Below are 57671 nucleotides of genomic sequence, written 5' to 3'. Positions count from 1 at the left end.
CTGGCCGCCCGGTTCAAACAGCCGGGCAAGGCATTCCGCGGCGACCTTCGCGAACTCTATTTCCAACCAGAAGAAGACCACGAGGAAACCACCTACGAGCGGTTGCTGGGCGATGCCATGGCCGGCGATGGCGCGCTGTTCACGAGCCAGGACGCAGTCGAAGCGGCCTGGGCGGCAGTCGACCCGGTACTCAGCAATCACGCCCGCGTCTTGCCCTACGCGCCGGGAAGCTGGGGGCCGGTGGCCGCGGACGCGCTGATTGCCGGTGATGGCGCCTGGCACAACCCGGAATCAGAGGACACCCGCCATGACTGCTGACTGGGTCTTCCTGCTCGATGTCGATAACACCCTGCTCGACAACGATCGCATCATTGCCGAGCTGGGTTACGCCGATGATCTCGGTGCCTTGCAACGCTATCGAGCTAATATCGAAGGCGGCAGCCTCCAGACGCAGCGCCTGGCGGTCCATTTGCCCCCATCTATGGTTTGAGGAATACCCCCATGGCCACACTGATCAGCCCGCTCGCCGGCAAACCCGCCCCACAAGACCTGCTTGTCGACGTGCCCAAGCTCGTGAGCGCCTATTACTCAGGCATACCAGATCCGTCGGTACCTGCGCAGCGCGTCGTCTTCGGTACCTCGGGGCACCGCGGCACATCGCTCGCGCTGTCTTTCAACGAATGGCATGTGCTGGCCATCACGCAGGCGATCTGTACCTACCGCAAACGTCAGGGCATCGACGGACCACTGTTTCTCGGCATCGACACCCACGCGCTGTCGGAACCCGCGCGCGCCAGCGCCATTGAGGTGCTGGCCGGCAATGAAGTCGAGACCCTGCTGGCCACCGGCGACGAATACACGCCGACGCCGGCAGTCTCCCACGCCATCCTGACCTACAACCGCGGCCGCACCTCAGGGCTGGCAGACGGCATCGTGGTGACGCCCTCCCACAATCCGCCTGATAACGGTGGCTTCAAATACAACCCGCCGAACGGCGGCCCGGCTGACAAGCACATCACCGACACCATTGAGAAGATGGCCAATGCCCTGCTCGAAAAGGATGTGGCAGGGGTCAGGCGGATGCCGTATGACCGCGCCCTGCAGGCGGCAACGATGCATCGCCACGATTTCCTGACCACCTATATTGCCGATCTTGGCCAGGTTATCGACATGGATGCGATCCGCGCGGCCCACGTTCGCATGGGCGTTGACCCACTCGGCGGCGCCGGCGTGCATTATTGGGCACGCATTGCCGACCATTTCCGACTTGACCTGACCGTGGTCAGCGACGTGATCGATCCGACGTTTGGCTTCATGACCGTGGACTGGGACGGCAAGATCCGCATGGATCCGTCGTCACCCTATGCGATGCAGCGATTACTCGAACTCAAGGACCGCTACGACATCGCCTTCGGTTGCGACACCGACCACGACCGGCACGGGATCATCACCCCCCAAGCCGGTTTGCTACCGCCCAACCACTATCTGGCAGTCGCCATCGATTACCTCTTTAGCCACCGACCGGAATGGAGCAAACGGGCTGCGGTGGGAAAGACCGTGGTCAGCACCGGCCTGATCGACCGGGTGAGCGCGCGGTTGGGCCGCAAGCTGGTCGAAGTGCCGGTTGGCTTCAAATGGTTTTCCGCCGGGCTGTTCGACGGCTCGCTCGGCTTCGGCGGTGAGGAAAGCGCCGGTGCGGCCTTCCTGCGGCGCGACGGCACGGTCTGGACCACCGACAAGGATGGCATAGCCCCTGCCCTGCTAGCGGCAGAGATCACCGCGCGCTGCGGCCAGGATCCCGGCGCCTTGTACAACACGCTCACCAGGGAACTGGGTTGCCCGGTGGCTGATCGGGTGGAAGCCAAGGCAACCCCGCCGCAGAAACAAGCCCTTGCAGCACTCACGCCGCAAGGTATTACCGCGCGCGAACTCGCCGGTGAACCGATCACCGGCATCATCGATAAGGCCCCCGGCAACGACGCGCCGATCGGCGGCATCAAGGTGATGACCGCTAACGGCTGGTTTGCCGCCCGACCCTCGGGGACCGAAGACATCTACAAGATCTACGCCGAGAGCTTCAACGACGATGCCCATCTGCAACGCATCCTGAAGGAAGCGCAGGCGATCGTCGACAAAGCGATTGCTGCGCGATGACTGCGTGGAACATTGCCATTTGCGCCGGAGATCGCATAACTCCCCAACCCAGGCTGAACCTACTAAAACGCATTGCAGACAGAAGCCTCGAGCTGATGTAACAGCCTGTCCGTCTCCGTCTTCACCACGGCATAGCACTCGCAGCACAACTGCTCCAGCCTCGGTCGATCCAGCACGTTGATGTGTCCACGGTGATAAGAGATCACGCCGAGCTTCTGCAATTTGCCGGCGGCTTCTGTCACACCTTCCCGGCGCACCCCCAGCATATTGGCGATAAGTTCCTGCGTCATGGTTAACTGGCTATCTGGCAAACGGTCCAGGGATAGCAATAGCCAGCGACACAGCTGTTGGTCGATCGAATGATGTCGATTGCATACTGCGGTCTGCGCCATTTGCGCAATCAGTGATTGCGTATAACGAAGCATCCACGCCATGAACTCTTCATGGCGACCAAACTCTTCCTGTAGCACCTTCGCCGGCAATCGATAGGCGACGCCCGCACTTTGGACCAAGGCCCGATGAGGGGCGCTGTCCCCGCCCATAAATAGAGCGATACCGACAACCCCGTCGTTACCGACAACGGCGATTTCGGCAGAGGCTCCATCTAACATCACATAAAGCAGTGAAATAATGGAATCCGTCGGAAAATAGACATGCTGTAAAGCAATGCCCGGCTCATAGATCACTTGTCCCAATGGCAGAGAAACCATCTGCAAATGCGGGAGGAGCCGGTTCCGGCTGGCGACAGGCAAGGCAGCAAACAAACGGTTCTGTTGCGGAGAAATAATCTTCGGCATTTTTAGTCATGATCCGTACGTGTGCGACATTCTATAACGCAGGTCAATAATCTGCACAAGCTTACCGAACACTTTACGTTACCGTACCGTGCTATGCCTACCGTTACGTCCAATCTTACTCCAATCCGCCGATAACAAGGGCGGCAGATAGCAGATGTGTTTTAATAATAACTTTTCAAGGAGAATAGCATCGGATGAATGCACTATCGCATATCTTTAAACTGACCAGTTTTTCAGCACTTACAGGCTGGATTATTCTAGCTGTGCTACCTTCGTGGAAACTTGGCCAGAGCATCATTGTCGGAATCGTCGTAGCACTATTGTGCTTTGCATACATTTACCTGGTTTTCTTCGGCAAAAAACATGATGAGCCCGGGCAAAAAATCAGAGGGAACTTTTTCTCATTAAAAGGAATCATCAACCTGTTCAAATCACCGCGCGTGGTACTTGCGGGATGGGTTCATTATCTGGCCTTTGACTTGATGATCGGTGTATACATTGTCACAAATGCTTCGCAATATGGAATATCTCACTGGCTTCTGCTTCCCTGCTTGTTTATGACGCTCATGTTTGGCCCTGCGGGTTTATTGTTGTACTTCGTACTCCGATTTTCTATTACACATGAATATTTTGTGCCATACACCTCCTGACTTTTCACTCACAAGGTGTATGGCGCGACTGTCTAGTTTTGAATCTCACTCTCATCCTCAATAATGAGCATAACTTCTTCTGCATCCAGAACCTGGGCTTCGTAGGTCAGTCCTTGAGCTTCGATGACTCGCACGAAAGCCTTCAGATGACTTTTTGAGCCGTCGAGCAGGTTCGAGTAGGCCAGAATGATGGCGCGCTCATCGGTCTGGCTGATAGCAGCCAGAATGTCACGCATATCTTTTTCTTCAATAATGCCGCCAACATAAAGGGCATCGATAAACGAGGTTTTTCCTTTTTCTATCAGCTCATTGTAAAGCGCCTGAAGCTCCTGATTGGTAAATACGCCAATGGTGTCGTTTACCACCGGATCCTCAACTCCGAACTTATCCAGGAGATAATCAACGCTGGCGGTATGTGACTCTTCTGATAAAGCTATTCTGGCGAAAACCTGAGTCTGCTCGCCCCACTGCTGATCCAAGGTCAGATAAACATCTCTGGCCAGTTTTTCTTCTTCACGCATAAACTGCAGATCGCTGGTTTCGATAGACGTCAACTCGGTTGACTGCGTCTGGTTCAGGTTCTCACCACCGCCTCCGCCATCAAGCTTCGGACCGCCGGCCGCCATGGCTGTGCCACCCATGAATATGGATGTAACAATGGCCGTGCTCATCAACTTTTTAATATTCATACTCACTTCCTCTTTACTGATAGCCTTTAGTCTATTTACCTGAAATTATGACCTAAAAACATAAATAGGGCTCATTAATAAATTTCAAACCTTGTGTAATTTTGACGAGATAATTCTCGTCAATTATTATTTATAATAGTTGACTCACATCAATTTTTTCTAAATAAATCCATGTTTTTAATACAAAAATTTAAGCAGTTATAATCAGTTTTTGGTCTATGATTACAAGCAGGTCATACAAGGAGGCCACAATGAAGAACTTTCCCGCACACTATGAAGAGCTGAATACCTGGATGGGCAAGCTTGGGGCTGCCATTCCGGATGTTATGCAAGGCTTTGGCGCGTTACATAAAGCGAGCCTCGCAGACGGCGCACTGGATGGTAAAACGAAGGAGCTGATCGCACTGGGTATCGCCATCACTGTTCGCTGTGACGGCTGTATCTCTTTTCACGTACATGATGCCTTGACGGCAGGTGCCAGCAAAGAAGAAATCGCAGAAACCGTGTCAGTGGCGATTCTCATGGGCGGCGGGCCGTCGGTGGTTTACGGCATTGAGGCGATGCAAGCCACAGAACAACTTATGGAGCATTTGAACCAAAACGGCTCATGACTTGCTGTTGGTAGGGCGGGTTTTAAACATCACCCCGCCAAAACCTGAGTATGTGCCCTTTAAAAGGCTTTTCCAGATAGTCTGTATGCTCCGGCTTTTCTTGTGAACTGCTATACCCGTGGGTTTCCATCCGCCGGCTGAATTTATTTTTCCGGCCCCTTCCCGGGTCAACCAGAATAACTTCACAGGCCGAGTTGGAGTGTTTGTGGATGAAGTCGGCCAACAGGTTTATATGCTCGTCTTCGTATAACAGGTCGCTGCCAATGATGATGTCAAACAAGCCGAGATCACTGGTTGCATCCGCCCAGTCAATTCGTTGGTAACCGATGGCCTTCCCCTGGTTGAGCTGTGTGTTTCGCTCCAGAAAAACACCCACTTCCGGATGATAGTCGGTCGCCGTGATATCGTCGTTTCGTTGGTTCAGCAGCAGGCTGGACAGTGCCATTCCACAGCCAATTTCCAGAATTCTCTTTCCCGCAGTCTCATGGGTCGCAATATAATGGGCAAGCACCAGGCTTGAGGGCCAGATAATGCCAAATAGCGGCCAGGTCGCGGATGAAATGCCCAGTTTGAGGGCAATGTCGTTTGGATCATCGAATTGCTGATTGTCACGCAGAGTGCAAACGTGAATGTCCACGTTTCCGAACTCAATGGTTTGATACCGAAGACGCAGGGCTGATTTCATTGAGAGTCACACTGAAGGAGTTAGGCTCGCCAACCTGTGAAAAGATACGGCAGAAACTACTTCTTCAGAATATACCCATGTTGTGCATTAAAAAAGATTTTATCGCTTCGCCAGATCTTCAAGAAAAACCTGAATCCGCTCGGCGTTGGTACCGAGATCGCTCTTCCCTACCCTTGAAGCGGAGCGCATATCGACCCGCACGCCGGTCTCTGTCTCAGTCATGCGGATTGCCACGTCGTCTTTGAAACCGAACCAGCGGGTGGTAGCAGTGGCTTCAATGGTGTTGGCGGTGGTTCCGGCAATTTCCCACCCCCGCGCCTGAATGGTCGCTTTTGCGGCGGCCATGGCGCTGGCCATTGGCATGTCGATAATAATCGGCTTTAGTTTCGGGTAGGCGGCCTGTTGCTGACGTGCTGTTTCCGCCCCCGGATAATCCACTTCATTGGGTGCTTCCTCACGAGCGGCGGCTAGCGCTGTGAAGGCGGGTGGGTTTTCCATATCCGTTGTGATGTCGTGGATAGGCGGCACACTCTGGGCACGCTGCTTCATCTGCATGGGTATGGCGATCATAGCCACCACAGTTACGCTCACCAACGCACCCACAAGTGCCGGGCGCCACCGACGGAGTATGCCGGCAACAACCAGTGTTATCAGGCCCAGCACTGCGGCACCCGACGCCAGTTGAGCGCCTTGGCGCAGCCATGTGAAAGAGGTGCCTAATTGAATCAGCTCAGCCCTGTAGGCAGGCCCGGCGCCGGCCATGAGTATGCCTGCAACTATCAGCAGGATTACACCAAGCCAGGCAGTAATCAGCGGCCATTTTCCGCCACGGCGGGGCGAGTTTGTTTTTGACAGCATTCCGGTTCCTTTTTTCAGCTGGGAATCGCCAATTTATACTGCAGCAGTTACGAGTCACCACCTTAGCCCGATCACAATGGTTTTGGTATGCTGGAGAGACGCGATAGGTTGAGACTTCACAGGAGCAACATTATGGCCGGAGGCTGGGCTCGTGATGGGGCCGTTCAGGATCAGATTGATGCGAGCGTGGAAGATGCCGTTGCCGAGGCCCGTAGCCGGCTGTGCACGGGTGAAAGCGCGGAATTTTGCGAGGAGTGTGACTGCCCTATTCCGGAGGCGCGGCGCCAAGCCATTCCCGGCGTCCGCCTGTGCGTGAACTGCCAGGCGGCACTGGAAAAGCAGCAAACGGCTTCAGGTAGCATCAACCGCCGGGGCAGCAAAGATAGCCAGCTGAGATAGCCGGGTACCAAGCGTCTGATTATATTTCAACAGGTTCTCCGGCATCGCTTTTAGCCGCCAGCACCCTCACCCGTTCGAAGTCTTCTTCGCTGAATACGCCGTTCACACCGGAGATAGCCGCCAGCGTCATGCCGTGTTTCAGGCCCAGCTTGTAAATATCCCGAACCTTTTCCCACTCAATGTTGCGCCCAAGCGTGAAGTTCTCGAACCGCCCTTCCAGGGTAAGCACGATGGTTTCTGCCAGGCAAGCGTAAGCAATTCCTGAAGGAAGGCCGATGTTTTTCATGTGCACATCACCCGGTAGCTGAACCTCTCCGGATTCAATCACCAGCACATCCGGGCGTTTGGCGACGTCTTCAGCGGATATATCCAGCGGGCGAGCCACATCGGTAATCACACAGCCGGGTTTTACTTTGTTGATGTCCAGTATCCGTTTTCCAGCACCGGAAGTGGCGGTCACGATCATGTCCATTTCTTCAATATCACGGTCTGCAGAACCTGCCACATGCACAATAGCGCCCGGGGTTTCCTGTTCAATGCTTTCTTTCAGGGCGAGAAGTTTGGCGGGCTCCGGTGCGGCCAGGTAAATCTCATCCACGGCTTTAGCCAGCAGGCGTGCGCACACAGATCCAATGGCTCCTGTTGCGCCCACCACCATGGCCTTGCCAGCCATTTTTCCGCTTTTACCAATATGTACACGGCCAATTTTCTTCACTGCATCCCGGGCGGCCCACAGTGCCCCGGAGGCGCTATAGCTGTTGCCGGTGGTAATGGGCAGCGGCGCGCGCTTGGCAACGGTAATGCCGGCGTCTCCCACCACTTTGGTAAAGGCACCCAGGCCCATGATCTGTGCGCCCAGCTTTTTCGCAAGCTTGGCGGCAGCCAGTAACCGGCTGTAGGTGAACTCGGGATCGTGCGCCATGATTTCTTTGGGCGTGCCCCCTACGGTAATCAACCAGCCCTCCACTTCATCCCCTGTGGGCGATTTGATGCCGGAGACCTTCGAGTAGATAAATGGCGGCGTATAAGCCACGGCCTTCTCCACCAGGTTCATCACCAGAGGCGGCGAAACACTGGCAACCCAATCCAGCGGCGGTGTCTTGGTCAGGTATTGCTGCGACAACGGGTGAATCACGAAGGCAAACCGGTTTATCCGGCGATAACCGTTCGGGTAGAGAATCCGCGGTTCCATGCCCAGAGTCTGGATAACGTCGAGATAATCATCTGCACCCAATTGCTCCGGAGTGCGAGACAGCGCCGCACTGATCATAGCCTCCATCACGTTCACACCCAGAGGGCGCCCTTGCAGCCAGGGGCTGTAATCAACCACCATGGCGACCTTGCGGGAGCGCATCCAGTCCAGAGCCGCTTCCGTCACGCGGGAGGTGATAATGGTTTTACCGTCCAGCTCCTTGTGTGTGAAGTTCTCAAGATCATCCATGTTCGCAACAATCACGTGAGCGTCTTTAACAGCTTGGTGCAGCGAGCCTTGGATCAGCCCCTCCCCAAGACGATACAGCGGCGTATGACGCAAAGTTTCAACGGCCTTCACGGCTGCCGGGCGGAACATGATCCGCGCAGTCAGCGAGGTGTAGGTTTCAAGCTGCTTGAGTGACGTGAGTAGCCTTGGCACGCCGAAATCCATGTAAGGGTCGGCAAAAAACAGGTTATCCGTATGCTCGGAAAGGGATTTGGCAATCCGGTAGCTGGCCTGCCCATTCATAAAGAGTACTCGGGCGTTATCAAAGAAGTGCCCAAGCTCGGACTGGGTATGGCGCACCGCCCATTCCTGAAGGATACCCCGCAGGCCGGCCCCGGTTGTCACCGGTTTGTCGGGAATACAGGCTTCGAGCCTGGCGGTATCCGGGTGTTCCAGCTGCACCGACCCGACCTGGTAGTGATCGGGGACCATGCTCAGGCCGATGGCGTCTGCCCTGTCATGGTACGATTTCAGCAGGGACACCGCGCGGGAGAGATCTCCGTCAGTACCGGTGCGAATGACTCGGAAGGACTGCCCCAGAAACTCCGTTTCCAGATCGTAATCGAATTCGGATGAGCCCTGGCTTACGCTGATAACTGTTTTCATACCCAGTCCTTATTTTTGTTCTACCGTGATGATGATAAGAGTAAGACAATGCCAGAAAAATTGCCTTAACTCAGATCAAATTATGGGTAGCATCGCGGCACCCATAGCCAATGAACGGTCTACACTAATGAGATAAGAGAACGGAAACAGATCACGACATTCACCAGGCAAAGGAGCCGGCATGAGTATTCAAAACGAACTGCTTTCAACGATACAGGATCTTGTTCAGCCTGGCAGGGGGATTCTTGCTGCGGACGAAAGTCACCCCACCATCGCGAAGCGCTTCAAGGCGGTTGGTGTTGAATCCACGGAAGATAAACGCCGGGAATATCGCAGCCTGCTCTTCTCCACACCCGGGCTTGGAGAATTCATCAGTGGCGTGATTCTTTTTGAGGAAACGCTTGGGCAGAACAGCCTGGATAATGCACCGATGGCGAAACTGCTGGAAAGCCAGGGGATTGTCCCGGGTATCAAGGTAGATAAGGGAAAGAAGCCGCTGATCAATGCCCCGGGTGACGAAATAACCTATGGCCTCGACGGCTTGGACGACCGACTGGAAATCTACAAGAACCAGGGCGCCCGTTTTGCCAAGTGGCGCGCTGTGTACAACATCTCCGATACCCTGCCCTCGCACCAGGCGGTGGAAGCCAACGCTGAGATGCTGGCCCGATACGCCGCGCTCTGCCAGTCCATAGGCATTGTGCCCATAGTGGAGCCTGAGGTGCTGATCAATGGCAACCACACAATCGAGCGGTCTGCAGACGTGAACGAAGCCGTGATTGCAGAGGTTTTCAATGCCCTTCGCCGCCATCGCGTACAACTGGAAACCATGATCCTGAAACCCAGCATGGTAACCCCGGGAAACGGGTGTGCTAAGGCATCCCCGGAAGAAGTTGCAGAAGCCACCTTACGGGTATTCCGCAGGGTGGTTCCGGCGGCCGTTCCGGGCATCAATTTCCTTTCCGGCGGACAAACCCCCGAAGAAGCCACCCTCAACCTCAACGCCATGAACAGCCTTGGCCAGCAACCCTGGAGCCTGAGCTTTTCCTACGGGCGCGCCCTACAGGAACCAGCCCAGAAGGCCTGGGCTGGTATACTGGACAACGGACCCGCTGCTCAGGAAGCCACACTCAAACGAGCCAGGCTCAATAGCGCTGCCAGCTGTGGCAGCTATAAAGTAGATATGGAAGGCTGATATCAGTCACAACCTGCCGTACAGCCGCCATCGCCGTTGAAGGCGATGGTGCGCCCGCTCAAAGGGACATGCATGGGAACTTTTACCAGATCCCTGAACAGGGCTGTTCGTGAACCCTGCTTCAGTTCTCCGCCAGATGTGGCTGGCTCATTGGCATGCGAAGCAATAACGGCCTTCGGATCAAGCAGGTCATTGATCACATAAGCCGCTTCCTTGGGCCCGGTTGTGTAGGTGTCACCAATGTTCATTACCACCAGCTCAGCCCCGTAGTGATCGTTCACCACCAGCTTCTGCTCGGCCGTAATGCCGGTATCCCCGGACAGATAGACCACCAGGCCATTTGAAAAAGTCAGCACGTAACCGGTTGGCGGCCCGACACTCGCGCCAACGCCTGCGGCTTTTAAATATTCCGCCAGCGGGCCGGTGAGGAACGATGGCGAAACCCCGTTACTGTGAACCGCCGGCACGGTAGTAATGGCCACACCGCCCACTTCCAGCTCCCCACCAAAGCGCACTAGCATGGAGTTGGCCGGGTCGCCGCCGGCGGCTTCAAGTTTGGCGGCAAAAAATGCCGGCATTTCGCTGCCAGTAACAATCTTTGCCTGCTTTTTCAGCGCAATATCCACGGTGTTGGACTGCGGCAGAGTCACCACTGGGAATTCCGGCCCACCGCAATTACCGGCGTTCGTTTCCTTGATACGGCGATCCCCCACGTGGTCGCCGTGCATGTGCGATACCAGCACAACATCAATATTGCCCAAGCGGGGATCATCGGGACCGGCCACGGTGCGGCCAGCATCGTAAAGAATGCGGGTACCGTTAGGATCCTCAAACACCATGGCCCGGTCCAGAGCGCAGAACTCGCCATCGTGACTTCCCAGTGGCGTGACTTTCACATCACCCTCTGCAGCACTCGCTCCGGACGCCAGGCCCAGCGACAGGCATAACCCTCCAGCGAGCCGTTTCAAAGCTCCGGATTTCGATTGTTTGGACATTAAAGGTTTCTCCTTCGTGGTTTTGTTTTTACGAACCACAGTAATTACGAACACACGACCACTCTGTACCAGTGTAGTTCGCAATCAGGAAGGTCAAGAGAGAGGCAATAGAAAAAAACTTCAGGCTGCAGGAATTATGTCTGCCTGCCCCGGGTCAACCGTCACATGCTGTTCCCTGACTGGTTAAGGTGCAGCTAGCAGCAGCAGAGCCAACCCCATGACAAACGATACCAAGTGTAAAATGCTAGTTTTGATATTGGAGTCGCCATGTCTATGCACTTCCGGAACTAAATCTGAGGCACCAATGTAGATAAAATTTCCGGCAGCAAAAGGAATCAACCAGGCAATGTCCACTTTAAATGACAAGCCATAGGCCACTAAGCCCCCAATCAGAAAGGTAAGCCCTGAAAGAACATTGAAGAGTAAAGCTCGCTTTTTCTCCCAACCACCATGAACCAACACGCCAAAATCGCCGAGTTCCTGAGGAATTTCATGAGCTGCCGCAGCAAGCCATGCGGCGATGCCTGCTCGAACATCAATCAGAAATATTCCAGCAATTGCCAACCCCCCCAAAAAATTATGCAAAGCATCTCCAATGAGAATCAGGTAGGTCAATGGCTGCTTGCAATCTACTTGATCCCGGTGACAATGATGCCAATGCAAAAACTGCTCTAATATAAAGAAGGTGGTAAAGCCAGCGACGACCATCATCCCTATCTCAAGGACATCCAGGTCCACAGCGAATGCGGCGGGAATCATATGAAAGAACGCACCCCCTATAAGGGAGCCAGCTGCGAAGGCAACCAATGGTAGAAGAATTTTTTCGAGAGTGGCTGGCTTCAGTATCAGAGTGACACTGCCGATCATAGCGATCGCGCTCATTAGAACTCCGCTCAAGATTATCCAACTCAGCACACTCATTTTTAACCGGCCTCATGATGGGAGGAGAATCCCCTCCGCAAATACTTATTCGCTGTAGTCGTAGCTGCCTGCTTGGTCGCAGGCTTGGGGATATGCAGGAAGATCAAGAGAGCGCTAATCAAAAAAATGAAGCTTCAGGCCGCCCGCACTGCGCTGCGTGATAGGGGCATCTTTTGCTCAAGGCAGGCGAGCATCGGGGCCACTTCCCGGATTTTGCGAGCATCCTGCCAAATTGCCTCAGCCTCCGGAAAGCCCTGCCGCAGGAAGTTCATCCATTGCTTGATACGACCGGTCACATAACGATCTTCAAGCCAGCCTTGCAGTACTTCAGCGTACTCCCGAACCAACAATACTGCCTCGGGCCAGGTCATGTCTGCAACCTCATCGCCCTGTTGGCTGGCTTTGATCTTGCGGGCCAGATCAGGCCTTGCGATCAGGCCCCGGCCAATCATCACATCCGCGCAACCTGAAACCTCACGGCAACGCCAGTAATCAGCTACGGTCCAGATCTCGCCGTTAGCGATGACATGGGCAGAAACCGCTTCGCGGACTCTGGCAACTTCTTCCCAGTAGGCAGGTGGCTTGTAACCGTCCACTTTGCTGCGTGCATGGATCACAATTTCTGAAGCTCCGGCTGCCTCAAGTGCCTGTCCACAGGCCACTCCCATGGAGCGGTCGTCGTAACCCAGGCGCATTTTGGCCGTAACCGGAACCTCGGCTGGAACCGCCTTGCGCACTGCGGAGGCAATCTCATACATCAGTTCCGGCTCCCGCATCAGCACACAACCACCCTTGTGCTTGTTCACTGTTTTGGCAGGACAACCGAAATTGATATCCACCTGAGCAGCGCCCAGCTCCACCGCCCTCAGCCCGTGACGGCCCATCATTTCGGGGTCGGATCCCAAAAGTTGAACAGCCACCGGCGTACCCACCTGAGTGAGGGACTGGCTATAAAGCTCGGGCGCATACTTGTAGAAAATCCGGGGCGGCAACATGCCGTGGGTCACGCGAATGAACTCGGTTACGCACCGGTCGATACCGCCGACTTTGGTCAGCGTTTCACGGATGGGCGCGTCGACCAGCCCTTCCATCGGGGCAAGGATGATTCGCATGAAGGCTCCAGAAACTGAAAGAAAAAAGAAAATGCAGCTGATCAAAAATCAGGCGGGAAGGATTGTAAGGAATTTGGCGGGAAGTTGGTAGCCGGACGCTCTCCTATTGAGAGCGTCCGGCCTGTTGCTATCGACTTACTTCTGTAAGTCGAAACGGTCAGCGTTCATGACCTTGGTCCAGGCAGCAACGAAGTCCTTCACGAACTTCTCCTGGTTGTCGTCCTGAGCATAGACTTCAGCGTATGCGCGCAGGATGGAGTTCGAACCGAACACCAGGTCCACGCGGCTCGCGGTCCACTTCACCTGGTCGGTCTTGCGGTCGCGAATCTCATAGAGATTGTTGCCTGCAGGCTTCCAGGTATGACCCATGTCAGTCAGGTTAACGAAGAAATCATTCGTCAGCTGGCCTTCACGGTCGGTGAACATACCCTGCTTGGTACCGGCATGGTTGGTGCCGAGCATACGCATACCGCCAACCAGAACGGTCATTTCCGGTGCAGTCAGGCCCATCAGCTGGGCACGGTCAAGCAACAGCTCTTCCGGCTTAACCACATAGTCCTTCTTCAGCCAGTTACGGAAGGCATCTGCTACCGGTTCCAGCGGCTCGAAAGATTCCGCATCGGTCATCTCGTCGGTGGCATCGCCGCGGCCCTTCAGAAAGGGAACGCGAACGTTGTAGCCGGCGGCTTTTGCGGCCTGCTCGATCCCTACGCTACCCGCCAGAACAATCACGTCTGCCACGCTGGCACCGGTGTCAGTAGAAATCTGCTTGTACACCTTCAGAACCTTGGCCAGACGCACAGGTTCGTTACCTTCCCAGTCTTTCTGCGGAGCCAGACGGATACGGGCCCCGTTGGCACCACCGCGCATGTCTGAACCACGGTAGGTCCGTGCGCTGTCCCAAGCGGTGCTGACCATATCGCCAATGCTCAGACCACTTTTGGCAATTTTTTCCTTAACCACTTCTTCGCAATAGTCAGTGCTGCCCGCCGGTACCGGATCCTGCCAGATGAGGTCTTCAGCCGGTACTTCCGGGCCAATATAACGAGCTTTCGGCCCCAGATCACGGTGCGTCAGCTTGAACCAGGCACGGGCGAAGCAGTCCTTGAAGTATTCGGGATCGGCCATGAACTTCTCACAGATAGCCCGGTACTTCGTATCCATCTTCATGGCCATATCCGCATCGGTCATGATCGGGTTATGGCGAACAGAGGGATCGCTGGCATCAACCGGCTTGTCCTCTTCCTTCATATCAATGGGTTCCCACTGCCAAGCTCCAGCCGGGCTCTTTTTCAGCTCCCACTCGTAGCCGAACAACAGATCGAAATAGCCCATGTCAAACTTGGTCGGGTGAGTAGTCCAGGCACCTTCAATACCCGAAGTCACCGCCCTACTGGCCTTGCCCTTCATATTAGGGTTGCTCCAGCCCATGCCCTGCTCTTCCACATCGGCAGCTTCAGGCTCGGCGCCAAGCGCGTCGGCATCGCCATTACCGTGACACTTACCAACGGTATGTCCGCCAGCAGTCAGGGCTGCGGTTTCTTCATCGTCCATCGCCATACGGGCAAATGTCACTCGCACCTGCTCAGCTGTCTTGAGTGGATCCGGCTTACCGTTCACGCCTTCAGGGTTTACATAGATCAGACCCATCTGCACGGCTGCCAGCGGGTTTTCCATGGTGTCAGGCTTTTCAACGTCTTCATAACGCTCATCAGACGGCGCCAGCCACTCTTTCTCAGCGCCCCAGTAGGTGTCTTTTTCCGGATGCCAGATGTCTTCCCGGCCAAAGGAAAAGCCATAAGAAGGCAGGCCCATGGATTCATAGGCAACAGTGCCGGCCATAATAATCAGGTCAGCCCAGCTGATCTTGTTGCCATACTTCTTCTTGATCGGCCACAGCAAACGGCGGGCTTTATCGAGACTGACGTTATCCGGCCAGGAATTGATCGGTGCAAACCGCTGGTTTCCCGTGCCACCACCTCCACGGCCGTCAGCAATACGGTAGGTGCCCGCTGAGTGCCAGGCCATACGGATCATCAGACCACCATAATGGCCCCAGTCTGCCGGCCACCAATCCTGGCTGTCTGTCATAAAGGCGTGGAGATCTTTCTTGATTGCGCCAAAGTCGAGATTTTTGACTTCTTCACGATAGTCGTAGTTTTCACCCAGCGGGTTTGTCTTGCGATCATGCTGGTGCAGGATGTCGAGATTGAGCCCTTCTGGCCACCAATTCATGACATTACGATTTTCGGTAGAGTTAGCACCGTGCATGACCGGGCATTTGCCACCCGTATTGTTTTGAGACATCGTATTCTCCTTTTCCTGCATCATGGGCAATGATCGTCTTCTACCAAATCAGGTTAACCCCTCGGGTCATACAAAAAACAATTAATTAAAAATAAAGATCTGAAAGATTTTAGTTATCGATATCCAGCCAGATTTGAGAACAACGTGGCTCAAAGTCTTTCGATAGAGGAGAACTTGCCGGAATCATCGAACAGGATACGGAAGCTGCCCCGCACACCGTCCTGGAGATAAAATCGGGAAAGAATACGGGCCGGGAAACGGACGGAGCGTCCGTCCCGGGCCTTGGTATTAACATCGGTGGCAACGCCCTGGTAAAGCTTTATCCACTCGTCAGGGCTGATGCTGATGTCCACAATAATCTGATGCATGGAACTTAGTTAGCCAGTTCCAGCAACAGACGGTTCAAGCGGGTTACATAGGCACCCGGGTCCTGCAACTGCTCGCCGCTGGCCAGTGTGGCCTGATCCAGAAGAACCGCAGAGAGCTCATTGAAGCGCTCATCGCCCTTCTCGCTTTCCAGGCGCTGAACCAGCGGGTGGTCCACGTTGATTTCAAAGATCGGCTTGCTGTCCGGAACCTTCTGGCCCGCCGCTTCCATGATCTTCTTCATCTGGGCACCCATATCAAAGTCGCCAGTTACCAGGCACGCCGGTGAATCCGTGAGGCGGTTGGTTACCCGCACTTCCTGAACCCGGTCACTGAGTGCCGTCTTGATGCGCTCAAGCAGGCCTTTGTGCTCTTCGGCGGCTTCTTCCTTGTGCTTCTTGTCTTCCTCGGTTTCCACTTCGCCAAGGTCAAGATCACCACGGGCAACGTCCTGGAACTGCTTGCTGTCGTACTCGTTCAGGTAGCCCATCATCCACTCGTCGATACGATCGGAGAGGATCAGCACTTCAATACCCTTCTTGCGGAAGACTTCAAGATGCGGGCTACTCTTGGCGGCCATGAAGTTGTCAGCAGTGATGTAGTAGATCTTGCTCTGACCTTCTTTCATCCGCTCGATGTATTGGTCAAGAGATACATTCTGAGCGCTATCGCCCGTGAGCGTAGTCGCAAAGCGCAGCAGGCCGGCGATTTTCTCACGGTTGCTGAAATCTTCTGCCGGGCCTTCCTTCAGAACGGTGCCAAACTCACCCCAGAACTTCTGGTACGCGTCGGCATCTTTCTTGGCCAGCTTCGACAGCATATCCAGCACACGCTTGGTGGCCGCGGTGCGGATGCTATCCACGGTGGCGTCGTTCTGCAGGATCTCGCGAGATACGTTCAGAGACAGGTCGTTCGAATCCACAACGCCTTTGGCGAAACGCAGGTACAACGGCAGGAACTGTTCCGCGTCGTCCATGATGAATACGCGCTGAACGTAAAGCTTCAGCCCCCGGGGCGCGTCACGGTTGTACATGTCAAACGGCGCGCGGGCCGGAATGTAAAGCAGACTGGTGTAATCCAGCTTGCCTTCCACTTTGTTGTGCGACCAGGTCAGCGGATCTTCAAAATCGTGCGCAATGTGCTTGTAGAACTCTTTGTATTCCTCGTCTTTGATTTCGGTACGGGGCAGAGTCCACAGAGCGGTTGCGTCGTTAACAGTTTCGTCTTTGCTCTCTTCGCCTTCTTCAGAGCCCTCGGATTTCATGATCACCGGGAAGGAGATGTGGTCAGAGTACTTTTTCACCAGATTGCGCAGGCGGAAGCCGTCGGCAAATTCGCTGGCATCCTGTTTCAGGTGGATAACAATCTCGGTGCCGCGCTTCTCGCGATTAGCCTGTTCAATGGTAAATTCGCCGTCACCAACCGATTGCCAGTGCACACCTTCTTCGACGGGCGCGCCTGCGAGGCGAGTGAATACATCAACCTTGTCGGCAACGATGAAGGCCGAGTAGAAACCCACGCCAAACTGGCCGATCAGCTTGCTGTCTTTCTTTTCGTCGCCGGAGAGCTGCTGAAGGAATTCTGCGGTGCCGGAACGGGCGATGGTGCCCAGGTTCTGGACAACGTCATCACGGGTCATGCCGATGCCGTTATCGGCCAAGGTGATGGTGTTGGCTTCTTTGTCGAAATCGAGGCGGATCTGAAGGTCTGAGTCGCCTTCGTACAGGCCGTCGTCTTTGAGTGCGGCAAAGCGCAGTTTATCTTCGGCATCGGAGGCGTTGGATATCAGCTCGCGGAGGAAGATTTCTTTGTTTGAGTACAGGGAATGGATCATCAGGTGAAGTAGCTGTTTTACTTCGGTCTGAAAACCCAGGGTCTCTTTTTGCGTTTCAACCGTCATTTTGTTTGTCTCTCCTGCATGGAACATGTGGGGGGGACGCGGGAGCGAAGGACCTTCGCTCCCGCGTCATCCGACTTGGGAATTAGTCATGCAGGAAAAATGGGGGCGTGCCGGGGCATTTCAAGCCCCGGATGGTAAAGCGGATTAGTCTTCCAGCAGGAAATGCGCTCGTGCGGTGGAAATCGGTTTGGAACGGGATTTCTGCCAGGCGGTGATCATCACGTTCGCGACACGATTGCCCTGCCGGGTGAGCTGGCACTCTGCGTAGGTTTCGCGGTCGAGGCCGGCGCGCAGGTAATCCAGGGAAAAATTGACGATGCGTGGCATGCGGATGGTTTCCTGGGCCAGCATCAGGTAGATCGCAGCTGAGAGTTCCATGAAACCACCGATTACGCCGCCGTGAATCGCGGGTAGAACGGGGTTGCCAAGGTTCTGGTCTTTTGCCGGCAGGCGGAAGATAAGGTCATCGCCGGACTGGTCGCACTGCAAACCAATAAAGTTTGCATAAGGAATACTCGTGATCAGCCGGGAGAAATCACCGGTTTCGCGAGTGTAATTCAGGATTTCGGGATCGGTCATATCGGGCCTCCGGTAATTTGCTCACGGTAGGCCTTTGGCAGAGCTTCGGGGCCGATGCGCATGAAGGTGGCCACGCAGTTGGCTACGGTCTCGCCGCCTTCCTGATAGGCTTCGCACCGGGTAAAAATGATGTTGCGGGTCATTTTATAGACTTCTGCCCGCGCATAGACAGGTTTGCGCGGCTCAGCCGGACGCATGTAATCGACCCGGAGGTCCAGCGTCGGGCAAAGTTCGAATACGTCCAGGGCGCAGAGGAGAACCGAGCCGGATGTGGTATCCATCAGCGTTGTGATGGCACCGCCGTGAATCACGCCGGTATCCGGGTTGCCAATGATCAGGTCACTGTATGGAAGGCAAAGAGTCAGGCTGCGCTCGGTGGTCTCGGTAACAGACAGACCGAGCTCTCTGGCCTGGTTGAGTGTTTCGATAAACCGGGTAACCCGGTCGGTTCGGATTTGATCGTCCATTCGGAACAAACCTGTAGTTCGAGTGTTGGTTTTGGGCCGCCGGTATTTAAAGCCGGCAGCAGCCGTGCAATTATATGTGTCAGGAATTAAATTACAGGAGTCCAGAGTGAAAAACGCCGCCTTGCAACGCTGTTTTCCGGTTTTAGCACTTATGCTGCTGCTTACAGGGTGCTCTGTAAACCCGGTAACCGGCGAGAGGCAACTTTCCCTGATTGGTGAGAGCCAGGAGCTCGCCATGGGCGCCGAGCAGTATAGGCCCACCCAGCAGACTCAAGGCGGACAATTTTACATCGATCCTGAGCTAACGCTATACGTCAGTGAGGTTGGCCAGAAGCTGGCTCGGGTGAGTGACCGCCCCAACCTGCCCTACGAATTCGTGGTTCTGAACAGCAGCGTTCCCAACGCCTGGGCCTTGCCTGGCGGTAAGATTGCCATTAACCGGGGGCTGCTGACCGAACTTGAAGATGAAGCCCAACTTGCGTCCGTACTTGGCCACGAGATTGTTCACGCAGCAGCAAGCCACAGCATTCAGCGCATGCAACAGGGAATGCTGATCAGTGCTGGTGTAGCTGGCCTTGGCTTTGCGCTCACGGATAATGAGTGGGCTGGCTTGATTATGGGTGGGGCGGCATTAGGTGCCCAGCTTGCGCTGGCTCAATACAGCCAGGGTGACGAGCTCGAATCGGATCACTATGGCATCCTCTATATGAAAAAAGCCGGCTACGATCCTCAGGCCGCTGTGGAACTGCAGGAGATCTTTTATGAGCTTTCCAAGGGCCGGGATTCGGGGTTTGTAGATGGTCTGTTCGCTACACATCCGCCTTCCGCCAAACGCGTTCGCGAGAACACAGAACAGGTCAAGAAAATAGGTGGCGGCGGTTACCGTGGCGCCGATGTGTACAAGCAGAAGACCGCCACTCTACGCAAGCTCCAGCCCGCCTATGACGCGCACGACCAGGCCATGAAGCTGGCCTCCGACGGCGATATGAGTGCGGCCTTGAAAAAAGTCAATGAAGCCATCAGCCTGCTACCCCGCGAAGCCATGTTTTATTCCCTGCGTGGGCGTATTTATCAAGAGCAAGATAAGCAGGACAAAGCCCAGGCCGATTTCGACAAAGCGGTATCCATGTACCCCGAGATGTTTGTGTATCGCCTTCATAGCGGTCTGACCGCGCTGCAGCTCAATAATCTGGACAAGGCGAGGGAGAACCTGACCCGGGCAAACGAAGTTGTGCCCACCTCCATCGCCTTCCTGCGGCTGGGGGATATTGCGGTAAAAGATAACAATCGCAATAAAGCCATCGCCTATTACAGCCAGGCGGCGGAATCCAGCGGCGCAGTTGCTGAGGAAGCACGCCGAAAACTGGCAACCCTCACTCAGTAGTATTGCCGATTTGCATACCTGAAGAGGCCTAAATCCTTAGGATTTCCGCCTCTTTTCGTTTCCAGACAGAGACTTGCCGTTAAAGCGCAGCTTTACCGTCATTATGAACATTGACTTATAGAGCAATAACTCTAAAAATCAGCTATCAATAATCAAATTCAGGTGACGGACATGTTAGCGAAACGTATCCAGCCTATGGCTTCACAGGCACGGCGCCTGTATGTCGAGCTGATGTTCCAGATTATGGGGCGGGCTCTTCAGGCGGTCAGCGAGGTTGATAGCGAAGTGCAGAGAGAAGCACAGGCACTGCCGAAAGGGTTCCTGTTTGAGATGATGGTGATGCCCGATGGTTCAAAGTTGGTTGTGGAACATATCGGTGAAGGCCGCTTCCACTACCACGGTGACTCTGCCCCCCGCCCGGTGGACGTGTCCATCCAGTTCAAACACCTTGCCCACGCCTTCCTGGTGATGTCGTTCCAGGAAAAAACCTCGGTCGCATTTGCCAACGATCGCATGCTGGTAAACGGTGATGTGAGCTATGCAGTTCGCATGACCCGTGTACTCAACCGACTTGAATCGTTCATTCTGCCCAAGATTATTGCCAAGCGTGCGGTGAAAGAATACCCGGCAAATCTTCACCTGCCGGAAAAACTGATCAGTGCTGCACAGATTTACCTGAAGGTTGCCACCCACTTTGTCCAGACAGCGAGAGCCTGATGACTAACACTTACTATGAGTTCTTCTGCCCGGTAAAGGTTATTGCCGGCAAAGCTGCTCTTGAGCATATCCCTTACGAACTGAGCGGGCTGGGCGCCAAACGCCCGATGATTGTGACCGACAAGGGCGTTCGCGCCGCCGGCCTGCTGGATCCTGTGATCGCAGCCTGCGAAGAAAGCGGCCTGGACATCATCAGCATTTACGACGATGTGCCGCCGGATTCCTCAACCACCGTGGTTCGAGATGTCGCCGCTATTTACCGCAAGGAAAAGTGCGACTCCATCATTGTGGTTGGTGGTGGCTCCGCCATTGATACCGGCAAAGCCGTGAACATTCTGGTGTCGGAAGGCGGTACGGATATTGCCAAATACACGGGCGCTGGCGTGCTCAAGCATCCGCTCAAGCCGTTTTTTGTGGTGCCCACCACAGCGGGAACCGGTTCGGAAGTCACGTCCGTTGCAGTGATAACCGATGAGAAAAAAGGCGTAAAGCTGCCCTTTACCTCCTCTTTCCTGCTGCCTAACGCCGCTATTATCGACCCACGCATGACGCTGACGCTGCCGCCCCACATTACGGCGGCAACAGCCATGGATGCCATGACCCACGCCATCGAATCTTTCACCTGCATGGCAAAGAATCCGCTGAGCGATGCCTATGCCACTGCGGCCATCAAAAAAGTCAGCCAGTCGCTGTTGCAAGTAATGGACAATCCGAAAGACAGCGACGGCAGGCTGGAGCTGGCGCAGGCTTCCACCATGGCAGGCATTGCGTTTTCCAACTCCATGGTCGGGCTGGTGCACTCCCTTGGCCACGCTACCGGCGCTATCTGCCACCTGCCCCATGGCATGTGCATGAGCCTGTACCTGCCCTATGTGCTTGAGTACAACCTTGAAACCATTCGCGAGCCATTGGGTGAGCTGTTGCTGTATCTGGAAGGCCCGGAGATATACGCTGCCACGCCCGCCAGCCGTCGCGCGGAAGCCAGCATTTCAGCCCTGCGTAAGCTGAGGGACGCGCTTTACAAACGTTGCCAGCTGCCCCGTACGCTGAAAGAAACAGGTAAGGTATCCGAAGATCAGCTGGATCATATTGCAGAAATGGCGCTGGACGATGGCTCTATCATGTTCAACCCGAAAGAGGTGACTCTGAAGGATGCCCGTGCCGTGCTGCAACGCGCCTGGGCCTGAAACGTCTGAACGCTGAAAAACAGGGCCCGGTCGCAACCGGGCTCTGTGTCTGAAAACCAAACAATTCTCTCTTATTATTGAAATTGCCAGGCAATCGAGTAACACTTAGCTGGTTTCTGGCAGGGATATGGCCGGGTCATTTCTTTCACGGGCAGCGTTGCCCTTAGATTGCCCGTAGAGAGTCTCTCTTGATGAAGTATCGGAAACACCTCAGTTTTAAAGCTTTCCCAAAACATTTGACCTGTATTTCCTTTCTGCTTGCCTTTTCCCTGAGCACAAGCGCAGCCAACGAAAGCAATCAGAAAATATTCCAATTCAACATTTCCCCGAATGGCTATCCGCCCTACATGATTGTGAATCAGGAAGCGCCTTCAGGGATTATGTGGGACGTGGTTTCGCTGATTTCCCAGCGCCTGGGTTACAAAATTGTCGCGAGGAAAATTCCCCGTAAACGCGTTGACCAGATGCTGCTGGATGGCTATATCGATGGCACATCCAGGGCAATAGAATGGACGCACAAACCAGAGAACTTTCTGTTTACTGATCCGGTTGTCGATATCCAGGAAGTTTTCTTTACGCCAAAACACCACGACCAGACATACCAATCACCGGAAGACCTTTTCTCCAAAACGGTCGTAGCCCACCTGGGCTATCTGTACCCCGAACTAAAACCGCACTTTGAATCCGGTGCTATAAAACGTTTTGACGTTTCCCGTGACCGGGACATGTTTAACTTTTTGCTTCACGGTGACCGCTTCGACGCCGCTGTGGCCGACCTCCTCGTGGGCAAATGGATACTGAAAAATGAAGGGATGCAGGATCAGTTTACGGTCTCTGCCAGGGAAATAAGCTCCCACGGCTTCCGGGTAATGCTGCGCAAGGAGAGCCAGCCTTTTGTCGACAAATTCAATGCTGAACTCGCACGTATTCGCGAGAACGGCGAACTGAAAGCTATCCTCGCGAACTACCGGTAAGCAGCCGTAGCTGCTTACCGGTAGTTCTGTTTTATTCGAGCCGCCGCAGCAGAAGCATCGGCGAGACACTCAGCACAGGCCTGAGTTGCCAGCGCCCGAACAGCGCCAGTACCACCGCACTGATTATCGGTATAGGCAGCACTACCTGCCAGTGCCAGCTAAACGCCCCTTCAAACATCCGGAACTGCAGAGCCCACACCGCAGCCTCGGCCGCAGCCACCCCTAGAATCCCGGCAAAACCACCGAGCAGAGCAAATTCCAGCATGGTGCTTCTTACCAGCAGGCTCTGGCGACCGCCAAGTGTGCGCAAAAGCGCCCCTTCCCTTTGGCGATCCTGAAGTGTGGCACTGACGACCGCGGCCATTACTACCAACGCCGCCGCCAGTATAAGCACAAGAATCGCTTCTATGGCCTGGGTAACTTGCCGGACAATCTCCTGTATACGCTCAATAACATTATCGATTTCCAGCACGGAAATGGTCGGAAAACGCCGGGAGAACTCATTCAGTGCGCTTTTACGATCTCTTGGCAGATAAAAGCTGGTTATCCAGGTAGCTGGCATACCGGTAAGGCCACCTTCCGGTGGAAAGGCCATGTAGAAGTTAGGCTTCATGCTGTCCCACTGAACCGTGCGGATGCTGGTGACGGTTTCGGTGACCTTGTCGGAGCCAATGGTAAACGTCAGTTCATCACCCAGTACCAGGCCAAGTTTGCCCGCCAGCTCAGCCTCCACGGATACGCCTTCTTTCTCACCATCCTCGAACCAGCTGCCGTCAACTATGTTGTTGTCAGCCGGAAGCGAAGCCATCCAGGTCAGATTCAGTTCCCGGTTGAGAGCACCGACTCGCTGGTCTTTGCTCACCACTTCTTTTACCGGCTGGCCGTTCAGTTCCGTCAGACGACCACGCACCATGGGATAAAGCTGGTCCAATGGCTGGCCGCGCTCTTTCCAGAAGCCGGCAACCTCATCCACCGCATCCGGGGCAATGTTAATCAGGAAGTGATTTGGTGCATCGTCTGGAAGCTGCGCCTGCCAGTCATCCAGCAAGGACGTGCGCACCAGAATCAGGGTTGTTGCCAGCATCAGCGTCATGGCGAAAACGGCAATCTGCGACAGACTGGCGCGCCGATGGCGATACAATCCGACCAAGGCCAGGCGCCAGGCATGCCCGCCACCACGAACCTTTCTGAGGGTTGCTACCAGTAGCCCGCCCAACAGACCCAGAGCGCCCAGCATCAGAGCAAGGCCACCCAGCAGGGAAACGACTAGTGACAGCTCACCCGCGTACAGCCAAACCAACCCGAACACCGCGACAATGGCAATCAGCATATCCGGCAGGGCTTCCCTGCCTGTCTCACCCGGCTGGCTACGCAATACGCGCATTGCCGGTACATTTCGGAGACGCCGGATAGGCGGGTAGGCAAAGGCAAACAGTGAAACCAGGGCCGTAAGGAGCGCCGGCGTGAGCGCAGATGAATCCAGCTGAAACTCTACCGGCCGGTCCAGCGCCTCGCTCAATAGCCGGGTGAGCAACCAGAACAGCGGAACGGCTACCAAAAGGCCGCCAACCATACCGGTCACGCCCCAGAGCGCGAGCCGTTTCAGGTAAAGCCTCCCGATTCCCGAGCTGCCGAGGCCCAGAGTTTTGAGCAGAGCGACGGTGTCGCGCTGCGATAATGCATATTGTCGGCTGGCAACAGCCACCGCGACGGCCGCCAGCAAGACCGCCAGGCTTCCTCCCAATAGCAGGAAGCTTTCAGCACGATCCAGCGAACGTGAAAAGGTCTCGCCATCGCGAACGCCTTCCCAAGCCTGGCTGGGCCCGAGCTGCGGCTGCAGCCATTGATAGTAACTTTCAAGCGCCGCGTCGTTACCCGCAAACAGGTAAACGTATTCAACCCGGCTGCCCTCCTGGATAACGCCGGTGGAGGCTACGTCGTCCACATGCATCATCACCCGGGGCGCAAGTGCCGAGAGGCTGAACCCGCCATCGGGCTCCCGGAGCAGTAAACCGGATACGGTCAGATTGCGGCTACCGACTTCCAACGTGTCACCGATACCGACATCGAGCAGCCGCAACAGCCTGGGATTAATCCAGACTTCGCCGGGCGCCGGTCCATTTTGCACCTGTTCCCGGGAGCCTTCGGCAGCACCCTGGATTTCAAGCGCACCGCGCAAGGGGTATTCGCTACTGACGGCCTTAACCGAAACAAGCTGAAAGGCATCGCTGCCAAACACCATAGTGGAGAACTCCACCATGCGGCCGGTTTCAAGACCACGCTCTATTGCTTCGGCAATCCAGGGCTCGGGCACGGGGCGCCCGTTTTCCGCCGACAGTTGCCTGTCTGCAGCTAGAAACGAGCTGGCAGAAGAGACCAGGGTGCGTTGTAACTGGCTGGCAAACAGGGCAATGGTGGCGACCGTAGCAACGGCAATGATCAGTGCCGCGAGCACCACGCGCACATCCCGCTCACGCCAGTCACGGCGCACAGACATCAGCTTTTTTGCAGCAGCCATCAGTCAGCAAGCTCCGTTTCAACAACCGGCTCGCTCAACTCGCCCGCTTCAATATGGAACTGTCGGGCGCAGCGTGCCGCCAGCCGTTCATCGTGGGTGACCATTACCAGCGTGGTGCCCTGCTCTTGGTTCAGCGCCATCAGCAAATCCGAGATTTCCTGCCCGGTACGGTTATCCAGATTGCCGGTAGGTTCGTCCGCAAACAGGATGGCCGGGGCGGAGGCAAACGCCCGGGCAATAGCAACCCGCTGTTGCTCGCCGCCGGACAGCTGGCGCGGCGTATGGGTAAGTCTCTCACCCAGCCCGACCCGCTCAAGAAGCTCTCGGGCGCGCTTTTCCGGCGCATCCATGCCAGCAAGCTCCAGCGGCAGCATTACGTTTTCCAGGGCGGTCAGCGCCGGCAATAACTGGAATGACTGGAATACGAATCCGACCCGGTGAGCACGCAATCTGGCACGCTCATCTTCGCTTAGCCGGCTGATTATCGAGCCGTCGAGTTCAACAGTTCCTTCGGTTGGGGTGTCGAGGCCGGCTAGCAATCCCAGCAGGGTGGTTTTCCCGGAACCGGAGCGGCCGACAATGGCTACGGATTCTCCCCGATTGATTTCAAGGCTGACCCCCTTCAAAATCGTCAGCGTATCTGTTTCCAGGCTTACACGGTGGGTCAGGTTTTCAACGCGCAGCATCGGTCGCTGGCTATCAGGGTTTATAGTCTGCATCTTGCTCACGGGGCTCCCGGAAAAAACACGTTCATTTATCAAGGTATACGAGTGTTTATGCATACGGTATTGCTGTACGTCAGATCAATCGCACTCCTTCTGGTTACATTTATTGCCGTGCCTGTTTCGGCTGGCCAGCAAACACTTCTGGTTATGGGGGACAGCCTCAGTGCCGCTTACGGCGTACCGTCGGAAACAGCCTGGGTTCAACTGCTGAGCAACCGCTTGCAAAGCAACGGCCTGAACAACTGGAGTGTGGTGAATGCCAGTATCAGCGGCGAAACCACAGACGGCGGTGTCCGCCGGTTGCCCGAGTTGCTTGAGAAGAATAATCCCTCCGTGGTTATCATCGAATTGGGTGGCAACGACGGCCTTCGCGGTTTCCCCCCCGGCGTGATCAGATCGAACCTTGCCACCATGGTTGAACACGTTCAGGGTTCCGGTGCCCGCGCCATTCTGGTTGGTATGCAGATACCCCCGAACTATGGCCAACGCTACACGCAGCTGTTTGCGGACATCTTTCCAGCGCTCTCAGACAGCTACAACACAGCTCTGGTTCCCTTCTTTCTCGACGGAATCTACGACCAGAAGAACCTGATGCAGGGTGATGGCATTCACCCTACTGCAGAAGCCCAGCCCAGACTTCTTGAGAACGTATGGCCGGTACTTGAGCCGCTCCTTGAATAAAACCCTATTCCATCACACTACGCCCTGCAGAAATGCGAGAGCCCGGCGCTCAGACCAGTAATACCCGTCACGGCCATGCTCCACAAAACCGACATGTCCGCCCCACTTCGGCGCGTCCAGGCGCACGTGCGCACCCAGCAAAGAAGGCGACTCCGGGAAACACTTCGCGGATAAAAACGGATCGTCCGCTGCGTTAACCATCAGAGCCGGCACCCGAATATCCTTCAGCCTGCCCAACGCCGAGCACTGGGCCCAATAGTCTGCGGCATCTTTGAATCCGTGCAGCGGCGCTGTGTAGCGATCATCAAACTCGTGAAAAGTCTGAATCGCATCAAAGCCCGAAACGTCGATAAGATCGGGGAACCTTCGCGCTTTTTCGTCCATTTTTACGCGAAGATCCTTCAAGAACCGCTGCATATAGATTCTCCGGCTGGGCAACGCCAGCATATCTGCGCTGCCGGCGAGGTCGCAGGGCACTGAATAGGCCACCGCGCCGCAGATTCTGCTGTCAACGCGCTCACCCTGCTCACCGAGATACAACAGAGTAAGGTTGCCCCCCATACTGAAACCGGAAAGAAACACCGTCTGATAGTCTTGTGCCAAGCCGTGATCGACCACCTGGCGCAGATCCTCAGTGGCGCCGCTGTGATAAAACCTGGGCTGGTGGTTCATCACACCGCCACAGGAGCGGAAGTTCCAGGCCAGAACATCCCAGCCTTCTGCCAGCAATGCCCGTGTCAGCCCCAGTACATATGGCCGCCTGCTGTGCCCTTCGAGCCCGTGGGAAACAATGGCCAGGCGATTGCTACCCTGTCGATACCAGTCCAGATGGAGCTCATCATTGTCGGCTGTCGGAAGCGCTTCCGGTTGCGGATCTTCGATCCGTACTTTGCGAAACAGCGATGGCCACACGGACTGCAGATGACCACTGCGCAGCCAAGGGGGAGGACGATATTGATGAGCCATACTACGGTACAAATTTTGACCTTTTATATCACGGGGTTGACCGGGTAATTCAAAGCGCTTACTATGCCGCCCGACTTGATGCTGTTCCCTGATAGCTCAGTTGGTAGAGCAACGGACTGTTAATCCGTTTGTCGCTGGTTCGAGCCCAGCTCGGGGAGCCACTAATTCCGGAATGCCGCTACTTCTTTTGAAGCAGCGGCATTTTTCGTTTATCGCCTCAGAAAACCTGCTCACGCTGCATGAACTCTGTCAGCACGCGGAACATCGTAAAACCATCCTCAGTGCCGATCAGCTCACGAATAGAGTGCATACCAAACTGTGGCACGCCGATATCCAGCGTTGTTACGCCCAGGTTTGCCGCCGTCAGCGGCCCTATTGTGCTGCCACAACCCATGTCACTGCGCACCACAAAGGTCTGATGCGGCAACCCCAGCTCGTCACTGATATGCCGGTAAACGGCGGCTGAGCGGCTGTTGGTTGCATAGCGCTGGTTATGATTCACCTTGATGACCGGGCCCTTGTTGAGGATGGGGCCGTGGTTTTCATCGTGCTTGTCCATGTAGTTCGGGTGCACGCCGTGGGCATTGTCTGCTGAGACCATCATGGATCGGGCGATAGCTTTTGCCTTGCCGGAACCACACCAGCGATCAAGAACCGCAGTAAGAAATGGCCCCTGCGCACCTTCAGAGGACACGCTACCCACTTCCTCGTGGTCGTTACACACCAGCAGCGCAGCTTCATCGCCGGAGGTATTCAGCAATGCCTGCAACCCAATGTAACAGCTCAACAGGTTATCCAGCCTTGCAGACGCAATGAATTCGTCACGCAGCCCGACATACCCGGCTTCCTGGGCATCGTAAAAGCCCAGCTCATAGCCAAGAATCTTGCGTACTTTAATGCCGGATTCACTGACAATCTGTTGGCTGAGAAGATCGTTAAAACTGGTCGCATCGTCTTCCGGAACCTGCATCAGTACCGGCGGAAGATCTGTCTGTGCATTCACTTTTCGGCTGCTGTTGGCTTCCTTGTCCAGATGGATTGCCAGGCTGGGAATAAAGGCTACAGATTTACGGAAATCAACCAGCGTGTCAGTGACCTTGTCATGGCCGTCGAGAAACGTCACTCTTCCCGCCAGCGAAAGATCCCGGTCGAACCAGGGGTTCATCAGAACACCACCGTAAACTTCAACACCGAGCTGAAAAAAGCCTTTGCGGCGCAGCTCGGGGTTGGGCTTTACCTTCAGGCAGGGGCTGTCGGTGTGAGCACCCACCATGCGAATGCCCGACGCCGAGGCATCCCGAGCGCCAGTGCGAAAAGCGACGATGGAGGAACCATTACGGACGACGTAGTAGCTACGATTCTGGTCAAGCGACCAGTCGTCTTTTTCGTCCAGTTCTTCGAAGCCGGCTGCATCCAGCCGCTTTTTCATGGTTGCCACGGCGTGCCAGGGCGTGGGTGATGCGTTCAGAAACTTCAGCAAATCTTTGTTGAATTCAGCGTGTTCCATGATGTCCCTGATAGAATGATAATTACTGCAACAGTATGGCATGAAGCCTTAATACCTCATACCGGGGAAACAGACATTACTTGTCTGCGCCAACAATTCTGAGCCCGCTATCTGCCACCCACTAAAACGGAGCCTGACATGTCCGCACCAAGATTTCTCGACATAGAATACTGCCAGACCGACGATGCTCTCTTCCCGGTTGCTATGGCCTGGTCACTGGAAGATGGTCAGATGAAAACCGTAGTGATTGCACCGGCGGATGAATGGCTGCCTGAGGACGGCGATCTCGGCGACCTGGACCTGCTCTACCTTGAAGAACAGGGCGTGCCACTGATTGAGCTTATCCATGAGCTGCATCAGGATCTTCCCGATCAGACAGTCTACGTAGACGGCCTGGACCCGGACGAAATTCTGGTGGACCTTATTTTCAGCGCCATGAACCAGGAAGCGCCTTTTGAAGTCGCTCCGATTACCGAACTGATCACCGGCATGAGCAGCGAAATGCTGGAAGACCGCCGGCGCCATTTGCTGTTTGAAGAGGGCCTTGAACCCCAACTACCCGAACACGGCGTTTACGCCTTGCTATTGATGGCCCAGGAAGAAGGCTTGTTTGACGAGCACTAAAGTGTGACACGGGCACGGGCGCCAAAACCTTTCAGTTTTCCACCGAACTCAAATGCGAGTTCTGAAGCGCCCGGCGCCTGAACTTAGCAGAAATACTAAGCGTTTTTCCGAATATGCCAGCACCGGTGAATCCGCGCGTTCCTCTCAAAATCCTTATCCAGCGTACTGCGGCTTACTTCCTCAACTTCAAACTCCGAGGCCAGCTCTTCATCAAGCTTGAAGCGGCGAAAGTTATTGGAAAAAATCAGCAAACCGTCTGAACTTAACCTCGCCATTGCCTGCCGGATCAGCTTCGTGTGATCCTTCTGAACATCCAGTACCCCTGCCATACGCGCGGAGTTGGAGAAGGTCGGCGGATCCATGAAAATCAGATCGTAAAGCTGATCTGGCGTTGGCTTGGCAGCGAGCCAGGCCAAGCAGTCCGTCTGCTCCACTTTATGCTTACGGGGGTCTGCCCGGTTCAACGCCAGATTGTCCCGAGCCCACCCCACGTATGTGTTCGACAAATCCAGGCTCAATGAGCGGCTGGCGCCGCCGGCAACCGCATGAACTGTGGCCGCGCCGGTATAACAGAACAGGTTCAGGAAGCGCTTGCCATGAGCGTTCTTCTGAATCCAGTGACGCACAGGACGATGGTCCAGAAACAACCCGGTATCCAGATAATCCTTGAGGTTTACCTTCAAGGTGCAACCATGCTCCTGCACCTGAAAAAATTCGCCACTGGCATCCTGCTTTTCGTACTGACTGGTGCCAGCCTGCCGTTGCCGATGCTTGCAGATCATATGATCCCGCTCAATGCCAAGAGCTCCCGGAATAACGGCCAGTGCTTCAGCCAGACGCTCCCGGGCTGAACGCTCATCAATCGATTTGGGTGCGGCGTATTCTTGTACGTGTACCCAGCCCTCATAGATATCGATCGCCAACGCATACTCTGGCATATCCGCATCGTAGAGGCGGTAACAGCCAATTTGCTGTTTGCGCGCCCACTGCCCGATGGCCTTCATGTTCTTCTTCAGCCGGTTGTGCAGCATGGCGGCGCGCTCTTCATTCGCAATCCGGGGCAGGACTTCACCCGGCACTGCTGGATCCCGGGGAGTGCGTACACTGGCTTCGTCTATGGTAAACAGCAGAAGCTGCGCGGGCAGCTTGCCGTTAAACAGCTTGTACTGTTTGAAGCTGCGCAAGCCAATGGACTTGCCGAACTCTGGAGCACCGGTAAACACGCCGAGGCGCCAACCTGATGCCGCCTTTTTTACGGCATCGCCAAGCGATTCATAAAGGCTTGCAAGGGCATTTCTGTCGCTCAGACGCTCGCCATAGGGAGGATTTACCAGAACCAGGCCGGTTTCCGCCCGGTCGTCTCCCAATGCAAGTTCTTCAATCGGCTGGGCATGGAACTCGATCAGGCTCTCAAGGCCCGCTCGCTGAGCGTTATTGCGCGCGGTGGAAATCACCCGGCTGTCCTGATCAAAACCCGAAAATCTGGGCACTTTGCCCTGCTTGCCTTCATAGGCGCGCTTTTCCGCCTCCTGGCGTAAGGTTAGCCAGACTTCCGGCTGGTGACCGAGCCATTTTTCAAAGCCAAACCGCTCCTGACGACGACCCGGTGCGATATCCAGTGCCATCATGGCGGCTTCGATCACCAGGGTGCCGGAACCACACATAGGGTCTACGAACTCGCCACCTGCAGCTGCAATTTCAGGCCATCCAGAACGAATCAGCAGAGCTGCCGCGAGGTTTTCCTTCAAAGGCGCCATGCCCTGCTCTGTTCGGTAGCCACGTTGATGCAGGCTGTGGCCGCTGATATCAATACCCAGTGCAAGCCGACCACGATGCAGCCGGGCCGACACGGTTACATCCGGCATCTTCGCTTCTACCGTCGGGCGCTTTCCACCACTCATAGTGAAGCGATCCACAATGCCGTCTTTTACTCGTTGGGCGCCAAATTGAGTGTTGCGGATTTCCTCATTCTCGCCAATGAAATTGACGCGGAAGCTCCCATCAACGGGGATGTGCTGCTGCCAGTCGAGGTGAACCACGCCATCGTAAAGCTCATCAGCACTGGTGGCGGCCACTTCATCAATATGGAGCATGACCCGGTTTGCCAGGCGCGACCAAAGGCAGGCCCGGTAACCGGCTTCCAGCGGACCCTCTACCCATGCACCAGCAGGTGCGTTTCTCACCAGCCCAAGACCAAACGTGCTGAGCTCGTCCGCCAGAAGGTATTCAACACCCTTTGGGCAGGTTACAAAAAAGACAGATTTGGACAAGTTCAACTCCAGGTTCTTTGGCTATTCCCGGTAAGTCCCGGGAATAGCAGCGGTCATAGGTTTTGGGCAATTCTTTTTATCTTTTATTGATCTATAAAGAAAGTTTTTAGATCAAAATGATAGTGTACTTCTGCTCGAGGTTAAGATTACCTTGTAGGTGACGCGTCGTTCGAGAAGGGTAACTCCCTTTCGTTAACAGGATCCTGACTGCTCTGGCTTGAGCTGGCAATAGTGGGTTATCCCGGAGTGGATTCCACATGCCGTAGCCACTGCAGAAGTGTACACGCTTGTTCTGTTAATCCATTAGTGAGGAACGGCATGAAAAGACAGAAAAGAGATATGTACGCTCGTGCATTCAAGCGGGGTTACCTCGCTGGCGTGTCCGGCAAATCCAAAGACAGCTGCCCTCTTGAACAGGCAGAGGTTCGACAGGAATGGTTGAGCGGGTGGCGTGAAGGCCGAACGGATCAATGGGATGGCATGACCGGCGTCTCCGGTATTCATAAACTGGCGAACGTCACCACAGCGTAATATCTGTCGAAACCCTGATTCTTAATCTGATCTTTTAATACACAGTTTAACGCAGTATTCAGAGCAACCGAAAACGGGGTTCGTTCCCCGCAAGGGCCCGCCAAGCGGGCCCTTCCTCGTTCCAGTATCCACAGAACTACCTGAGCCTCCGAATCGCCTCAACGGCTTCACCGATCAGTTCCGGCCCACGATAGATAAAGCCAGTATAAAGCTGAACCAGCTTTGCGCCCGCACGGATCTTTTCCGCCGCACCAGCACCATCTGTAATGCCGCCAACACCAATGATCGGAAGATCGTCACCAAGCTCTGCATATAGCCCCTGAATTACTCTCAGAGATGCCTCACGAACCGGAGCACCACTGAGCCCTCCCGCCTCTTCAGCATGAACATGGCCGGCAACGGCGTCGCGGCTTATAGTGGTATTCGTGGCAATAACACCGTCCAGGCCGGCCCCTTTCAGGGCTGACGCGACGAACCGGATACCTTCATCGTCCATATCCGGGGCAATTTTGACGGCAATGGGTACGTAACGGCCAAACTGGCTCTGACACTTGAACTGCTCATCCTTGATGGCATGAAGCAGGCCCTTCAGGGAATCACCGAACTGAAGATCCCTGAGGCCGGGAGTGTTGGGCGAGGACACGTTCACCGTGATGTAGTCAGCGCGGGTGTAGACCGCCGAAATGCCCTTTCGATAATCCGACTCAGCTTCCTCATTCGGCGTGTTCTTGTTCTTGCCCACGTTGATGCCGAGAATTCCCCGGTAACTGCGTTTATCCACACGCTCCAGCATGTGTGCCAGACCTTTATTATTGAACCCCATACGGTTAATGATGGCCTGATACTCCGGTAACCGGAACATGCGGGGTTTAGGGTTACCTGGCTGGGCAAGTGGCGTAACAGTTCCAACCTCTATAAACCCGAACCCGAGCGCACCCAGAGCGTCCAGATGGTCTGCGTTTTTATCCAGCCCTGCCGCGAGCCCGACCGGGTTAGGGAAATCCAGCCCCATAACCGTTACTGGCAGCGCATCTGTTTTCGGTGAAAAAGCACCCAGTACGCGCAATCGATGCGCCAGATCCAGACCACTTAACGCAACGGAATGTGCCTGTTCGGGTGATAGCCGGAAGAGCAGGTTGCGGATAACGCCGTACATCTGAAAACTCCCCAATAAAACGTGTGCGAGAGTATACCGGAAGTTTTCCACAGCGGCCCGGCCACACACGAAAACATAGCTAAGCGACTGTATCATTGAGCTCTCACGAGCTTGTCCACGGAATCTGTGGATAACCCTGTTGAAAATCGCAGGGCAACCCTGCCAATCCCTTGTAATCTGCGCCAACCTACAGATTGATCATTTTTTGATCAGTTTATTTATTTAATATTTTCAATATGTTATGTTAATTTCGCTTTTAATCCTGAAATAATTCAACGCACTGTCACTAGAAGGCAACACGACTGTAATGTGCATAAATCAAGCAGTGAGACGTTGATAATTCCCCGCAGCGGGGCTTTTTTGGAGGATATCTAACATTCAGAGATAATAAGGTTATACTGGCCCTCGAAATTTGACCCGGAGTTTTTCAATGCAGCAATCCGACTCCCCGGCCCGACGCCATCGTGAAAATCTCGCGACGGAAATGAAAGCCGCTTCGCGGGTTACTGTCATCGGAATGATTCTTGATGCCTTTCTGGGAATCATTAAAATCATCGCCGGTACCCTTTTCCACTCCCAGGCTCTTCTGGTCGACGGGATTCACTCTTTTACTGATGTAGCATCCGACATTGTTGTACTCGGGGTGATGAAGGTCTCCCGTCAGGAGCCGGATGAAAACCACCCTTACGGCCACCAGCGCATTGAAACCTTCGGCACCCTGGTGCTCGGTAGTATCCTGATTGCTGTGGGTGCCGCTCTTGCCTGGGAAAACACCCTCAGGCTGATTGAAGGCGGCATTGATACCGTTCCGGAATGGCCAGTGCTGGTCGCCGCCGGAGTATCTGTTGTGGGTAAGGAGTGGATATTCCGTTATACCCGGCATATCGGCCAGATCATTCGCTCGGATCTTATTATTGCCAATGCCTGGCACAGCCGTACCGATGCGTTTTCTTCCGTGGTGGTTCTGGTTTCAACAGCGGGAGCCATGCTCGGGCTGGTTTGGCTGGACGTGCTTGCGGCCGTTGTCATTGCAGTCATCATTATCCACATTGGCTGGAAATTTACCTGGGACAGTGTTCAGGAGCTGGTGGACACCGGGCTTTCTCCTGACGATACCGAAATGCTGAAAACCATAGCCCGCAATACCGACGGGGTTCTCAATGTGCACGAGCTGCGCAGCCGCCGCATGGCGCAGGACATTCTTCTGGATATTCACCTGGTAGTGCGGCCAGAAATCAGCGTATCCGAAGGGCATCAGATTGGCATGCAAGTAGTCAATGGCATGCGCAATGCCCTGGAAAACATTCGCGACATCAGTTTCCACATTGATGCCGAAAACGACGAAGACCAGTTCCCGCCCACTGAAAAGCAGCCTTCGCGTGCGGAAGTGGGACGCATTATTGCGGAACATCTGGGAGAAATCCCACAGCGCAGCCGGTTAAGGCTTCACTACCTCAAAAACAGGCTGCATCTGGAGATCTTTCTGGACGAGCCCGACCCGGATACGGTATTTACATCGGAAAATGTCAGGCGTCAACTTGAGAGCTATCCCTGGTTTGGCAGTGTCAGAATATGGGTGGCCGGCTCGTAAGCCGGCTACCCGCCATCAACGCCTGCGGTTCTCTTCCATTCTGGAAAGAAACTCCTGCATGATCAGCGTATAAAGCTCGCCGCCGAGAAAAAGGTCTTCAACACCCGCATCGATACTCGGGTTATCGTTAACTTCAATCACCGCAACCCGGTTTCCGGACTGTTTGATATCCACACCGTAAAGCCCGTTTCCAATCAGGCGCGTAGAATTCAGTGCCGCCTGTATGACGTTTCTAGGCACTTCATAGGTGGGCATGGTTTCAAACCCACCACTCTCACTTTTTGATTCGCCGTGCTGATAGATCTGCCAGTGGCCTTTCACCATCATGTATTTACAGGCGTAGATTGCCCGGCCACCCAACACGCCAATGCGCCAGTCGTAATCGGTGTAAAGATACTCCTGTGCGAGCACCAGCGCCGACTGACGGAACAGATCTTTTAACCCTGCCCTCAGAGATTTTTCGTCTTCCGCCTTGTTCACACCCCGGGAAAAGGCGCCATCCGGTATCTTGATAACCGCCGGAAAGCCCAGCTCCTGAATCACCTGTTCCACGGCATCTTTCTGATCTTTGGAAAGAATCAGGGTTTTCGGTGTCGGTATCTTGTTGTTTTTCAACAGGTCCGCCAAAAAAACCTTGTTGGTGCACTTGAGGATCGACGCCGGATCGTCAATCACCACCATGCCTTCTGCCTCCGCCTTGCGGGCGAACCGATAGGTGTGATGGTCGATGGCTGTGGTTTCACGGATGAACAGGCCGTCGTACTCGGGCAGGCGCATGTAATCCCGACGCGTAATCTGCTCCACGTTGATACCCAGCTTTCGGCCGGCTTTTTCAAAGCGCTTCAGCGCCACCGCATCACTGGGCGGCATTTCTTCTTCCGGGTTCACCAGAATCGCAAGGTCGAACCGGTAACGACGGCGAGTTCTCGGTTTACGCCACACCATGCTGCTGAAGCGATCCAGTGCCGCTGCAAAAGCATCCTGCTCGTGCTCATCCAGATCCGCGGGCGCGGCTGGCTTCATGGATTCAATTTGCCAGGCCTTGCGGCGCCGGAAAACAACCTCGAGAATCGGACTGGGAAATCGTTCGAACAGAGCCCTTGCCACGGGCTTGAGATCCGGGTGCTCGGTTTGCCCGAAATAGGTGCGAATCCGCACTTCATGGGTGGCGTTGCGCTCATCACTGGCCGGATCGATGGCCGAACCGGCCGCCTCCAGCCAATTGATTACGCTGGCGTCCAGCTCTTCCAGCTCAAGGGAAAACAGACCCTTGCGGCTCAAATCATTCAGCGTCATTACCGACGGCACTACATGATGCCCACGGGCTTCGGCCAACAGCGAACAGTAATAGCCACGGCTCAGGTATTTTGCACTCTGACAAAGGTTGATCACACGCACGCGGCTAGTGGGCGGTGCTGAAAACTGAAGGTATTGATCAAAGCTCAGCACGTCTTCGCTGGGGTAATACGGAGCCCAGTCCTTGGTGCGGTCCACAACGATAAGCAAACGGGACATTAAAGGCGCTCCTCCCTGGAGATAATTGCCAATAGAACTGGCCGCAACAATACGCCGCTGCGGGGGTTGGGACAATCAGCTGATAGTGCGTGCTTTTACGCATAATCCGCTTATATTCCTGCACTCAAGTCTCTACCATAATAGCCGCATACGGGAAGCCTACCAGCATGCCCTAGCCGATATTCTCAAGGCCGCCTTACACATGTCCGATCTGCAGCTCCGGCAAGCCACCAGCGATGACCTGAATGCGCTTTTGCAACTTGAACATCGATGCTTTTCAGAAGACCGACTCTCCCGCCGCAGCTTCCGGCGGTTTCTGGATATGCCCCGGGACAGGCTGATTGTGGCCGAGGCCGACGGTGAGCTTTTGGGCTATTGCCTGGTTCTGATGAGTGCCGCCACCCGCATGGCGCGCATTTACTCTATTGCAGTACTGCCGACCGCGCGTGGCCATGGCGTTGGTGAAAAGCTGGTTAAAACGGCAGAACGTGAGGCGGCAGACGCCGGCCGTATTCTGATGCGTCTTGAGGTTCGGGAAGATAACAGCAGCGCCATTGCGCTATATAAACGCCTGGGCTATCGCCAGTTCGGCACCTACCGGGACTATTACGAAGACCACGGCAACGCCCTGCGCTTTGAGCGCCGAATCCTGTTTTACGAACCGACACGGGAGTTCATCCCTGTGCCCTATTATCCCCAGACCACCGATTTCTCCTGCGGCCCTGCAGCCCTGATTATGGCGATGGCAGCGCTTGACGAGCAACAATCACTGACCACTCTGGAAGAGCTCAGGATCTGGCGTGAAGCAACGACGATTTTCATGCTGGCGGGCCATGGTGGCTGCGGCCCCCATGGCCTTGCACTCTCCGCCTGGAACCGGGGCTTTGAATCCAGCGCGTGGATCAGTACCGAGGGTCCTTTATTCCGGGACACCGTCCGAAGCGAAGATAAAAAACGGGTTCTGGAGCTGGTGCACGAAGGGTTTCTGCACGACATAGGCAAGACTGGCATCCAGTTGCACCATGATCCGCTCACCCTTGAAGCCATGGAGCAGGCGCTGCTTGAAGGCCAGATCCCGGTGATTCTGATCAGCACCTGGCAACTGAACCGGAGCCGGGTGCCCCACTGGGTGACCGTATGCGCTATAGACGACCAGTTTGTGTACCTCCACGACCCGGAAATCGACGTGGACGACGGGGAAACCGTGGCGGACAAACAGTACCTTCCGGTGGATAAACGGGTGTTCAGCCAGATTTCGCGATACGGCCGCAACCAGCCACTTCAGGCCGCAGTTATTGTCGGCCCAAAGCGCTGAGGAAGCCCCTAAGGTGAGCTCAGCCGGTTCGTAACGCTGCTTCTTTAAGGCCTGAAATTTCATCCCGCAAGCGGGCGGCAGCCTCGAAATCCAGATCAGATGCCGCCTTGTACATCTCATCCTCAAGACGCGAAACTTCTTTAAGCAACTCTCCCGGCGATCGGCGGCCAACCTTGGCGCGGTAACGTTCTGCTTCTTCAGCCGCCTTGTCACCAGGCCGCGAGGCTTTATTCCGGCCACGACCTCCGCTGCCTGCGCCCTCCATGATGTCCATAATCTTCTTGTTGAGCCCTTGCGGTGTAATACCGTGGGCTTCGTTGTGTTCTGCCTGTTTCGCCCGCCGGCTGTCAGTCACATCAATGGCGCGTTGCATGGAGCCGGTTATCCGGTCGCCGTAAAGGATGGCCTTGCCGTTGAGGTTCCGCGCCGCGCGGCCAATGGTCTGGATCAGTGCGCGCTCGGAACGCAGGAAGCCTTCCTTGTCGGCGTCCAGAATGGTGACCAGTGATACCTCTGGCATATCCAGACCTTCCCGCAGCAGGTTGATGCCGACAAGCACATCAAATTCACCCCGGCGCAGATCGCGGATGATCTCTACCCGCTCAACCGTGTCAATGTCCGAATGCAGGTAGCGGACGCGGATATCGTGCTCCATCAGAAAGTCTGTGAGATCCTCGGCCATGCGCTTGGTGAGCGTGGTCACCAGAACCCGTTCGCTGACCTTCACCCGGGAGTGGATTTCCGAGAGCAGGTCGTCTATCTGTGTGGACGCGGGACGTACTTCAATCACCGGGTCCAGCAAGCCAGTTGGCCGAACGACCTGCTCCACCACTTGCCCTGCATGCTCGGCTTCGTAGTTGCCGGGCGTGGCTGAAACAAAGATCATCTGGGGCGCAATCCGCTCCCACTCATCAAACCGCATAGGGCGGTTATCAAGCGCAGATGGCAGGCGAAAGCCATATTGCACGAGGGTTTCCTTTCTCGAGCGGTCGCCTTTGTACATGGCGCCAATCTGCGGAATGGTCACGTGGGACTCATCAACAATCAGCAGCGCATCCGCTGGCAGGTAATCAAACAGTGTTGGCGGCGCTTCACCCGGCTGCCGGCCGGAAAGATAGCGGGAATAGTTCTCAATGCCGTTGCAGTAGCCCAGCTCGTTCATCATTTCCATATCGTAGCGGGTGCGCTCCTCCAGCCGCTGGGCTTCCACCAGGCGATTGTTATCACGCAGCTGCGGCAGACGCTCATCAAGCTCTTTCTTTATGTGCTCAACGGCATCCAGCACCGTCTGGCGCGGCGTTACATAGTGGGATTTGGGATAAATCGTAATTCTGGGAACGCGCCGGAGTACTTCACCGGTGAGAGGATCAAAGTAACTGAGGTTTTCCACTTCGTCATCAAACAGCTCAATGCGAACGGCTTCTTTTTCCGATTCCGCGGGGAACACATCGATCACATCACCGCGTACCCGGTAATTGGCACGGTGAAACTCGATGTCGTTGCGGGTGTACTGCAGTTCAGCCAGCCGGCGCAGAACATGCCGCTGATCAATCTTGTCCCCCCGATCCAGGTGCAGCATCATTTTCAGATAGGACTTCGGATCACCCAGGCCGTAAATAGCTGACACAGTTGCCACAATGATCGCGTCGGGGCGCTCAAGCAGGGCTTTGGTAGCAGACAACCTCATCTGCTCAATGTGTTCGTTAATCGAGGCGTCTTTCTCAATGAAAGTATCAGACGACGGAACATAAGCCTCTGGCTGGTAGTAATCGTAGTAGGACACGAAATATTCAACGGAGTTGTCCGGAAAAAATTCGCGGAACTCGCCGTACAACTGCGCGGCCAGGGTTTTATTATGAACCATGACAATGGTTGGACGCTGCACCGCTTCGATCACTTTGGCGATGGTAAACGTCTTGCCCGAGCCAGTAACACCCAGCAAGGTCTGGTGTGCCAGGCCGGAATGAATACCGTCCACCAGCCCTGCAATGGCTTTTGGCTGATCGCCCGCAGGCTGAAAGGGTGAATCAACCGTGAAGACGCCATCTTTACCTGAACCGCTGTAATCGTTACTGGCCATAATTGGCAGACAACCTCCGCTCACTCAACATAGATATCCTTGCCAGATCCTGTGGTTGCACGGACTGGCCTCAGAGAGAAATTTATTGTTGCGCCGGCTTCATGGTACCATCAACCTGATCGACGGCTGGGCGAAAATCAGCGGCCTCCCGAGGCATGGAAGGCAAAGATTAAGACACCCCGCCGGTCACAGACCTATCAGACGCAGCTTTAAGGAGCGCAAGTTTGGACCTTCAACTTTCCAGCCGAGTACAGGCAATCAAGCCATCCCCCACCCTCGCGGTCACTAACAAAGCCGCCGAACTGCGCGCTGCAGGTCAGGACATCATCGGCCTTGGTGCAGGCGAGCCAGACTTCGATACCCCGGATCACATCAAGCAGGCAGCCATCGAGGCCATCAAAAACGGCCAGACAAAGTACACCGCTGTTGATGGTACGCCGGCCCTGAAGAAAGCGATTATTGCGAAGTTCAAACGGGACAACGGCCTGGAATACGAAGCCAACCAGATACTGGTATCAAGTGGTGGCAAACAGAGCTTTTTCAACCTCGCACTGGCTACTCTTAACGCCGGTGACGAAGCCATTATCCCGGCACCCTATTGGGTATCCTACCCGGATATGGTTCTGGTTGCTGAAGGCAAGCCGGTTATCATCGAAACCGACGCACAAACCCGCTTCAAGATCACTCCGGAGCAGCTGGAAAACGCCATTACCGAGCGTACTCGCCTGTTCGTGATCAACAGCCCTTCCAACCCCAGCGGTATGGCTTACAACTTGGAAGAGCTGCAGGCGATTGGCGAAGTGCTGAAGAAGCATCCGAACATCATGATCGCCACTGATGACATGTACGAACCTATTCTCTGGACTGGCAAGCCGTTCTGCAACATTCTGAATGCCACTCCGGAGCTTTACGACCGTACCTTTGTTCTCAACGGTGTCTCCAAGGCCTACTCTATGACTGGCTGGCGTATTGGTTATGCCGCTGGCCCGACCAGAATCATCGGTGCCATGAAGAAGATCCAGTCACAGAGTACGTCCAACCCTGCATCCATTTCCCAGGCCGCTGCACAGGCTGCTCTTGATGGCCCTCAGGAGTGTGTTGGCGACATGGTCAAGGCGTTCAAAGAGCGTCACGACTGGCTGGTAGACGCCCTGAACCGCCTGCCCGGCGTTGAGTGCCTCAAGGGTGACGGTACCTTTTACGCGTTCCCAAGCTTCCAGGGCGCAATTGATGCAGATTCCAGCGTCAGCAACGATGTGGAGTTCACAGAAAAACTGCTGAGCGAAGCCGGCGTTGCTCTGGTTCCGGGATCTGCATTCGGTTGTCCTGGTTATATGCGCCTGAGTTTTGCAACAAGCATGGATAATCTGAAAAAGGCGATTGAGCGTTTGCAGAAGGCCCTGAGCTAAAAATTTCGGCAAGGGGTTGACGAGGCGGTAGGGTAATCTTAATATACGCGCCTCGTCACAAGACGACGTTCCCCGATAGCTCAGTTGGTAGAGCAACGGACTGTTAATCCGTTTGTCGCTGGTTCGAGCCCAGCTCGGGGAGCCACTATTCCGAAAACCCGCTAATTCTATGAGTTAGCGGGTTTTTTCTGTTTGGAAAAGCTAAAGGCCAATTACCTCAGAGTGAATGGCCTCCAACGCAGCCAGAGGGTCAACCGCCTGTGTTATGGGGCGACCGATAACCAGGTAGTCAGAGCCGGCTTTCAGGGCGTCTCTGGGAGTCATGATGCGCTGTTGGTCGCCTTTGTCGGCCGTTAACGGCCGGATTCCGGGAGTAACCAGTTTGAAGTCAATGCCCTGCTCTGTTTTGAGTTTGGGAGCTTCCTGTGCAGAGCAGACAACGCCATCGAGACCGCAGTTTCTGGTAAGCGTGGCCAGCCGTGAAACCTGAGCTTCGGGGGAATCGGTAATGCCAATACCGGCTAGGTCTTCGGCACCCATGCTGGTGAGAACCGTGACGGCAATCAGCATGGGCTTATCCGCCCCAAAGGTATCCAGGCGTTCACGGCAGGCAAGCATCATCTTCTCGCCACCGGATGCGTGCACGTTCACCATCCATACACCGAGCTCCGCAGCAGCACCCACAGCGGCCGAGGCCGTGTTGGGGATGTCATGGAATTTCAGATCCAGGAACACTTCAAAACCGCGCTTCTGCAAACCCTCAACAAACTGCGGGCCGGAGCGGGTAAAAAGCTCTTTGCCGACCTTCAGGCGGCACATGGCGGGATCCAGTTTATCAACCAGCTCCAGGGCCGGGTTTACAGCCGGAAAGTCGAGGGCCACGATGATTTTGGGGTCGTTAGAAGTTTGCACGTTGGAATATCCTGAGGGATGTCGATAAATGGTTACTCAGCTTCGACGCCCTGAATCGGGCGAACAGTTTCCCATTGCTTGCAGCTCGGGCAAAGCCAGTGGAGTTGCTGGCCAGAGAAACCACAACTTACACAGCGGTAAACCGGCCGATTGGCAAGGATCAGAAGGCCGATACGGCTAACCAGTCGGCCTTCGTCTGTGGTCATACCTTTTTCATATCCTGCCATTTCTACCAGCCGCAACAGGGCTCGCACACTGGGGCGGATTTCAAGCTCCTGGCGCAGCAGATCAATAGCAGCCGGGCGTCCGGAGACTCGCTCTACCGACTCCACCAGCGCCAAAAGCAAGCTGGTGCTAGGGAACGTCTCGTAAAGCTTGCGCAGTTTCTTGACCAGCTTGCCGATATCGCCGTGCTCGTGTTCCAGCTTCATCAGGCGATCTATGGATTCAGGTCCAAAGTTCGGGTTCTGATCAAAAACCTTTAGTCCCTGATTACCTGCCTCCCGGTAACTACCCTGCCGGATCAGAATCTTCATCAGTATGAGCGTTGCCCGAACGCAGGAGCGGTCGTAATCCAGCGCTTCCCTGGCAAATTTCTGGGCAGCCCAGCGATCATCCTGCCCAAGGGCCTGCTCTGCCAGTTCACAGGTAAGGTACGCAAGATTCTTGAACATCGCCGGATCTGCGTCATTTGTGGTCAGGGTACGGGCGACGTCGGCCGCTTTGCCCCATTCCCTTTCCTGCTGGTAAAGCTCGATCAGTTGCTGGGCTGCCTTTCGCCCATACTCACGATCACCCATCATTTGTTGCAGCAATGCCTCCGCACGATCCAACAAGCCAGCGTTAAGAAAATCCATGGCAAGTTCAAGCGTTACCTGAGGAGAGAATCGCGGAGGCAGTTCGGGTCTTGCGAGCAGGTTCTGATGAACCAGAATGGCACGGTCCGTTTCGCCTTTATTGCGGAAATGCCGGCCAATAGAAAGATGAAGACTTACAGTATCTTTGTTAACGGACAGTGACTGTACAAAGTTGTCCACTGCCTGATCTGAATAGTTGGTGAACAGAAACTGCAGCCGGTCCTTTACGGATTCCTCGTTTGAAATCTTTGTTCGGGCTCCGTTACGACCAACACTCAGCCGGCCAACAAACCAGCCAACGGCAACTGCGATCGTCAACAGCAGCCACTGAAACACTATGTCCATTAAATAGTCCGGTCGTTCTGAACCCTGGATTTCTCCAATGCCTGCTCTGCACGGTCAAGTCGTTTCTGAAGGGTGCGGCGTGAAACCGACGCGCGAAAGGTGGCAAGCATGGTTATCAAAACACCAACCAGCGCTCCGATTACGAAAGACATGATAATCCAGACGGCGACACCGTGAGGCTGGGTCTCGAAAACCAGAAAATTGAGAGCAACAGCCATCTGATTATTCAGCGAAAACACGAGTGCTAGCAATACCAGGGCCAGTACCAACAGAATCAAAAGGATCTTCTGCAATCCTGCCATAGCTTTAGCTCTCCCAAACGCTGATAAGTACCCGAATTATAGGTGTTCCACTTCAGGGATGAAAAACCGTTAAAACCCCTGCTTTAAACTATCATTCACCTGCTCGCGCAATTCCTTGCCGGGCTTGAAGTGAGGAACATACTTTGCAGGTAACTGCACGGCTTCGCCGGTTTTCGGATTCCGACCAGTGCGGGCAGCCCGATGATGAAGAGAAAAACTGCCAAACCCCCGGATTTCAATTCGCTGCCCGCCGGCAAGCGACTGAGACATATGTTCAATAATCGTTTTTACTGCCAGTTCAACATCTTTAACCGAAAGCTGTGTTTGTTTTGAAGCAATTAATTCGACCAGTTCGGACTTCGTCATGAGGCACTTTCCTCTTTTCTTTTTTTATTCGGCCGTTGGTTACCGAATTCCTACCCCACTAGTTTAGCCAAATCATAAAAAAACACAAAAAAAACGGGCTCTTAGAGCCCGTTTTTTTCGTACCAACCGGAAATCAGTCCTTGTTGGCGTTTTGCTGCTGCATTTGTTCCTTGATGAGATCACCAATGGTGGTCGCACCGGAGGAAGTTTCTGCAGTTTTGGTACGCACGGTATCAATAGCCTGCTTGTCGTCTTCCACGTCCTTAGACTTGACAGACAGGTTGATGATGCGGTTTTTGCGATCGATGCTGATGATCTTCGCTTCGACTTCCTCGCCTTCTTTCAGAGCGTTACGCGCATCTTCAACGCGGTCACGGCTGATTTCAGAGGCTTTCAGTACCGCTTCAACTTCATCGTTCAGAGCGATAGTGGCTGCCTTGGCGTCAACGGCGGACACAATACCCTTAACGATGGAGCCTTTGTCATTCAGCTGAACGAACTCAGCGAACGGATCGCTTTCAAGCTGCTTGATACCCAGGGAGATGCGCTCACGCTCGGGATCTACAGACAGGATAACGGTATCAACATCGTCGCCCTTCTTGTATTCACGAACCGCTTCTTCGCCAGTTTCATTCCAGCTGATGTCCGACAGGTGAACCAGGCCATCGATGCCACCGTCCAGACCGATGAAGATACCGAAGTCAGTGATTGACTTGATCTTACCGGAGATGCGGTCACCCTTGTTGAAGTTGCCGGAGAAATCTTCCCATGGGTTGGAAACGCACTGTTTGATACCCAGGGAAATACGACGACGTTCTTCGTCGATGTCCAGAATCATCACGCCTACTTCATCGCCAACGTTGACGACTTTAGAAGGATGGATGTTCTTGTTGGTCCAGTCCATTTCAGATACGTGAACCAGGCCTTCAACACCCTCTTCCAGTTCAGCAAAGCAGCCGTAATCGGTCAGGTTGGTTACACGTGCAGTAACCTTGGTACCTTCCGGATAGCGACCCTTGATATCGACCCAGGGATCTTCGCCCAGCTGCTTCAGACCCAGAGATACGCGGTTGCGCTCACGGTCGAACTTCAGAACCTTGACGTTGATCTCGTCTCCGACATTCACGATTTCGCTTGGATGCTTGATACGCTTCCAGGCCATATCCGTGATGTGCAGCAGGCCGTCAACACCGCCCAGATCTACGAACGCGCCGTAGTCGGTGAGGTTCTTGACGATACCCTTGATTGACAGACCTTCGGTCAGGGTTTCGAGCAGAGCTTCGCGCTCGGCGCTGTTTTCAGCTTCCAGAACGGCGCGGCGGGAAACAACCACGTTGTTACGCTTCTGGTCCAGCTTGATAACTTTGAATTCGAGCTCTTTGTTTTCCAGGTGCGCAGTGTCGCGAACCGGGCGAACGTCTACCAGGGAACCCGGCAGAAAGGCACGAATACCAGCCAGATCAACAGTGAAACCACCTTTGACCTTGCCATTAATAATACCTTTGACCACTTCTTCAGCTTCGAAGGACTTCTCGAGTACCTTCCAGGCTTCCGCACGCTTGGCCTTTTCACGGGAAAGACGGGTTTCACCGAAACCATCTTCCACTGCATCCAGTGCTACGTCGACAACGTCGCCAATAGCTACTTCCAACTCGCCTTTTTCATTCAGGAACTGGGAGGCGGGGATAACACCTTCGGACTTCAGCCCGGCGTTAACTGTGACCCAGTCGCTATCAACATCAACTACGGTTCCCTGGACGATGGAACCTGGTTTCATGTCAATTTCTTTTAGGCTTTCTTCAAAAAGATCCGCAAAGCTCTCGCTCATTATGAGTCCTATAGGTTCAATGCAAGTATGCTCCGTGCCGCCAGCAACACGGTCTGTTAATAAGTTCCGGAATCAGCCAGCGGCTGGCAGATTTCGCTGTTCCCGGCATTTCAACGGCAAAAAGGTGCAGTCAGGTCTGGCCTGTTTCGGCCATACACCTGTCTAACACCTCCTGTATACTCAACCCCGTAGAATCAATGACTTGCGCATCGTCTGCGGGCTTGAGAGGGGCTGCGGAACGGTTCATATCCCGTTCATCACGGACCCGAATCTCCTCTAAAACGGCGTCAATACTAACATCGACACCCGCAGCCTTCAACTGGCTGAAACGCCGGTGTGCACGCTCTTCGGCACTGGCTGTCAGGAAAATTTTAACTGGCGCATCCGGGAAGACCACTGTGCCCATATCACGGCCGTCTGCAACCAGTCCTGGTTCTTGCCGGAAATCCCGCTGACGCTGCAGAAGCGCATCGCGAACCGGCTGCATCACTGCAATGCGCGATGCGTTGTCGCCACAGGTTTCGGTGCGGATATCAGAGGTTACGTCCTCGCCTGCCAGCATCACCTTTACCGGCTCGCCTTCCGGCGTTGGCTGAAAGGCCACATCCAGAGATGCCGCCACATGCACCAATGCAGCTTCGTCATCCAGCGATACATTCTGACGGATTGCTGCGAGTGCTGTCAGCCGGTAAAGCGCGCCGCTGTCGAGCAGGTGCCAGCCAAGTTTTCGCGCCAGCATCTGGGTAACCGTGCCCTTGCCAGACCCACCTGGGCCGTCAACTGCGATGACTGGTGCATTGCCTTCCGACATTAATGTGACCTCTCTTCAGCGTCCGTTTCAGACCCCTCGGCTGAGATGTTAATACCTGTTTCTTTCGCGAGCTCTACGAAGCCAGGAAAGGACGTCGCCACGTTGGCGCAATTATTTATTTCAATCTCTCCGCTCGCCCGCAACGAAGCCACAGCAAAAGACATGGCAATACGATGGTCGCCATGGCTGTGAACGGACCCGCCCTTAATGGTCTGACCGCCTTCTATGATAATGCCATCCGCCGTAACCGTTGTTTCCACACCAAGCGCTGCCAAACCGTCAGCCATCACCTGAATGCGGTCACTTTCTTTTACCCGCAACTCCTCAGCACCGGTCAGAACCGTGCGGCCGGTGGCGCAGGTGGCCGCGATAAACAGCGCCGGGAATTCGTCAATCGCCAGCGGCACCTGATCTTCGGGGATATCAATGCCCTTGAGCTCAGCCGAGCGAACGCGCAGGTCGGCAACCGGCTCACCGCCGATTTCCCGCTCGGCCATAACCTCAATATCCGCACCCATCTGCCGCAGAATGTTGATAACGCCGACACGTGTCGGGTTCATACCTACATGGCGCAGAACCAGGTCGGAACCCGGGGCGATGCTGGCCGCAACGAGAAAGAAGGCCGCCGATGAGATATCGGCTGGTACGTCAATACGATTAGCTGTCAGCTTACCGCCGCCAGTGACGCTGGCAGTCGGTCCCTCGCGATCTACTTTATAGCCAAAGCCGCTGAGCATACGCTCGGTATGATCACGAGTCGGCGCAGGTTCGGTAACGGACGTGGTGCCATCTGCATACAAACCAGCAAGCAACAGGCAGGATTTCACCTGAGCGCTGGCAACCGGCATATCGTAGTGGATACCGATTAGCTTTTTACCCTGACTGCCACGAATTTTCAGAGGCGGGCGACCGCCCTCGGCGGTGTCGATAACAGCACCCATTGACCGCAGCGGGTCTGCAACCCGATTCATGGGTCGGACTGAGAGGCTGGCATCGCCGGTAAGTTCGGACTCAAAAGGCTGCGCGGCGAGTAAACCTGTAAACAATCGCATGCCCGTGCCGGAATTGCCCAGGTAGATTGGGCCACGGGGAGCCTGCAATCCATGCATCCCGACACCGTGAATGCGCACAAAACCGTTGTCAGGTCCTTCAATAGCAACACCCATGTCACGGAACGCCTGCAGCGTTGCGAGGCTATCCTCGCCCTCGAGGAAGCCTTTCACTTCGGTTATTCCCTCGGCGAGCGCCCCGAGCATAATCGAGCGATGGGAAATGGATTTGTCGCCGGGCACCCGTATATCACCGGTTACTGAACCTCCGGGCTGGAGACGGAACGTCACCTGATTTTCACTGTTATTTGTCACGTAAGCCTGTCCTGAAAGCATTTTTGAAAAATGTTCGCGCGCCGCCTTGGCGCGACTGAATACCCGCAACAGCGTGGCGCCGTCCTGGTCTGCAATCGCAGTACGCAACTGATCCAGATCATTGGTAAAATGATCAATCTCCCGAAGAACGGCGTCGCGGTTGGAAAGAAAAATATCGTGCCACATAACCGGATCGCTCGCGGCAATCCGGGTAAAATCACGAAAACCACCTGCAGCATACCGGAAAATATCCATGTTCTGGTCTTCCCCGGCCAGTGTATCAACCAGCGAGAAGGCAATCAGATGGGGCAGATGGCTGGTCGCCGCCAGCACTTCATCATGATACGCCACAGACATCGTGAGCACAGTGGCACCGCACGTTTCCCACAAGACCTGTAGCTTGGCGAGATGCGCGCTGCTGACGTTATCAGGAGGAGTCAGTATAACCTTGTGGTTGCTGAACAAGTCCGGATCAGCAGCACGGATGCCGCTTCTTTCCGACCCGGCAATGGGGTGCCCCGGAATAATACAGGGCAAAAACTCTCCGAAGACAGCCTCAACGTCCTTTACAAAACTGGACTTGGTACTGCCAACGTCAGTCAGAATGGCGTCTGCGGCAAGATGCGGGCGTATTTCCTCAAGTACCTTGCGGGTCGCCTGCACCGGCACTGCCAGTACAACAAGATCTGCGCCCTGCACTGCCTCTGCAGTCGTTTCTGCAATCGTATCAATCACACCCAGGGACTGGCCCAGCAAAAGGTCTTCTTTACGTTGATCTGCGCCAACGACTTCCCGCGCCAAGTTGTTTTTGCGAATGGCACTGGCCAGCGAGCCACCGATAAGGCCCAGGCCGATGATGGCAACACGCTGGAATAGCGGTTCGCGCGACGTCACCTCAGGCCCCCTGCCCTGCTGCTGCCAACGCCTTTGAAAGTGCGTCGATAAACTGTTCATTTTGTTCAGGCAAGCCCACCGAAACCCGAAGGTGATTAGGCATACCGTAACCCGCGACGGGGCGCACAATGACACCGTGGGCCAACAAAGCCTGGTAAACGTCCATGGCTTGCGGCCCTACTTCAACCGCCACAAAGTTTCCGGATGAAGGAATATACCGGAGACCCATCTGATCAAAAGCCAGCTCTAACTGCTTCAATCCAGAGGTGTTCGCCTCGCGGGAGCGCTGAAGATAGTCTTCGTCATCCAGCACCGCGGTGGCGGCGGCAAGTGCAACGGAGCTTACGTTAAAAGGTTGGCGAACGCGGTTCAGGATATCGGCAATAGCCGGTGAGCTGACGCTGTAGCCGACGCGCAGGGCCGCCAGCCCCCAGGCCTTGGAAAAAGTGCGGCACACAATCAGGTTCGGGAAACGGGTTAACAACGAAACACCGTCCGGATCCTCCTCTCCCACCATATACTCGCAGTAAGCTTCGTCCAGGACCACCAACACATCTTCAGGAATCTTGCCCAGAAACGCTTCAATGGCGCTGGAACTGTTCACGGTTCCCGTAGGGTTGTTCGGATTGGCTACAAATACCAGCCGGGTATGCTCTGTCACCGCCGCGGCCATGGCATCCAGGTCATGCCCCCAAGCTCTGGCAGGCACGGCAACAGCTTTGGCGCCAATGGCCTGAGTGACAAGCGGGTAAACGGCAAACGCATACTGGGAAAACACAATCTCGGAATCAGCCCCGGCAAAGCAACGGGCAATCACTTCGAGCACGTCATTTGAGCCGTTTCCAAGCGTGATCTGGTCAGCGCCAACACCAAGACGTGTGGACAACTTCTGTTTCAGATCAAACCCATTGCCATCGGGATACAGGCAAAGATCCGTCAATGCGCTTTCGGCAGCAGCGATCGCTTTTTTGCTGGGGCCTAAAGGGTTCTCATTGCTGGCAAGCTTGACAATCTCAGACGAATCCAGACCCAGTTCACGAGCCAGCTCGCTGATAGGCTTGCCCGGCTGATAGGGAGACAAAGCCTGAACGCCTTTAACTGCAAGGCTCTGATAATCGATGGCCATACACCTTCCTTAACTACCTGATTCCAGATACTAGAGAACACCGATGGGATAGGAGCCCAAACGCTTGAGTTCAACAGCTTCTTCATCCACCTCAGCAAGCACCTTATGCGCTTGCTCGTCGTCCATATGCCCTTCGAAATCAATGTAGAACACATAAGCCCAGGTGCCACTGGGCGACGGCCGGGTCTCAATCCGTGTAAGACTGATTCCATGGCGATGAAACGGCTCCAGCAACTGGTAGAGCGCGCCCGGTTTGTTCCTCATGGAAACAAGAATCGATGACTTGTCATGCCCGCTCGCCGGTACTTCTTCGCGGCCGATAATCAGGAACCGGGTGGTGTTATCTGGCCTGTCTTCAATGCTGTTAGCCAGCGTCTCCAGGCCGTATAGCTCGGCGGCCATATCACCGGCAATCGCTGCGGTACCCGGCTCTTTGGCCGCCCGGCGTGCCGCTTCAGCATTGCTGGATACAGTAACCCGCTCAATGCCATAGCGATGGGTATCCAACCACTGGCGACACTGGGCAAACGACTGTTGGTGCGAGTAGATGCAGGTTATTTCCTGATCCCGGAACTCCGGCGAAATCAGAAGATGGTGATGGATTCTCAGTTGGACTTCGCCGCAGATCTTCAGCGGAGACGACATAAACATATCAAGCGTGTGGTTAATCATACCTTCCGTGGAGTTCTCAACCGGCACCACGCCATAATGCGCAGCTCCAGATTCCACTTCACGGAAAACCGCATCAATCGCCGGCAAGGGCACGCTGACAACAGAATGTCCGAAATGTTTGAGGGCTGCCGCCTGAGTAAAGGTGCCAATAGGCCCCAAAAAGGCAATGTGCATGGGCTTTTCCAGCGCCAGGCAAGCCGACATGATTTCGCGAAACAGCCGGGCCATTTCCTCGCCGGGCAGAGGCCCAGGGTTGGCGTCCTTGATACGTCGCAAAACCTGCGCTTCCCGCTCGGGGCGATAGAAAAATACGTCCTGCTCGGGGTTTGCAGCCGTTTTCACGCGGGCCACTTCCTGGGCGCATTTGGCCCGGGCACTGATCAATTCCATGATCTTCTGATCAAGACTATCTATTTCTTCCCGTAGCTCTCCGAGACGGACCTGCTCATCGCTCATGATCAGCCCCGCTCCTTCGCAAACTCTGTCATGTACTGAATCAGCGAATCCACGCCGGCCTCGGGCATGGCGTTGTAGATGCTGGCGCGCATGCCTCCTACGGAGCGATGACCCGCCAGATTCAGCAAACCTCGGGCGTTGGCGCCTTCAAGGAAGGCATTGTTCAGAGCTTCATCCCGCAGGATAAAAGGTATGTTCATCCAGGAACGGGAGCGCGGATCAATGGGGTTGACGTAAAACTCATTGGCATCAATGAAGCCATACAATTTTTCCGCCTTTCGCCGGTTAATCTCACCCATGGCTTTGACGCCACCCTGCGCCTTCAGCCATTTGAACACCAGGCCCGCGAGATACCAGGAATATGTCGCGGGCGTGTTGTACATGGAGCCGTTATCGGCAATCACCTGGTAGTTCATCATGGTCGGCGTTTCCTTTCGGGCTTTGCCCAGAAGGTCCTTCCGGATAATGACTACAACCAATCCCGAGGGACCGATATTTTTCTGGGCGCCGGCGTAGATCAGCCCGAACTTCGACACATCCACCGGGCGCGAAAGCATGGTAGAGGACATATCTGCGACCAGCGGAACACCTGCGCTGTCTGGAACAAAATCAAATTCCAGGCCTCCGATGGTTTCATTCGGCGTGTAATGCAGGTAAGCCGCATCGGCACTGGTTTGCCACGAAGCCTGATCGGGAATACTGGTGAAGCCATTGCCTTCTGAGCTGGCAACCACATTCACGTTACCGTAGCGCCTGGCCTCGGCAATGGCCTTTGTCGACCAGATGCCGGTGTTTACATAATCCGCAGACGTTTTGTCGCCAAGCAGGTTCAAAGGAATCGTAGAGAACTGGCTGGAAGCCCCACCTTGCATAAAGAGAACCGCATAATCATCTGATATTCCAGCTAATTCACGCACGTCCTTCTCAGCAGTTTCGGCAATTTCCACAAACGCATCACCGCGATGGCTCATTTCCATCACGGACATGCCTGTGCCGCGCCAGTCCAGCATTTCATCCCGTGCCTGTACCAGCACACTTTCCGGCAAGGTTGCCGGACCTGCACAAAAATTATACGCCCTGCTCATGTTCCTGTGGTCTCTCACGTCATGCGGATTCTGTGTTCGGCAGTGCTGACTTATTCCTCGCCAGCACCCTGTTCCGGACTGTTATCTGCGCTTTCATCTACTGAAGCGTCCTCACCCTCACCTTCGATATCGTCATCGTCGGTTTCGGCAATACGCTCCACGCCTACCAGGCGCTCGTCTGCCTGGCTCAGTTTGATCAGACGCACACCCTGCGTGTTCCGGCTTAGAACCGACACTTCATCCGTGCGGGTACGAACCAGCGTGCCCTTGTCGGAAATCAACATCATTTCGTCGCCATCGAACAGCTGCAGCGCGGTTACCAGGTTGCCGTTCCGCTCGGAGCATTGCATGGCGATAACGCCCTGACTGCCACGACTATAAGTCGGGAACTCATCAAACGCGGTGCGCTTGCCGTAACCATTCTCACTGGCGGTCAGAAGAACGCCGCCTTCCTGAGGAATGATCAGGGAGACCACGTGATGGCCCTCCGGCATTCTGATACCACGTACGCCACGCGCCGTCCGACTCAGCGGGCGAACCGCCTCTTCGTTGAAACGAACCGCTTTGCCAGCTGTAGAGAACAGCATGATTTCGGCATCGCCTTCAGTTATCGCAGCGCCAATCAGCGTATCACCTTCATCCAGAGACAAAGCAATCAGGCCACTGCTGCGCGGACGGGAGAAGTTTGGCAGACGTGTTTTCTTGACGACGCCCGCAGACGTTGCCATCAGTACAAACTGATTCTCCGGGTAATCCCGCACTGGCAGGAAGGCGGTGATGCGCTCACCGTCATCCAGCGGCAGAATGTTCACCATCGGCCGACCACGGGACGCGCGGCTGGCACGGGGAATCTCGAACACACGCAACCAGTAAACTTTGCCGCGGTTAGAGAAGCACAAAATGGTGTCGTGGGAGTTGGCAACCAGCAGTTTCTCAACGAAGTCTTCATCTTTCATCGAGGTAGCGGCCTTGCCACGGCCACCACGGCGCTGGGCCTGATAATCTTCAACCGCCTGGGTCTTGGCGTAACCGCTGTGGGAAATGGTTACAACCAGGTCTTCTTCATCAATAAGATCGGCAATCGTGAGGTCACGCTGGGAGCTGGTTATTTCCGTGCGGCGCTCGTCACCGAACTCTTCTACTACAGCTTCCAGCTCTTCACGGATAACCTGCATCAGGCGATCCGGATCACCCAGAATCTCCAGCAGGCCCGCAATCTTCTCAAGAATTTCCCTGTACTCGTTCTGAAGCTTTTCAGTTTCCAGACCAGTCAGGCGGTGCAGACGCATATCCAGGATAGCCTGGGTCTGTTCCGGCGACATGAAGTACAGACCATCACGCAGGCCGTAGATTTCCGGCAGGTCGTCCGGGCGGCAGGCATCTTCACCGGCACGCTCAAGCATAGCCATCACATTACCGGGCGCCCAGCCTCTGGCCATCAGCTTTTCTTTGGCTTCCAGTGAGCTCGGGGAAGCCTTGATCAGTTCGATCATTTCATCAATATTGGCCAGTGCGACGGTCAGGCCTTCCAGAATATGGCCACGCTCGCGGGCTTTACGCAGCTCATAGAGGGTACGGCGGGTCACCACTTCACGGCGGTGGCGCACGAACGCATCCAGCATTTCCTTGAGATTAAGAATTCTCGGCTCACCGTTGATCAGCGCAACCATGTTAATACCGAATACGGTTTGCAACTGGGTCTGGGTGAACAGGTTATTGACGACAACTTCCGGGTTTTCGCCGCGCCGAAGCTCTATGAAAACGCGGATACCTTCCTTGTTGGACTCGTCCCGCAGCTCGGTGATGCCTTCCAGGCGCTTTTCCTTCACCAGCTCGGCGATCTTTTCGATCAGGCGGGCCTTGTTAAGCTGATACGGCAGCTCGGTAATGATGATGGCATCACGATTGGTTTTCTTGTCGTGCTCAATTTCGTGACGGGCGCGAATATAAATACGACCACGACCGGTACGATAGGCCTCAACAATGCCGGCACGACCGTTAATGATGCCTTCAGTCGGAAAATCCGGGCCCGGAATGAACTCCATCAGTTCATCGCAGGTGAGATCGGGGTTATCGATCAGCGCCAGACAGCCACTGACCACTTCGGTCAGGTTGTGGGGCGGGATGTTGGTCGCCATGCCCACAGCAATACCGGAGGAGCCGTTCACCAGCAGGTTAGGAACCCGTGTGGGCATAACCTCAGGAATCCGCTCAGTGCCGTCATAGTTGTCGACAAAGTCTACGGTTTCTTTATCGAGATCCGCCAGCAGGGAGTGTGCAATCTTCTCCATGCGGATTTCGGTGTAACGCATGGCTGCCGCGTTATCGCCGTCGATAGAACCGAAGTTACCCTGGCCGTTTACCAGCGGATACCGCAGGGAGAACGGCTGGGCCATACGGACGATGGTGTCATAAACAGCAGAGTCACCGTGCGGATGGTATTTACCGATGACATCACCCACCACACGGGCAGACTTCTTGTAGGCCTTGTTCCAGTCGTTATTCAGTTCGGACATTGCGAACAGAACACGACGGTGAACCGGCTTGAGGCCATCCCGCACGTCCGGAAGCGCTCGCCCGACAATAACGCTCATGGCGTAATCCAGGTAAGACTGCTTCAGTTCATCTTCAATATTGACCGGCAGGATCTCTTTGGCTAATTCACCCATCGAGAAAGGTTCCTTTGCGTTATCTGGAAGTCGTTTCAGGGCCGCTTCCCGGCCCCGTAGTTATTCTTAATCAAGCCGCTGATTATACCACAGCCGCACCCTTTCAGGGGGATCTGTCAGGCAGCCTTAATCAAATACCACGGTCTTGTTTTCGTAGGTGATCACGCGATCCTCGACATGAGAGCGCAACCCCCGGGCGAGAACGTTTTTCTCCACATCCTTACCGAGGCGCACCATGTCTTCAATGGTATCACTGTGGGTGATGCGAATGACGTCCTGCTCGATAATCGGCCCTTCATCAAGGTCCTGAGTCACATAGTGGCAGGTAGCACCGATCAGCTTGACCCCGCGACTGTAAGCCTGGTGGTATGGCCGCGCCCCGGCGAAGGACGGCAGGAAGCTGTGGTGAATGTTAATCACTCTGCCTGCATGCTTTGCACAAAGGTCGGCCGGGAGAATCTGCATGTAACGTGCGAGCACCACCACATCGACTTTGTAGCTCTGAAAAAGCTCGTCGATGTGGGCAAACGCCTCTTCACGATTATCCTTGCTCACCGGAATATGGTGGTACGGGATTTCATGCCACTCAACCATACGGCGCAAATCATCGTGATTGGAGATGACCGCAACAATTTCAGCGTTGATTTCATTGCTGTGCCAACGGTACAGGAGATCGGCCACGCAGTGGGACTCCTTGCTGCACATAAGGATCACTTTTTTGGGCTGGGCCGAATCGGCGATATGCCAGTGCATATCGAATTCCCGGGCAATCGGCGCAAACGCGGCACGGAACTGTTCAAGACCAAACGGGATAGACTCGGCCTTGATCTCATGACGCATGAAAAACCAGCCGGTGTGGGTATCCGAATGGTGACTCGCTTCGGTTATCCAGCCGTTGTATGTGGACAGAAAATTACTCACCTTGGCGACAATTCCAACCCGGTCCGGGCAGGAAATCACAAGACGGTAGGTATGCTCCATGAAAGCCTTTCCTTAACTGACAAGCGGGAAAGCAGGTGCGCCGGAAACGGCAGCCGGAACAGGCACCGAAGTTAGCGATACGCACCAGATAAAATGACGGGGTATCATAGCCTATCTGGACATCAGAAACGAGGAGCGGAGACATGGATAGAGACGTGCACCAGCAAACATGGAAAACCCGGCTCACTGGACGCTCAGGCGGCTTATGCGCGCCCATCCTGGCCGTGTGCCTTGCGACTCTGGCAACGCCGGTTTTCAGCCAGGCCATTCTTGAGGGCGAGCGGTTTCATCCCGCCAGCGCCCGCCACGGCATGGTGGCAACCAGCCACACTCTGGCGACAGAGGTTGCGCTGAAAGTGCTGCAGGACGGTGGAAATGCAGTGGATGCGGCGGTTACCGCCGGGTTCGCGCTGGCCGTCACCCAGCCGAGATCCGGAAATATCGGCGGCGGTGGTTTTATGCTGATATCAAAAGGCGATGGCTCCGAGCCCGAAGCCATCGATTACCGGGAAAAAGCACCATCGGCAGCAACTGAAACCATGTATCAGGATGAATCCGGCGAAGTGGTGCAGAACCGTAGCCGGTTTACCCACCTGGCCGCAGGCGTTCCCGGCACTGTCGCCGGCCTTGCCATGGCACTGGAGCGCCACGGTACCTTATCCCTGAAACAGGCACTGGTACCTGCGATCAGGCTCGCCCGGGAAGGCTTTGTCGTTCCGCAACGCTTCAGCGAAGGCCTTGAGCAGGCGCGAGAACGGCTTCAGCGCTGGCCCGCAACTCTTGAGACCTTTTACAAAGAGGACGGTTCCGCCTGGCAAGCCGGCGAGCGCTTCCGTCAGCCGGAACTGGCAAATACTCTACAACGCATTGCAGATAAGGGCGTAAAAGGCTTTTACCAAGGTGAAACCGCACAGCTGATGGTTGAGGAGATGGAGAGACACGGAGGCCTCATAACCCGACAGGATCTTGAAGACTACCAACCGGTTGTGCGTGCTCCGGTGCACGGAAATTACCGGGGTTACGATATCTACTCCATGTCACCGCCCTCTTCCGGCGGCACACACATTGTTCAGATACTGAAC

At 55.0% G+C, this 57671-nt stretch carries 51 protein-coding genes and 2 tRNA genes (2 of these 53 running past the window's edge); 20 read left to right on the top strand and 33 right to left on the bottom strand.

Annotated features, from left to right (window positions below):
- The 3 genes in view from zwf to pgm are tightly spaced (at most 11 nt apart) and all read left to right on the top strand, a layout consistent with a single transcriptional unit that may run on beyond the window.
- Positions 1 to 318 carry the end of a glucose-6-phosphate dehydrogenase gene (gene zwf / locus BUA49_RS12160; RefSeq protein ID WP_072798090.1) on the top strand. The gene continues 1116 nt to the left of window position 1, outside the view, so the window shows 318 of its 1434 coding nt (coding positions 1117–1434); its start codon lies beyond the left edge, outside the window; it ends in the stop codon at positions 316 to 318.
- The gene (locus tag BUA49_RS18055; RefSeq protein WP_072798088.1) at positions 308 to 490 is read left to right on the top strand and encodes a hypothetical protein; all 183 of its coding nucleotides are present in this window, start codon (positions 308 to 310) and stop codon (positions 488 to 490) included. Before zwf ends, BUA49_RS18055 begins: the two co-directional genes overlap by 11 nt.
- An 11-nt stretch (positions 491 to 501) precedes the next feature.
- Positions 502 to 2154, top strand: coding sequence for a phosphoglucomutase (alpha-D-glucose-1,6-bisphosphate-dependent) (gene pgm, locus BUA49_RS12150; RefSeq protein WP_072798086.1), 1653 nt, complete (start codon positions 502 to 504; stop codon positions 2152 to 2154).
- 62 nt (positions 2155 to 2216) lie between these two features.
- Here pgm and BUA49_RS12145 read toward each other — a convergent pair whose 3' ends face one another.
- Positions 2217 to 2951, bottom strand: a complete 735-nt coding sequence (locus BUA49_RS12145; protein ID WP_072798084.1) for a Crp/Fnr family transcriptional regulator — start codon at positions 2949 to 2951, stop codon at positions 2217 to 2219.
- Positions 2952 to 3145: 194 nt separating this feature from the next.
- Between BUA49_RS12145 and BUA49_RS12140 the strand changes: the two genes are divergently transcribed.
- Entirely contained in the window at positions 3146 to 3601 is a 456-nt protein-coding gene (locus BUA49_RS12140; RefSeq protein WP_072798082.1) for an ABA4-like family protein, read from the top strand.
- A gap of 32 nt (positions 3602 to 3633) precedes the next feature.
- On the opposite strand, the gene BUA49_RS12135 is transcribed toward BUA49_RS12140, so the two are convergent.
- A complete protein-coding gene (locus BUA49_RS12135) occupies positions 3634 to 4290 on the bottom strand; it encodes a DUF2202 domain-containing protein (protein WP_072798080.1) in 657 nt (218 codons plus the stop codon).
- Between the two features lie 251 nt (positions 4291 to 4541).
- Here BUA49_RS12135 and BUA49_RS12130 point away from each other — a divergent pair, with 251 nt between their 5' ends.
- On the top strand, positions 4542 to 4901 hold the full coding sequence (locus BUA49_RS12130) for a carboxymuconolactone decarboxylase family protein (protein WP_072798079.1): 360 nt from the start codon (positions 4542 to 4544) through the stop codon (positions 4899 to 4901).
- A 22-nt stretch (positions 4902 to 4923) separates the two neighbouring features.
- Here the strand turns inward: BUA49_RS12130 and BUA49_RS12125 are convergent, their stop codons facing one another.
- A complete protein-coding gene (locus BUA49_RS12125; RefSeq protein ID WP_072798077.1) occupies positions 4924 to 5586 on the bottom strand; it encodes a class I SAM-dependent methyltransferase in 663 nt (220 codons plus the stop codon).
- 99 nt (positions 5587 to 5685) lie between these two features.
- Entirely contained in the window at positions 5686 to 6444 is a 759-nt protein-coding gene (locus tag BUA49_RS12120; protein ID WP_072798075.1) for a DUF1499 domain-containing protein, read from the bottom strand.
- A 132-nt stretch (positions 6445 to 6576) separates the two neighbouring features.
- On the opposite strand from BUA49_RS12120, the gene BUA49_RS12115 reads away from it, so the two are divergent.
- Positions 6577 to 6843, top strand: a complete 267-nt coding sequence (locus tag BUA49_RS12115) for a DksA/TraR family C4-type zinc finger protein (protein WP_072798074.1) — start codon at positions 6577 to 6579, stop codon at positions 6841 to 6843.
- A gap of 19 nt (positions 6844 to 6862) precedes the next feature.
- On the opposite strand, the gene BUA49_RS12110 is transcribed toward BUA49_RS12115, so the two are convergent.
- Entirely contained in the window at positions 6863 to 8929 is a 2067-nt protein-coding gene (locus BUA49_RS12110; protein WP_072798072.1) for a dehydrogenase, read from the bottom strand.
- Between the two features lie 181 nt (positions 8930 to 9110).
- Between BUA49_RS12110 and BUA49_RS12105 the strand changes: the two genes are divergently transcribed.
- Complete coding sequence (locus BUA49_RS12105; protein WP_072798070.1) at positions 9111 to 10124, top strand: class I fructose-bisphosphate aldolase; 1014 nt, start codon at positions 9111 to 9113, stop codon at positions 10122 to 10124.
- 2 nt (positions 10125 to 10126) lie between these two features.
- On the opposite strand, the gene BUA49_RS12100 is transcribed toward BUA49_RS12105, so the two are convergent.
- The 8 genes from BUA49_RS12100 to BUA49_RS12065 all read right to left on the bottom strand — a co-directional run bounded on the left by BUA49_RS12100 (position 10127) and on the right by BUA49_RS12065 (position 18771).
- Positions 10127 to 11119 carry an MBL fold metallo-hydrolase gene (locus BUA49_RS12100; RefSeq protein ID WP_072798068.1) on the bottom strand — a complete coding sequence of 331 codons (993 nt, stop codon included), beginning with the start codon at positions 11117 to 11119 and terminating at the stop codon, positions 10127 to 10129.
- Positions 11120 to 11302: 183 nt separating this feature from the next.
- Positions 11303 to 12001, bottom strand: coding sequence for a ZIP family metal transporter (locus tag BUA49_RS12095; protein WP_139248784.1), 699 nt, complete (start codon positions 11999 to 12001; stop codon positions 11303 to 11305).
- Between the two features lie 173 nt (positions 12002 to 12174).
- The gene (locus BUA49_RS12090) at positions 12175 to 13152 is read right to left on the bottom strand and encodes a tRNA dihydrouridine synthase (protein ID WP_072798066.1); all 978 of its coding nucleotides are present in this window, start codon (positions 13150 to 13152) and stop codon (positions 12175 to 12177) included.
- Between the two features lie 135 nt (positions 13153 to 13287).
- Positions 13288 to 15459, bottom strand: coding sequence for a catalase/peroxidase HPI (gene katG / locus BUA49_RS12085; RefSeq protein ID WP_072798065.1), 2172 nt, complete (start codon positions 15457 to 15459; stop codon positions 13288 to 13290).
- Positions 15460 to 15608: 149 nt separating this feature from the next.
- On the bottom strand, positions 15609 to 15827 hold the full coding sequence (locus BUA49_RS12080) for a DUF2835 domain-containing protein (RefSeq protein WP_072798064.1): 219 nt from the start codon (positions 15825 to 15827) through the stop codon (positions 15609 to 15611).
- Positions 15828 to 15832: 5 nt separating this feature from the next.
- Positions 15833 to 17725, bottom strand: coding sequence for a molecular chaperone HtpG (gene htpG / locus BUA49_RS12075; protein ID WP_072798063.1), 1893 nt, complete (start codon positions 17723 to 17725; stop codon positions 15833 to 15835).
- A 144-nt stretch (positions 17726 to 17869) separates the two neighbouring features.
- Positions 17870 to 18304: a PaaI family thioesterase gene (locus BUA49_RS12070; RefSeq protein WP_072798062.1), complete on the bottom strand. Its 435-nt coding sequence runs from the start codon at positions 18302 to 18304 to the stop codon at positions 17870 to 17872.
- The gene (locus tag BUA49_RS12065; protein ID WP_072798061.1) at positions 18301 to 18771 is read right to left on the bottom strand and encodes a PaaI family thioesterase; all 471 of its coding nucleotides are present in this window, start codon (positions 18769 to 18771) and stop codon (positions 18301 to 18303) included. The genes BUA49_RS12070 and BUA49_RS12065 overlap by 4 nt, the downstream gene beginning before the upstream one ends.
- 151 nt (positions 18772 to 18922) lie before the next feature.
- Between BUA49_RS12065 and BUA49_RS12060 the strand changes: the two genes are divergently transcribed.
- The 4 genes from BUA49_RS12060 to BUA49_RS12045 all read left to right on the top strand — a co-directional run bounded on the left by BUA49_RS12060 (position 18923) and on the right by BUA49_RS12045 (position 23033).
- Entirely contained in the window at positions 18923 to 20155 is a 1233-nt protein-coding gene (locus tag BUA49_RS12060) for a M48 family metalloprotease (RefSeq protein ID WP_072798653.1), read from the top strand.
- 171 nt (positions 20156 to 20326) lie between these two features.
- A complete protein-coding gene (locus BUA49_RS12055) occupies positions 20327 to 20872 on the top strand; it encodes a hypothetical protein (protein ID WP_072798060.1) in 546 nt (181 codons plus the stop codon).
- Positions 20872 to 22059: an iron-containing alcohol dehydrogenase gene (locus BUA49_RS12050; RefSeq protein ID WP_072798059.1), complete on the top strand. Its 1188-nt coding sequence runs from the start codon at positions 20872 to 20874 to the stop codon at positions 22057 to 22059. Before BUA49_RS12055 ends, BUA49_RS12050 begins: the two co-directional genes overlap by 1 nt.
- A gap of 191 nt (positions 22060 to 22250) precedes the next feature.
- Positions 22251 to 23033, top strand: a complete 783-nt coding sequence (locus BUA49_RS12045; RefSeq protein ID WP_072798058.1) for a substrate-binding periplasmic protein — start codon at positions 22251 to 22253, stop codon at positions 23031 to 23033.
- A 31-nt stretch (positions 23034 to 23064) separates the two neighbouring features.
- On the opposite strand, the gene BUA49_RS12040 is transcribed toward BUA49_RS12045, so the two are convergent.
- On the bottom strand, positions 23065 to 25551 hold the full coding sequence (locus BUA49_RS12040) for an ABC transporter permease (RefSeq protein WP_072798057.1): 2487 nt from the start codon (positions 25549 to 25551) through the stop codon (positions 23065 to 23067).
- Complete coding sequence (locus BUA49_RS12035; protein WP_072798652.1) at positions 25551 to 26270, bottom strand: ABC transporter ATP-binding protein; 720 nt, start codon at positions 26268 to 26270, stop codon at positions 25551 to 25553. The genes BUA49_RS12040 and BUA49_RS12035 overlap by 1 nt, the downstream gene beginning before the upstream one ends.
- Positions 26271 to 26327: 57 nt before the next feature.
- Between BUA49_RS12035 and BUA49_RS12030 the strand changes: the two genes are divergently transcribed.
- Positions 26328 to 26957 (top strand): arylesterase, encoded by a 630-nt coding sequence (locus BUA49_RS12030; protein WP_084063579.1) that lies wholly within the window; start codon positions 26328 to 26330, stop codon positions 26955 to 26957.
- Positions 26958 to 26969: 12 nt separating this feature from the next.
- On the opposite strand, the gene BUA49_RS12025 is transcribed toward BUA49_RS12030, so the two are convergent.
- On the bottom strand, positions 26970 to 27869 hold the full coding sequence (locus BUA49_RS12025; protein ID WP_323807518.1) for a YheT family hydrolase: 900 nt from the start codon (positions 27867 to 27869) through the stop codon (positions 26970 to 26972).
- Between the two features lie 139 nt (positions 27870 to 28008).
- On the opposite strand from BUA49_RS12025, the gene BUA49_RS12020 reads away from it, so the two are divergent.
- Positions 28009 to 28084: transfer RNA gene (locus tag BUA49_RS12020), tRNA-Asn, on the top strand.
- A 56-nt stretch (positions 28085 to 28140) separates the two neighbouring features.
- Here BUA49_RS12020 and BUA49_RS12015 read toward each other — a convergent pair.
- Positions 28141 to 29430: a M18 family aminopeptidase gene (locus BUA49_RS12015; RefSeq protein ID WP_072798053.1), complete on the bottom strand. Its 1290-nt coding sequence runs from the start codon at positions 29428 to 29430 to the stop codon at positions 28141 to 28143.
- Between the two features lie 138 nt (positions 29431 to 29568).
- Between BUA49_RS12015 and BUA49_RS12010 the strand changes: the two genes are divergently transcribed.
- Positions 29569 to 30054: a hypothetical protein gene (locus BUA49_RS12010; RefSeq protein ID WP_072798052.1), complete on the top strand. Its 486-nt coding sequence runs from the start codon at positions 29569 to 29571 to the stop codon at positions 30052 to 30054.
- 95 nt (positions 30055 to 30149) lie between these two features.
- Here BUA49_RS12010 and rlmKL read toward each other — a convergent pair whose 3' ends face one another.
- Positions 30150 to 32324, bottom strand: coding sequence for a bifunctional 23S rRNA (guanine(2069)-N(7))-methyltransferase RlmK/23S rRNA (guanine(2445)-N(2))-methyltransferase RlmL (gene rlmKL / locus BUA49_RS12005; protein ID WP_072798050.1), 2175 nt, complete (start codon positions 32322 to 32324; stop codon positions 30150 to 30152).
- 318 nt (positions 32325 to 32642) lie between these two features.
- Here rlmKL and rmf point away from each other — a divergent pair, with 318 nt between their 5' ends.
- Positions 32643 to 32855 carry a ribosome modulation factor gene (gene rmf / locus BUA49_RS12000; RefSeq protein WP_072798048.1) on the top strand — a complete coding sequence of 71 codons (213 nt, stop codon included), beginning with the start codon at positions 32643 to 32645 and terminating at the stop codon, positions 32853 to 32855.
- Between the two features lie 136 nt (positions 32856 to 32991).
- On the opposite strand, the gene BUA49_RS11995 is transcribed toward rmf, so the two are convergent.
- Positions 32992 to 34011, bottom strand: coding sequence for a quinone-dependent dihydroorotate dehydrogenase (locus tag BUA49_RS11995; RefSeq protein WP_072798046.1), 1020 nt, complete (start codon positions 34009 to 34011; stop codon positions 32992 to 32994).
- Between the two features lie 430 nt (positions 34012 to 34441).
- Here BUA49_RS11995 and BUA49_RS11990 point away from each other — a divergent pair, with 430 nt between their 5' ends.
- Positions 34442 to 35602, top strand: a complete 1161-nt coding sequence (locus tag BUA49_RS11990; protein WP_072798044.1) for a cation diffusion facilitator family transporter — start codon at positions 34442 to 34444, stop codon at positions 35600 to 35602.
- 15 nt (positions 35603 to 35617) lie between these two features.
- Here BUA49_RS11990 and BUA49_RS11985 read toward each other — a convergent pair whose 3' ends face one another.
- Positions 35618 to 37117 (bottom strand): RimK family protein, encoded by a 1500-nt coding sequence (locus tag BUA49_RS11985; RefSeq protein WP_072798042.1) that lies wholly within the window; start codon positions 37115 to 37117, stop codon positions 35618 to 35620.
- Between the two features lie 202 nt (positions 37118 to 37319).
- On the opposite strand from BUA49_RS11985, the gene rimI reads away from it, so the two are divergent.
- Positions 37320 to 38432: a ribosomal protein S18-alanine N-acetyltransferase gene (gene rimI / locus BUA49_RS11980; RefSeq protein ID WP_072798041.1), complete on the top strand. Its 1113-nt coding sequence runs from the start codon at positions 37320 to 37322 to the stop codon at positions 38430 to 38432.
- Between the two features lie 19 nt (positions 38433 to 38451).
- On the opposite strand, the gene uvrB is transcribed toward rimI, so the two are convergent.
- Positions 38452 to 40512, bottom strand: coding sequence for an excinuclease ABC subunit UvrB (gene uvrB / locus BUA49_RS11975; RefSeq protein ID WP_072798040.1), 2061 nt, complete (start codon positions 40510 to 40512; stop codon positions 38452 to 38454).
- Positions 40513 to 40736: 224 nt separating this feature from the next.
- Between uvrB and BUA49_RS11970 the strand changes: the two genes are divergently transcribed.
- Together BUA49_RS11970 and BUA49_RS11965 are read left to right on the top strand one after the other, a co-directional pair.
- The gene (locus tag BUA49_RS11970) at positions 40737 to 41921 is read left to right on the top strand and encodes a pyridoxal phosphate-dependent aminotransferase (RefSeq protein WP_072798039.1); all 1185 of its coding nucleotides are present in this window, start codon (positions 40737 to 40739) and stop codon (positions 41919 to 41921) included.
- 69 nt (positions 41922 to 41990) lie between these two features.
- Positions 41991 to 42066 (top strand) — tRNA-Asn (locus BUA49_RS11965).
- Between the two features lie 56 nt (positions 42067 to 42122).
- On the opposite strand, the gene pyrF is transcribed toward BUA49_RS11965, so the two are convergent.
- From pyrF to purU, 12 genes are all read right to left on the bottom strand, one after another.
- Positions 42123 to 42833 carry an orotidine-5'-phosphate decarboxylase gene (gene pyrF / locus BUA49_RS11960; protein WP_072798038.1) on the bottom strand — a complete coding sequence of 237 codons (711 nt, stop codon included), beginning with the start codon at positions 42831 to 42833 and terminating at the stop codon, positions 42123 to 42125.
- Between the two features lie 32 nt (positions 42834 to 42865).
- Positions 42866 to 44035, bottom strand: coding sequence for a lipopolysaccharide assembly protein LapB (gene lapB / locus BUA49_RS11955; protein ID WP_072798037.1), 1170 nt, complete (start codon positions 44033 to 44035; stop codon positions 42866 to 42868).
- A complete protein-coding gene (locus BUA49_RS11950) occupies positions 44035 to 44337 on the bottom strand; it encodes a LapA family protein (RefSeq protein ID WP_072798036.1) in 303 nt (100 codons plus the stop codon). The genes lapB and BUA49_RS11950 overlap by 1 nt, the downstream gene beginning before the upstream one ends.
- A gap of 69 nt (positions 44338 to 44406) precedes the next feature.
- Positions 44407 to 44703: an integration host factor subunit beta gene (locus BUA49_RS11945; protein WP_072798035.1), complete on the bottom strand. Its 297-nt coding sequence runs from the start codon at positions 44701 to 44703 to the stop codon at positions 44407 to 44409.
- 133 nt (positions 44704 to 44836) lie between these two features.
- Positions 44837 to 46531, bottom strand: coding sequence for a 30S ribosomal protein S1 (gene rpsA / locus BUA49_RS11940; RefSeq protein ID WP_072798034.1), 1695 nt, complete (start codon positions 46529 to 46531; stop codon positions 44837 to 44839).
- A gap of 130 nt (positions 46532 to 46661) precedes the next feature.
- Positions 46662 to 47342 (bottom strand): (d)CMP kinase, encoded by a 681-nt coding sequence (gene cmk, locus BUA49_RS11935; protein ID WP_072798033.1) that lies wholly within the window; start codon positions 47340 to 47342, stop codon positions 46662 to 46664.
- On the bottom strand, positions 47342 to 49600 hold the full coding sequence (locus BUA49_RS11930; protein ID WP_072798032.1) for a bifunctional prephenate dehydrogenase/3-phosphoshikimate 1-carboxyvinyltransferase: 2259 nt from the start codon (positions 49598 to 49600) through the stop codon (positions 47342 to 47344). The genes cmk and BUA49_RS11930 overlap by 1 nt, the downstream gene beginning before the upstream one ends.
- A 1-nt stretch (position 49601) precedes the next feature.
- Positions 49602 to 50726, bottom strand: a complete 1125-nt coding sequence (hisC, locus tag BUA49_RS11925; protein ID WP_072798031.1) for a histidinol-phosphate transaminase — start codon at positions 50724 to 50726, stop codon at positions 49602 to 49604.
- A 30-nt stretch (positions 50727 to 50756) separates the two neighbouring features.
- Complete coding sequence (pheA, locus tag BUA49_RS11920; protein ID WP_072798030.1) at positions 50757 to 51854, bottom strand: prephenate dehydratase; 1098 nt, start codon at positions 51852 to 51854, stop codon at positions 50757 to 50759.
- A 2-nt stretch (positions 51855 to 51856) separates the two neighbouring features.
- Positions 51857 to 52939, bottom strand: coding sequence for a 3-phosphoserine/phosphohydroxythreonine transaminase (gene serC / locus BUA49_RS11915; RefSeq protein WP_072798028.1), 1083 nt, complete (start codon positions 52937 to 52939; stop codon positions 51857 to 51859).
- Between the two features lie 50 nt (positions 52940 to 52989).
- Positions 52990 to 55608 carry a DNA gyrase subunit A gene (gene gyrA, locus BUA49_RS11910; RefSeq protein ID WP_072798027.1) on the bottom strand — a complete coding sequence of 873 codons (2619 nt, stop codon included), beginning with the start codon at positions 55606 to 55608 and terminating at the stop codon, positions 52990 to 52992.
- Between the two features lie 126 nt (positions 55609 to 55734).
- A complete protein-coding gene (gene purU, locus BUA49_RS11905; protein WP_072798025.1) occupies positions 55735 to 56589 on the bottom strand; it encodes a formyltetrahydrofolate deformylase in 855 nt (284 codons plus the stop codon).
- Positions 56590 to 56732: 143 nt separating this feature from the next.
- Here purU and ggt point away from each other — a divergent pair, with 143 nt between their 5' ends.
- Positions 56733 to 57671, top strand: the 5' portion of a protein-coding gene (ggt, locus tag BUA49_RS11900; protein WP_072798023.1) for a gamma-glutamyltransferase. 828 nt of this gene lie beyond the right edge of the window; only the first 939 of its 1767 coding nucleotides appear in the window; the start codon lies at positions 56733 to 56735; the stop codon falls past the right edge of the window.

It is taken from the genome of Marinobacter antarcticus (genome assembly GCF_900142385.1).
GTDB classification, from domain to species: Bacteria; Pseudomonadota; Gammaproteobacteria; order Pseudomonadales; family Oleiphilaceae; genus Marinobacter; species Marinobacter antarcticus.
The sequence above is the reverse complement of the archived record's forward strand: the minus strand, read 5'-3'. Positions and strand labels throughout refer to the sequence as shown.

Coding starts and splice junctions, on each gene's coding strand:
- BUA49_RS18055 (WP_072798088.1), top strand. CDS start 308: ATGACTGCTGACTGGGTCTTCCTGCTCGATGTCGATAACACCCTGCTC.
- pgm (WP_072798086.1), top strand. CDS start 502: ATGGCCACACTGATCAGCCCGCTCGCCGGCAAACCCGCCCCACAAGAC.
- BUA49_RS12145 (WP_072798084.1), bottom strand. CDS start 2,951: ATGCCGAAGATTATTTCTCCGCAACAGAACCGTTTGTTTGCTGCCTTG.
- BUA49_RS12140 (WP_072798082.1), top strand. CDS start 3,146: ATGAATGCACTATCGCATATCTTTAAACTGACCAGTTTTTCAGCACTT.
- BUA49_RS12135 (WP_072798080.1), bottom strand. CDS start 4,290: ATGAATATTAAAAAGTTGATGAGCACGGCCATTGTTACATCCATATTC.
- BUA49_RS12130 (WP_072798079.1), top strand. CDS start 4,542: ATGAAGAACTTTCCCGCACACTATGAAGAGCTGAATACCTGGATGGGC.
- BUA49_RS12125 (WP_072798077.1), bottom strand. CDS start 5,586: ATGAAATCAGCCCTGCGTCTTCGGTATCAAACCATTGAGTTCGGAAAC.
- BUA49_RS12120 (WP_072798075.1), bottom strand. CDS start 6,444: ATGCTGTCAAAAACAAACTCGCCCCGCCGTGGCGGAAAATGGCCGCTG.
- BUA49_RS12115 (WP_072798074.1), top strand. CDS start 6,577: ATGGCCGGAGGCTGGGCTCGTGATGGGGCCGTTCAGGATCAGATTGAT.
- BUA49_RS12110 (WP_072798072.1), bottom strand. CDS start 8,929: ATGAAAACAGTTATCAGCGTAAGCCAGGGCTCATCCGAATTCGATTAC.
- BUA49_RS12105 (WP_072798070.1), top strand. CDS start 9,111: ATGAGTATTCAAAACGAACTGCTTTCAACGATACAGGATCTTGTTCAG.
- BUA49_RS12100 (WP_072798068.1), bottom strand. CDS start 11,119: ATGTCCAAACAATCGAAATCCGGAGCTTTGAAACGGCTCGCTGGAGGG.
- BUA49_RS12095 (WP_139248784.1), bottom strand. CDS start 12,001: ATGAGCGCGATCGCTATGATCGGCAGTGTCACTCTGATACTGAAGCCA.
- BUA49_RS12090 (WP_072798066.1), bottom strand. CDS start 13,152: ATGCGAATCATCCTTGCCCCGATGGAAGGGCTGGTCGACGCGCCCATC.
- katG (WP_072798065.1), bottom strand. CDS start 15,459: ATGTCTCAAAACAATACGGGTGGCAAATGCCCGGTCATGCACGGTGCT.
- BUA49_RS12080 (WP_072798064.1), bottom strand. CDS start 15,827: ATGCATCAGATTATTGTGGACATCAGCATCAGCCCTGACGAGTGGATA.
- htpG (WP_072798063.1), bottom strand. CDS start 17,725: ATGACGGTTGAAACGCAAAAAGAGACCCTGGGTTTTCAGACCGAAGTA.
- BUA49_RS12070 (WP_072798062.1), bottom strand. CDS start 18,304: ATGACCGATCCCGAAATCCTGAATTACACTCGCGAAACCGGTGATTTC.
- BUA49_RS12065 (WP_072798061.1), bottom strand. CDS start 18,771: ATGGACGATCAAATCCGAACCGACCGGGTTACCCGGTTTATCGAAACA.
- BUA49_RS12060 (WP_072798653.1), top strand. CDS start 18,923: ATGCTGCTGCTTACAGGGTGCTCTGTAAACCCGGTAACCGGCGAGAGG.
- BUA49_RS12055 (WP_072798060.1), top strand. CDS start 20,327: ATGTTAGCGAAACGTATCCAGCCTATGGCTTCACAGGCACGGCGCCTG.
- BUA49_RS12050 (WP_072798059.1), top strand. CDS start 20,872: ATGACTAACACTTACTATGAGTTCTTCTGCCCGGTAAAGGTTATTGCC.
- BUA49_RS12045 (WP_072798058.1), top strand. CDS start 22,251: ATGAAGTATCGGAAACACCTCAGTTTTAAAGCTTTCCCAAAACATTTG.
- BUA49_RS12040 (WP_072798057.1), bottom strand. CDS start 25,551: ATGGCTGCTGCAAAAAAGCTGATGTCTGTGCGCCGTGACTGGCGTGAG.
- BUA49_RS12035 (WP_072798652.1), bottom strand. CDS start 26,270: ATGCAGACTATAAACCCTGATAGCCAGCGACCGATGCTGCGCGTTGAA.
- BUA49_RS12030 (WP_084063579.1), top strand. CDS start 26,328: ATGCATACGGTATTGCTGTACGTCAGATCAATCGCACTCCTTCTGGTT.
- BUA49_RS12015 (WP_072798053.1), bottom strand. CDS start 29,430: ATGGAACACGCTGAATTCAACAAAGATTTGCTGAAGTTTCTGAACGCA.
- BUA49_RS12010 (WP_072798052.1), top strand. CDS start 29,569: ATGTCCGCACCAAGATTTCTCGACATAGAATACTGCCAGACCGACGAT.
- rmf (WP_072798048.1), top strand. CDS start 32,643: ATGAAAAGACAGAAAAGAGATATGTACGCTCGTGCATTCAAGCGGGGT.
- BUA49_RS11995 (WP_072798046.1), bottom strand. CDS start 34,011: ATGTACGGCGTTATCCGCAACCTGCTCTTCCGGCTATCACCCGAACAG.
- BUA49_RS11990 (WP_072798044.1), top strand. CDS start 34,442: ATGCAGCAATCCGACTCCCCGGCCCGACGCCATCGTGAAAATCTCGCG.
- BUA49_RS11985 (WP_072798042.1), bottom strand. CDS start 37,117: ATGTCCCGTTTGCTTATCGTTGTGGACCGCACCAAGGACTGGGCTCCG.
- rimI (WP_072798041.1), top strand. CDS start 37,320: ATGTCCGATCTGCAGCTCCGGCAAGCCACCAGCGATGACCTGAATGCG.
- uvrB (WP_072798040.1), bottom strand. CDS start 40,512: ATGGCCAGTAACGATTACAGCGGTTCAGGTAAAGATGGCGTCTTCACG.
- lapB (WP_072798037.1), bottom strand. CDS start 44,035: ATGGACATAGTGTTTCAGTGGCTGCTGTTGACGATCGCAGTTGCCGTT.
- BUA49_RS11950 (WP_072798036.1), bottom strand. CDS start 44,337: ATGGCAGGATTGCAGAAGATCCTTTTGATTCTGTTGGTACTGGCCCTG.
- BUA49_RS11945 (WP_072798035.1), bottom strand. CDS start 44,703: ATGACGAAGTCCGAACTGGTCGAATTAATTGCTTCAAAACAAACACAG.
- rpsA (WP_072798034.1), bottom strand. CDS start 46,531: ATGAGCGAGAGCTTTGCGGATCTTTTTGAAGAAAGCCTAAAAGAAATT.
- cmk (WP_072798033.1), bottom strand. CDS start 47,342: ATGTCGGAAGGCAATGCACCAGTCATCGCAGTTGACGGCCCAGGTGGG.
- hisC (WP_072798031.1), bottom strand. CDS start 50,726: ATGGCCATCGATTATCAGAGCCTTGCAGTTAAAGGCGTTCAGGCTTTG.
- pheA (WP_072798030.1), bottom strand. CDS start 51,854: ATGAGCGATGAGCAGGTCCGTCTCGGAGAGCTACGGGAAGAAATAGAT.
- serC (WP_072798028.1), bottom strand. CDS start 52,939: ATGAGCAGGGCGTATAATTTTTGTGCAGGTCCGGCAACCTTGCCGGAA.
- gyrA (WP_072798027.1), bottom strand. CDS start 55,608: ATGGGTGAATTAGCCAAAGAGATCCTGCCGGTCAATATTGAAGATGAA.
- purU (WP_072798025.1), bottom strand. CDS start 56,589: ATGGAGCATACCTACCGTCTTGTGATTTCCTGCCCGGACCGGGTTGGA.